Source organism: Methylobacter marinus A45 (genome assembly GCF_000383855.1).
GTDB classification, from domain to species: domain Bacteria; phylum Pseudomonadota; class Gammaproteobacteria; order Methylococcales; family Methylomonadaceae; genus Methylobacter; species Methylobacter marinus.
In genome coordinates this window covers 3,793,475-3,850,821 of sequence record NZ_KB912877.1, presented here as the reverse complement: position 1 = coordinate 3,850,821, position 57,347 = coordinate 3,793,475, and the positions used below count along the sequence as shown (strand labels likewise).

General features: G+C 57.9%; 56 protein-coding genes and 1 tRNA gene (2 of these 57 running past the window's edge). 35 read left to right on the top strand and 22 right to left on the bottom strand.

Annotated features, from left to right (window positions below; translation table 11 throughout):
• The 25 genes from METMA_RS0118125 to METMA_RS25020 all read left to right on the top strand — a co-directional run.
• Window positions 1-14, top strand: partial view of a hypothetical protein gene (locus tag METMA_RS0118125; RefSeq protein ID WP_020160530.1) — the 3' portion only. Its footprint begins 298 nt before the window's first position; only the last 14 of its 312 coding nucleotides appear in the window; the start codon falls outside the window, past its left edge; the stop codon is at window positions 12-14.
• Window positions 15-56: 42 nt separating this feature from the next.
• Window positions 57-338, top strand: coding sequence for a hypothetical protein (locus tag METMA_RS0118120; RefSeq protein WP_020160529.1), 282 nt, complete (start codon window positions 57-59; stop codon window positions 336-338).
• Window positions 339-389: 51 nt separating this feature from the next.
• The gene (locus METMA_RS0118115) at window positions 390-1,220 is read left to right on the top strand and encodes a DNA-methyltransferase (protein ID WP_156830546.1); all 831 of its coding nucleotides are present in this window, start codon (window positions 390-392) and stop codon (window positions 1,218-1,220) included.
• Window positions 1,213-2,373 (top strand): hypothetical protein, encoded by a 1,161-nt coding sequence (locus METMA_RS25910; protein WP_020160527.1) that lies wholly within the window; start codon window positions 1,213-1,215, stop codon window positions 2,371-2,373. The genes METMA_RS0118115 and METMA_RS25910 overlap by 8 nt, the downstream gene beginning before the upstream one ends.
• A 233-nt stretch (window positions 2,374-2,606) precedes the next feature.
• A complete protein-coding gene (locus METMA_RS0118105; RefSeq protein WP_020160526.1) occupies window positions 2,607-3,176 on the top strand; it encodes a phage scaffolding protein in 570 nt (189 codons plus the stop codon).
• A 2-nt stretch (window positions 3,177-3,178) separates the two neighbouring features.
• Window positions 3,179-4,105 carry a major capsid protein gene (locus METMA_RS0118100; RefSeq protein ID WP_020160525.1) on the top strand — a complete coding sequence of 309 codons (927 nt, stop codon included), beginning with the start codon at window positions 3,179-3,181 and terminating at the stop codon, window positions 4,103-4,105.
• A gap of 12 nt (window positions 4,106-4,117) precedes the next feature.
• The gene (locus tag METMA_RS0118095) at window positions 4,118-4,534 is read left to right on the top strand and encodes a hypothetical protein (protein ID WP_020160524.1); all 417 of its coding nucleotides are present in this window, start codon (window positions 4,118-4,120) and stop codon (window positions 4,532-4,534) included.
• Entirely contained in the window at window positions 4,534-4,794 is a 261-nt protein-coding gene (locus METMA_RS0118090) for a hypothetical protein (protein WP_020160523.1), read from the top strand. The genes METMA_RS0118095 and METMA_RS0118090 overlap by 1 nt, the downstream gene beginning before the upstream one ends.
• The gene (locus tag METMA_RS25035; protein ID WP_020160522.1) at window positions 4,791-5,258 is read left to right on the top strand and encodes a hypothetical protein; all 468 of its coding nucleotides are present in this window, start codon (window positions 4,791-4,793) and stop codon (window positions 5,256-5,258) included. The genes METMA_RS0118090 and METMA_RS25035 overlap by 4 nt, the downstream gene beginning before the upstream one ends.
• Window positions 5,259-5,261: 3 nt before the next feature.
• Window positions 5,262-5,609, top strand: a complete 348-nt coding sequence (locus METMA_RS0118080) for a hypothetical protein (RefSeq protein ID WP_020160521.1) — start codon at window positions 5,262-5,264, stop codon at window positions 5,607-5,609.
• Entirely contained in the window at window positions 5,609-5,773 is a 165-nt protein-coding gene (locus METMA_RS27150; protein WP_020160520.1) for a hypothetical protein, read from the top strand. Before METMA_RS0118080 ends, METMA_RS27150 begins: the two co-directional genes overlap by 1 nt.
• Window positions 5,770-6,210, top strand: coding sequence for a hypothetical protein (locus tag METMA_RS0118070; RefSeq protein WP_020160519.1), 441 nt, complete (start codon window positions 5,770-5,772; stop codon window positions 6,208-6,210). Before METMA_RS27150 ends, METMA_RS0118070 begins: the two co-directional genes overlap by 4 nt.
• A 2-nt stretch (window positions 6,211-6,212) precedes the next feature.
• A complete protein-coding gene (locus tag METMA_RS27145; RefSeq protein ID WP_020160518.1) occupies window positions 6,213-6,380 on the top strand; it encodes a DUF7210 family protein in 168 nt (55 codons plus the stop codon).
• Complete coding sequence (locus METMA_RS0118060) at window positions 6,377-7,132, top strand: phage tail tube protein (RefSeq protein ID WP_020160517.1); 756 nt, start codon at window positions 6,377-6,379, stop codon at window positions 7,130-7,132. Before METMA_RS27145 ends, METMA_RS0118060 begins: the two co-directional genes overlap by 4 nt.
• Before the next feature lie 7 nt (window positions 7,133-7,139).
• A complete protein-coding gene (locus METMA_RS0118055) occupies window positions 7,140-7,523 on the top strand; it encodes a plasmid segregation protein ParM domain-containing protein (protein WP_020160516.1) in 384 nt (127 codons plus the stop codon).
• A 17-nt stretch (window positions 7,524-7,540) separates the two neighbouring features.
• The gene (locus METMA_RS27140) at window positions 7,541-7,714 is read left to right on the top strand and encodes a hypothetical protein (RefSeq protein WP_020160515.1); all 174 of its coding nucleotides are present in this window, start codon (window positions 7,541-7,543) and stop codon (window positions 7,712-7,714) included.
• A gap of 3 nt (window positions 7,715-7,717) precedes the next feature.
• Complete coding sequence (locus METMA_RS0118045; RefSeq protein ID WP_020160514.1) at window positions 7,718-10,666, top strand: tape measure protein; 2,949 nt, start codon at window positions 7,718-7,720, stop codon at window positions 10,664-10,666.
• Window positions 10,666-11,520, top strand: coding sequence for a hypothetical protein (locus tag METMA_RS0118040; protein ID WP_020160513.1), 855 nt, complete (start codon window positions 10,666-10,668; stop codon window positions 11,518-11,520). Before METMA_RS0118045 ends, METMA_RS0118040 begins: the two co-directional genes overlap by 1 nt.
• A complete protein-coding gene (locus METMA_RS0118035) occupies window positions 11,520-12,434 on the top strand; it encodes a hypothetical protein (protein WP_020160512.1) in 915 nt (304 codons plus the stop codon). Before METMA_RS0118040 ends, METMA_RS0118035 begins: the two co-directional genes overlap by 1 nt.
• Window positions 12,435-12,456: 22 nt before the next feature.
• The gene (locus METMA_RS25905; protein WP_020160511.1) at window positions 12,457-12,933 is read left to right on the top strand and encodes a hypothetical protein; all 477 of its coding nucleotides are present in this window, start codon (window positions 12,457-12,459) and stop codon (window positions 12,931-12,933) included.
• 1,019 nt (window positions 12,934-13,952) lie between these two features.
• The gene (locus METMA_RS27870; protein ID WP_020160510.1) at window positions 13,953-15,446 is read left to right on the top strand and encodes a hypothetical protein; all 1,494 of its coding nucleotides are present in this window, start codon (window positions 13,953-13,955) and stop codon (window positions 15,444-15,446) included.
• Window positions 15,436-16,254 (top strand): phage BR0599 family protein, encoded by an 819-nt coding sequence (locus METMA_RS25900; RefSeq protein WP_020160509.1) that lies wholly within the window; start codon window positions 15,436-15,438, stop codon window positions 16,252-16,254. The genes METMA_RS27870 and METMA_RS25900 overlap by 11 nt, the downstream gene beginning before the upstream one ends.
• Before the next feature lie 12 nt (window positions 16,255-16,266).
• Window positions 16,267-16,500, top strand: a complete 234-nt coding sequence (locus METMA_RS0118015; protein ID WP_020160508.1) for a hypothetical protein — start codon at window positions 16,267-16,269, stop codon at window positions 16,498-16,500.
• Entirely contained in the window at window positions 16,500-16,712 is a 213-nt protein-coding gene (locus METMA_RS0118010; protein ID WP_020160507.1) for a hypothetical protein, read from the top strand. Before METMA_RS0118015 ends, METMA_RS0118010 begins: the two co-directional genes overlap by 1 nt.
• Complete coding sequence (locus METMA_RS25020; protein ID WP_020160506.1) at window positions 16,709-18,841, top strand: phage tail protein; 2,133 nt, start codon at window positions 16,709-16,711, stop codon at window positions 18,839-18,841. Before METMA_RS0118010 ends, METMA_RS25020 begins: the two co-directional genes overlap by 4 nt.
• Before the next feature lie 5 nt (window positions 18,842-18,846).
• Here the strand turns inward: METMA_RS25020 and METMA_RS25895 are convergent, their stop codons facing one another.
• The 10 genes from METMA_RS25895 to METMA_RS0117950 all read right to left on the bottom strand — a co-directional run bounded on the left by METMA_RS25895 (window position 18,847) and on the right by METMA_RS0117950 (window position 29,155).
• Complete coding sequence (locus tag METMA_RS25895) at window positions 18,847-19,341, bottom strand: hypothetical protein (protein WP_020160505.1); 495 nt, start codon at window positions 19,339-19,341, stop codon at window positions 18,847-18,849.
• A gap of 423 nt (window positions 19,342-19,764) precedes the next feature.
• Window positions 19,765-19,840 (bottom strand) — tRNA-Lys (locus METMA_RS0117995).
• A gap of 99 nt (window positions 19,841-19,939) precedes the next feature.
• Complete coding sequence (locus METMA_RS0117990; protein WP_020160504.1) at window positions 19,940-20,515, bottom strand: HdeD family acid-resistance protein; 576 nt, start codon at window positions 20,513-20,515, stop codon at window positions 19,940-19,942.
• Between the two features lie 69 nt (window positions 20,516-20,584).
• Window positions 20,585-21,241 (bottom strand): potassium channel family protein, encoded by a 657-nt coding sequence (locus METMA_RS0117985; RefSeq protein ID WP_020160503.1) that lies wholly within the window; start codon window positions 21,239-21,241, stop codon window positions 20,585-20,587.
• Window positions 21,238-22,704 carry a TrkH family potassium uptake protein gene (locus METMA_RS0117980; protein WP_020160502.1) on the bottom strand — a complete coding sequence of 489 codons (1,467 nt, stop codon included), beginning with the start codon at window positions 22,702-22,704 and terminating at the stop codon, window positions 21,238-21,240. The genes METMA_RS0117985 and METMA_RS0117980 overlap by 4 nt, the downstream gene beginning before the upstream one ends.
• Window positions 22,701-23,516, bottom strand: coding sequence for a M90 family metallopeptidase (locus METMA_RS25010; RefSeq protein WP_020160501.1), 816 nt, complete (start codon window positions 23,514-23,516; stop codon window positions 22,701-22,703). The genes METMA_RS0117980 and METMA_RS25010 overlap by 4 nt, the downstream gene beginning before the upstream one ends.
• 9 nt (window positions 23,517-23,525) lie before the next feature.
• Window positions 23,526-23,885 carry a hypothetical protein gene (locus METMA_RS0117970; RefSeq protein ID WP_020160500.1) on the bottom strand — a complete coding sequence of 120 codons (360 nt, stop codon included), beginning with the start codon at window positions 23,883-23,885 and terminating at the stop codon, window positions 23,526-23,528.
• 521 nt (window positions 23,886-24,406) lie between these two features.
• Window positions 24,407-26,791, bottom strand: coding sequence for a phosphoketolase family protein (locus tag METMA_RS0117960; RefSeq protein ID WP_020160498.1), 2,385 nt, complete (start codon window positions 26,789-26,791; stop codon window positions 24,407-24,409).
• Complete coding sequence (locus METMA_RS0117955) at window positions 26,784-27,953, bottom strand: acetate/propionate family kinase (protein WP_020160497.1); 1,170 nt, start codon at window positions 27,951-27,953, stop codon at window positions 26,784-26,786. The genes METMA_RS0117960 and METMA_RS0117955 overlap by 8 nt, the downstream gene beginning before the upstream one ends.
• 179 nt (window positions 27,954-28,132) lie before the next feature.
• Complete coding sequence (locus METMA_RS0117950; RefSeq protein WP_020160496.1) at window positions 28,133-29,155, bottom strand: class I fructose-bisphosphate aldolase; 1,023 nt, start codon at window positions 29,153-29,155, stop codon at window positions 28,133-28,135.
• Between the two features lie 298 nt (window positions 29,156-29,453).
• On the opposite strand from METMA_RS0117950, the gene METMA_RS0117945 reads away from it, so the two are divergent.
• Window positions 29,454-29,831: a hypothetical protein gene (locus METMA_RS0117945; protein ID WP_232216382.1), complete on the top strand. Its 378-nt coding sequence runs from the start codon at window positions 29,454-29,456 to the stop codon at window positions 29,829-29,831.
• A 348-nt stretch (window positions 29,832-30,179) separates the two neighbouring features.
• Here the strand turns inward: METMA_RS0117945 and METMA_RS25005 are convergent, their stop codons facing one another.
• From METMA_RS25005 to METMA_RS0117920, 4 genes are all read right to left on the bottom strand, one after another.
• Window positions 30,180-31,658, bottom strand: coding sequence for a hypothetical protein (locus METMA_RS25005; RefSeq protein WP_051114369.1), 1,479 nt, complete (start codon window positions 31,656-31,658; stop codon window positions 30,180-30,182).
• Window positions 31,659-31,667: 9 nt separating this feature from the next.
• Window positions 31,668-33,347: a hypothetical protein gene (locus METMA_RS0117935; RefSeq protein WP_020160493.1), complete on the bottom strand. Its 1,680-nt coding sequence runs from the start codon at window positions 33,345-33,347 to the stop codon at window positions 31,668-31,670.
• A 447-nt stretch (window positions 33,348-33,794) separates the two neighbouring features.
• Window positions 33,795-34,361, bottom strand: a complete 567-nt coding sequence (locus METMA_RS25890; RefSeq protein ID WP_198014539.1) for an ankyrin repeat domain-containing protein — start codon at window positions 34,359-34,361, stop codon at window positions 33,795-33,797.
• A 422-nt stretch (window positions 34,362-34,783) separates the two neighbouring features.
• Window positions 34,784-35,245 (bottom strand): hypothetical protein, encoded by a 462-nt coding sequence (locus METMA_RS0117920; protein WP_020160490.1) that lies wholly within the window; start codon window positions 35,243-35,245, stop codon window positions 34,784-34,786.
• Between the two features lie 565 nt (window positions 35,246-35,810).
• On the opposite strand from METMA_RS0117920, the gene METMA_RS0117910 reads away from it, so the two are divergent.
• Entirely contained in the window at window positions 35,811-36,230 is a 420-nt protein-coding gene (locus tag METMA_RS0117910; protein ID WP_020160488.1) for an archease, read from the top strand.
• Between the two features lie 312 nt (window positions 36,231-36,542).
• Here the strand turns inward: METMA_RS0117910 and METMA_RS0117905 are convergent, their stop codons facing one another.
• From METMA_RS0117905 to METMA_RS0117895, 3 genes are all read right to left on the bottom strand, one after another.
• Window positions 36,543-38,450 carry an MBL fold metallo-hydrolase gene (locus METMA_RS0117905; protein ID WP_020160487.1) on the bottom strand — a complete coding sequence of 636 codons (1,908 nt, stop codon included), beginning with the start codon at window positions 38,448-38,450 and terminating at the stop codon, window positions 36,543-36,545.
• Between the two features lie 32 nt (window positions 38,451-38,482).
• Window positions 38,483-39,238 (bottom strand): hypothetical protein, encoded by a 756-nt coding sequence (locus METMA_RS0117900; protein WP_020160486.1) that lies wholly within the window; start codon window positions 39,236-39,238, stop codon window positions 38,483-38,485.
• A gap of 123 nt (window positions 39,239-39,361) precedes the next feature.
• Window positions 39,362-40,102 carry an NAD-dependent epimerase/dehydratase family protein gene (locus tag METMA_RS0117895; protein WP_020160485.1) on the bottom strand — a complete coding sequence of 247 codons (741 nt, stop codon included), beginning with the start codon at window positions 40,100-40,102 and terminating at the stop codon, window positions 39,362-39,364.
• A 730-nt stretch (window positions 40,103-40,832) separates the two neighbouring features.
• On the opposite strand from METMA_RS0117895, the gene METMA_RS0117890 reads away from it, so the two are divergent.
• From METMA_RS0117890 to METMA_RS0117875, 4 genes are read left to right on the top strand one after another with little or no spacing between them, the layout of a single operon-like run.
• The gene (locus tag METMA_RS0117890; RefSeq protein WP_020160484.1) at window positions 40,833-42,254 is read left to right on the top strand and encodes an efflux transporter outer membrane subunit; all 1,422 of its coding nucleotides are present in this window, start codon (window positions 40,833-40,835) and stop codon (window positions 42,252-42,254) included.
• Window positions 42,251-43,321, top strand: coding sequence for an HlyD family secretion protein (locus METMA_RS0117885; RefSeq protein WP_020160483.1), 1,071 nt, complete (start codon window positions 42,251-42,253; stop codon window positions 43,319-43,321). Before METMA_RS0117890 ends, METMA_RS0117885 begins: the two co-directional genes overlap by 4 nt.
• Window positions 43,318-46,077, top strand: coding sequence for a ribosome-associated ATPase/putative transporter RbbA (gene rbbA / locus METMA_RS0117880; protein WP_020160482.1), 2,760 nt, complete (start codon window positions 43,318-43,320; stop codon window positions 46,075-46,077). The genes METMA_RS0117885 and rbbA overlap by 4 nt, the downstream gene beginning before the upstream one ends.
• Window positions 46,078-46,079: 2 nt before the next feature.
• A complete protein-coding gene (locus METMA_RS0117875; RefSeq protein ID WP_020160481.1) occupies window positions 46,080-47,204 on the top strand; it encodes an ABC transporter permease in 1,125 nt (374 codons plus the stop codon).
• Between the two features lie 460 nt (window positions 47,205-47,664).
• Here the strand turns inward: METMA_RS0117875 and METMA_RS0117870 are convergent, their stop codons facing one another.
• From METMA_RS0117870 to METMA_RS0117855, 4 genes are all read right to left on the bottom strand, one after another.
• On the bottom strand, window positions 47,665-48,342 hold the full coding sequence (locus METMA_RS0117870) for a hypothetical protein (RefSeq protein ID WP_051114368.1): 678 nt from the start codon (window positions 48,340-48,342) through the stop codon (window positions 47,665-47,667).
• 236 nt (window positions 48,343-48,578) lie between these two features.
• The gene (gene mepA / locus METMA_RS0117865; protein ID WP_408605835.1) at window positions 48,579-49,403 is read right to left on the bottom strand and encodes a penicillin-insensitive murein endopeptidase; all 825 of its coding nucleotides are present in this window, start codon (window positions 49,401-49,403) and stop codon (window positions 48,579-48,581) included.
• 224 nt (window positions 49,404-49,627) lie between these two features.
• Window positions 49,628-51,391 (bottom strand): ABC-ATPase domain-containing protein, encoded by a 1,764-nt coding sequence (locus tag METMA_RS0117860; protein ID WP_020160478.1) that lies wholly within the window; start codon window positions 51,389-51,391, stop codon window positions 49,628-49,630.
• A 354-nt stretch (window positions 51,392-51,745) separates the two neighbouring features.
• Window positions 51,746-52,141: a VOC family protein gene (locus METMA_RS0117855; protein WP_020160477.1), complete on the bottom strand. Its 396-nt coding sequence runs from the start codon at window positions 52,139-52,141 to the stop codon at window positions 51,746-51,748.
• Window positions 52,142-52,389: 248 nt separating this feature from the next.
• Between METMA_RS0117855 and METMA_RS0117850 the strand changes: the two genes are divergently transcribed.
• Together METMA_RS0117850 and METMA_RS24995 are read left to right on the top strand one after the other, a co-directional pair.
• A complete protein-coding gene (locus METMA_RS0117850) occupies window positions 52,390-52,857 on the top strand; it encodes a KGG domain-containing protein (RefSeq protein WP_020160476.1) in 468 nt (155 codons plus the stop codon).
• Window positions 52,858-53,296: 439 nt separating this feature from the next.
• Window positions 53,297-54,514, top strand: coding sequence for a L,D-transpeptidase family protein (locus METMA_RS24995; protein ID WP_020160474.1), 1,218 nt, complete (start codon window positions 53,297-53,299; stop codon window positions 54,512-54,514).
• 125 nt (window positions 54,515-54,639) lie between these two features.
• Here the strand turns inward: METMA_RS24995 and METMA_RS24990 are convergent, their stop codons facing one another.
• Window positions 54,640-54,888, bottom strand: coding sequence for a hypothetical protein (locus tag METMA_RS24990; protein ID WP_020160473.1), 249 nt, complete (start codon window positions 54,886-54,888; stop codon window positions 54,640-54,642).
• 89 nt (window positions 54,889-54,977) lie between these two features.
• On the opposite strand from METMA_RS24990, the gene METMA_RS0117830 reads away from it, so the two are divergent.
• Window positions 54,978-56,456, top strand: coding sequence for a NarK family nitrate/nitrite MFS transporter (locus tag METMA_RS0117830; protein WP_020160472.1), 1,479 nt, complete (start codon window positions 54,978-54,980; stop codon window positions 56,454-56,456).
• A 14-nt stretch (window positions 56,457-56,470) separates the two neighbouring features.
• On the top strand, window positions 56,471-57,347 hold the 5' portion of the coding sequence (locus METMA_RS0117825; RefSeq protein WP_020160471.1) for a bifunctional protein-serine/threonine kinase/phosphatase. The gene runs 857 nt beyond the window's last position; 877 of the gene's 1,734 nt are visible here — the first part of the coding sequence; it begins with the start codon at window positions 56,471-56,473; its stop codon lies beyond the right edge, outside the window.

Genomic DNA, 57,347 nt, shown 5'->3' with positions numbered 1-57,347 from the left:
TAAGTGAAGTATAACGCGGAGCTAGCCGGGCAAACGGTTGACTTACCGGAGATTGAATGACCGTCATCGACCTAACCCAGGCTCGCAAAGACCGCACCCCGCACAGCACGGGCGATGCTCGTTGCCTGCAATGCGGCCATGAATGGCTGGCGACCGCGCCGGTCGGTGAAGTCTGGCTGGAATGCCCGGCATGCAAGATTGAGCGCGGCGCGTTTATCGGGCCGTCCTATCCGAATGACGGCCAGGTCTGGCAGTGTAATTGCGGCAACCAGTTGTTTTTGCTTACGCCTGACGGGCCGCTGTGCCCGCAATGCGGCGTCTATTCAGAGCCTGATTGATGGCTGATTACCCCGATCTCTATTAAATAATTGACAAGGACACCATGAGCAATGACGATTTTGACAGACAGACAGACAGACAGACAGACAGACAACCATTGTCATGCTTGCGGCCAATACATAGCGCAAGCCGTAAATCGGCTTAATGGACCCGACGGGCGCTTTGTGCTGTATAACAACGATTTCCGCGATATCGCGGCCGATATTCAGCCTGGCGGCGTGGATGCCGTGATTGCTGATCCGCCCTACGGCTCGGGCGGCTTTACCGTGAAGGACATGCTGAAATCGTCGAAAACCAAATACGTAAGCTCTGATGCCAGTTATCAAAAAACCCTGCCGGACATCGACGGCGAATCGCTGCACCCGATGGCCTGGCGGCAGTTGATGACCGATGCGTGCAATCTGGCTAAAAAAGTATTGACCGACGGCGGCGTGCTGGTGCTGTTCATCGACTGGCGCAATATGGCGGCATTGCAAGCCGTGATGCACGAAACCGGCTTTACCGTGCGCGGCACGGCCGTCTGGGACAAAGGCCGGGCGACAAGGCCCATGAAGAACGGCTTCCGCAACCAGGCCGAGTATTTGCTGTGGGGCACCAAGGGCAAGACGGCCAGCCGGGAACAGCCGGTCTATTTGCCTGGCGTGCTGAAGCACACGACGATGACTAATAAGAAAATTCACATCACCCAAAAGCCCGACTCACTGATGGACGAGATCATCGCGATCTGCCCGGATGGCGGTACCGTGCTGGATATGTTCATGGGTTCCGGCAGTACCGGTGTCGCGGCGTTAAAGAGCGGCCGGCGCTTTATCGGCTGTGAATCGGTGCCGGCCTATTTCGACACGGCCCGCCAGCGCTGCAATAACGCTCTGAATGACTGACTACCCCGACCTCTACCGCCGCCTGGCGCGGGAAATCCTCGCCCACGAAGGCCGCATCGACGGCGACGCCCGGCAGTTTGTCGCGCGTCTGGTCGATCAACTGCGCGCCGAGGGCCGGCGGATCACGCCGGCCGTGCAGGCGGAACTGGCCGATTATTTAACGGCCATGCAAGCCGGCATTCAGACCGGCATCGTCAATGCCGTGTCGCTCGCGGCCACCGCCGGCCCGCGCAGCCTGCAATCGGCCGCCGTCGCCCGGCTTGCCGAGCAAGCGTTCAACGAGCGCTGGCCCGACGGCCTGACGCTATCGGACCGGCTCTGGCATTGGCAGGAATCGGTCCGGACCGGCCTGACTCAAATCCTGACTGACAGCATCCGGCACGGCGAAAGCGTCAATAAGATACTTTATAAGATGCAGCGGGCGATCGAGCGCGCGCCGGGCGGCCGGCCCTTTCAAATCGTCGAGACCTACGCCGACGACTGGGTGAAAGAGCTGTATGAGTCGGCGGTAGCCATGATCCACGATCCCGACGCCCGCGAGCTCTGGAAAGCCGCCATCGGCGAGGCCGAGGAACGCATCCTGTCGCTGAAGCCGACCGGCACCCGCTCGGCGGCCGAGCGCGTGCTGAGCCAGATTCAAACAGCGGTCTCGAAAGGCGCCGACGATCTGGCCGACCGGGCCGTTAAATGGTGGCTGTACGACAAGCAGCTTTATCACCTCAAACGCATCGCCCGCACGGAAATGGCGACGGCCATGCACCGGGCCGTCATCGCCGGCACCGAAAACGACGAGACCATCATCGGCTATCAATGGCGCCTGTCGGCCAGCCATCCGGCGGTCGATATCTGCGATTATTACGCCAATATCGACATGGGCCTCGGCAGGGGCGTCTGGAGCAAGGAAGCCGTACCCAAGCATAAGGCCCACCCGCATTGCATGTGCCTGTTGATCCCGCGCGTGACCCGGATCAAGCAGCCAGGATCAGAGAATTACGCGGCGTTTATCAAAAAGCTGCCGAAACATAAGCGCGACGAGCTGCTGCCGGCCTGGGCGCAAGACGCGCTGAAAAACGGCGCGGAAATCGACCAGTTGATCCGGCCGGACGGGCTGGGCTTGCGCAAACAATCCGAAATCGAAAATAATGCGATTTAAGCCATGCTCAGCCATTCGCCGCGCCCATGGTATCAAGTTGAATTTTTACCCCCGTTAAACCCGCGTTAAATTTCCTGTAATCGTCTAAAGCGCCTGCCGTTTTCGACCGCATTGACGAAAAATCCCGCCCGCCCCTCAAAAATCCCTAAATCCCATTAATTTAACCCCGGCCCCGTCGGCCCGATACTGAACGCTGAATTCGTTTTTCACCGATCACTACCAAGGACACCGACATGCCCGAACCCGCCACCGATCCAAAACAGACGACCGCCGCCGATCCCGGCGCCGGACCAACCCCGCCGCCGGCCGCTCCGGCCGTTGATGTGCAGGCGCAAATCAACCAGGCCCTGGCCACCCAACAGGCCGAGTTTCAACGGCAGTTGAAGGAAGCCACGGGGCACAGCGATTTTAAATCGCTGACAGAGGCCCAATTGCAAGCGCAAGGCAAATTGCAGGAATTGGCCGATGCCAAGGCGCAGGAAGCGACCGCCTACAAAGCCAAATTCGAACAAACACAAATCAGCAACGCCTTGCTGTCCGCCTCGACTGATGCGGTCGATCCGGGCACGGTCAGCGCCCTGCTGGCCGGCAAAGCCGCTTGCGACGACAACGGCGTTGTGACCATTGACGGCAAGCCGGTCGCCGAGGCCGTCAAGGCGTTATTGACTGAAAAGCCCTTCCTGGCCAAGCCGCAGGGCGGCACCGGTTCCGGCGCACCGCAAGCCGTGGCCGACGCGCCGAAAGCCGACAACGCCACCCTCTCTCCACAGCAACGTCTGGCGGCTGCCAGAGCAGGTAAATAATCATGGGCTTAACCCTTATCGAAGCTGCCAAGATCGAAACTGGCAACGAAATCCGCCGCGCGATCATCGAGCTGTACGCCGGATCATCCGATATTCTCATGGCGCTGCCGTTCGACGACATCACCGGCAACGCGCTCAAATACAACCGCGAGGAATCATTGCCTGGCGTCGGCTTTCGCGGCGTCAACGAGTCTTACACGCCGTCCACCGGCGTCTTGAACCCGCAAACCGAGAACTTGGTCATCGCCGGCGGCGAGTTGGACGTGGACACGTTTATCGTGCAGACCATGGGCATGGAGCAGCGCTCGGTGCAGGAAGCCATGAAAGTTCGCGCTCTGGGCCTGGCCTGGACGCGCAAATTCATCAAGGGCGATCAACTCAGCGACCCGCGCGAGTTCGACGGTCTGCAAACCCGCATCACCGGCGCTCAGAAAATCGCCGCCGGCGCCACCGCCAACGGCACGGCGCTGTCGCTGGGCAAGCTGGACGAGGCCATCGACCAGACGCTGAACCCTACGCACTTGCTGATGAGCAAGGCCATGCGCCGCCGGTTGACGCAAGCCGCGCGCAATTCCAGCGTCGGCGGTTTTATCAGCTACGACAAGGACGCCTTCGGCCGCACTGTCACCATGTACAACGATCTGCCGATTTTGATTGTCGACCAGGACAACGAGGGCAATGCGATCCTGCCGTTTACCGAAGCGGCCACCTCGGGCACCGCCACCGCCACCTCAATCTATGTGCTCAGCCTGGGTTCCGGCATGTTGTCCGGCATTCAAAACGGCGGCATCCAGGTCGACGACATGGGCAAGCTACAAGCCAGCCCTCTGTACAGGACGCGCGTGGAATGGTTCAACGGCCTGTGCATCATGAACGGTCGGGCGGCCACTCGCCTCTGGTCCATCGCCGACGCCCCTATCACCGCTTAATAAGGAGTTCCTATGGAACGTCATTCAAACTTTACTTTTGATTCCGCACTGGAAATGAAAGCCGCCGGCCTGGTGGCCGCATCGGCCGACGGCGACATTCTGGACCTGGGCGCGGGTTTCGTCGAGGGCAACCTGGTCATCGACCTGAGCGCCTGCGAAATCGCCACCGGCGACGAGATTTACACGGTTTCGCTGGAAGCCTCCAACGTCGCGGCCATGACCTCCGGCTCGGTGTGCCTGGCAAAGAAGGTCTTCGGGAACCTGGTGGTGCCGATGGATGCGGCGCTCAGCGCGGCCGGACGTTACGTGATCCCGTTCCGGAACGAGGAAAACGGCACGCTGTTCCGCTATGTGCGCCTGAGCACCTTAGTGGCGGGCACTGTCGCGACCGGCATCAACTTCTCGGCGTTTATCGCCAAGGCGGACTGATGAGAGTCTTCGATCCAGAGGGCAACGCCCACGAAAAAGACCCGGTCGACGCCAGGGAGTGCGTTCAGCATTGCGGCTATAGCTATAACCCACCTGCCCAGGACGGCGCGGAAGGCACGGACGCTAAACAAGGAGGCCCCGCTTCAGGAGCTCCTGAAGCGGCTGGGGATGGAGCGGTTTTTGAACCACTGCCGGACTTCGACGGCGAGACCGAGCGCGTATCGGAACCGGTAGCCAAGCCCGGCAAGAAAGCGAAATGATCAACATAACCCTCGATCTGGGCGAAGCCCCCTCGGTGCTGGCCGCCCTGAGCCATCCGGCGCTCGCTCAACAGCTCGTCAATGTCGCCGCCGAAAGCTATGTCGACGATATGCACGACTGGATTGACGCGGGCCGGGCATTTACGCCGCGCGAGGGCCAGTTGCAGCAGTCGATCAACTGGCATCCGCTCGGCAATGGCGCGGCAGTGATTTACGCCAATGCCGCCAATGCCGCCTATGCCGGCTTTGTCGAAGACGGTACGGCCCCGCATGTGATCGAGCCGAAACCGGGCCGCAAGGGGTTAAAAATCCCGGCAGCTGGTGGCGGTGGTTATGTGATCCGCCGACGGGTCAATCACCCCGGCAGCCGGCCGCACCCTTTCTTTTTTGCCGATCAGGCGGACCGGAGTCGGCGCATGCAGGAGCGGGCGCTGTCGGTGCTGGCGGCGCGTATCGGAGTTTAACGGATGGCCACGTATGTTAATGCCGCCGATATCGACGACCCTTCCTTTGTCATCACCGAGGAGCATTGCAAGGGGGCGGACGTGTTTGTGAATCTGTCCTTGCGCGAGCGCGGCTTTAATCCGGCCGACATCACCCTGCCCAATGCCGTGCTGACTGAAATCGCGACGTACTGGGCCAAACGCCTGGCCGCGATCGAAGGCGCGATCGGCGACGATTCACCCTTGATCGCCAAGGCGCGGGAGTTCGAGAAGGACGCCAAAACCCTGGTCGGCAAACTGACCCGCGAGGCCCTCGGCATCACAGTGCCGACCGGTACCGCCTTCGGGCAGATTACTTTGGGTAGAGGCTGATGAGCTATAAGGACACGCGCAAATACATCACCAACCCACTCAGCGGCGAACGCGTATTAGAAGAAGAGGCGCTGTTTTATGACCCTGAAACCACTAACTGTCCACTGTGGCCGTACAGCCGGCCGGATAAAAAATCCGAGCAGCCGGACGAGGAGAACGTATGAGCCTGGAACCTATCACAGCGCTACGCACGCGGCTAAGAGCAAACGCGGCACTGCAAGATTTCTGGAACACTCACTATGAAAAGGATGCCCGGCATTTTGTAGGATACAAAAGCGCACCCTCCGCAAACGACTACCCGTCGATCTGCTATGTGCCTGTCACCGATCTGTTGAGTCACAAAGGCGATGACGGTTTTTGGGTCAGTGTGGTAGTCGGCGTGCACGAGCCCGGAACAACTGATGACTGGTTCGACGGCGTCACCCGGCTATTAGAGGCGCGGGATTTAATCATGGCGGCGTTAAGTTCGCTTATTTTAGCTCCCGGTTTAACAGTGGATGGTAGCCAAAAAATTAAAATCGTATACGACTTCGGTCGCCGCCATCCTTTTTACGAGATGGAAATGCAAATACCGATTAAACAACACAACAGGATAGATTAACCATGGCAAAACAAGACGCTCAACGTAAAACCAAACAGGTCAAGCTGTTAAAACCGCATACCGATCGCGGTATCGATTACCAGGCCGGCGACACGATCGAGGTCGACGCCGCGACTGAGCAATGGCTGATCGCCCACCAAATCATTGAATCCACCGGAGCCACGCAATGAGTTTATTTTCAGGCCAAGGCAAGATTTTTATCGCCCAACGCAATACCGACGGCACGCCCAAGGCGTTCCGCTACCTCGGCAAAACCGCCAACGGCGCCAAGATCGAGCCTAAGGTCGACAAGATCAAGCGCAAGGAGTCCGAGACCGGCCAGCGCCTGACCTCGCTGAGCCTGGTGACCGGCAAGGAAGTGATGCTGAATTTCGAGATTGAGGAATTCTCGAAGGAAAACTATGCCCTGGCATTTTGGAGCGAGAGCGCCGTGATAGCAGCCGGCACCGTCACTAATGAACCGTCGCCGACCGGGTTGGTGGATGGCGATTATTTTCGCCTGGCTAAGGCCGACATTTCGTCGCTGTCGATTACCGATTCGGCGGGCGCGCCGGTCACGCTGGTCGCCGGCACGGATTATGAGATCAGCAACGCCAAGCTGGGCATGATCAAGCTCTTGAATGCCGGCACCTTTGTGCAGCCGTTCCAGTCCAGTTACAGCAATGCTCAGTCGTACAACATTCCGCTCTACAGCGATATCCCCGGCAATTATTGGCTGCGCTTCGAAGGCCTGAACATGGCCAACAGCGGCGAAGCCGTGCTGGTCGAACTGTATAACGTGCAACTTGATCCGGCGACGGGGTGGACGCTGAAGGGCGAGGATGTGGCAACGCTGCCGATGGCCGGCGAGGTCCTCTACGACGACACGAAAGAGTCCGATACCGTGCTGGGCACGTCGGGCCGCATCGTTACGTTGTCGTAGGTGCCCCATGGATGAATTGGAATTGCTGTTTTCGCAGGATCACGCGATCGACATCGGCGGCGAAACGGTCGATGTCAGCCCGGTCCGGCTCGGCGAGTTAGCCAGGCTGGCCAAGCTGTTCAAGGGCGCGGTCATTGAAGTGAAAGGCACGCCCACCGAGATCGCTACAAAGCTGCTGACATCGGGCGAGGCCGATCGCATTATCGCGGCGCTGAGCGTGGCGGCACGCCAGGACCAGGCCTTTATCGAGGCGCTGGAACTGGATGATGCCGTGCGGCTGTTGGCCGCCGTGATCGAGTCCAACGCCGACATGATTAAAAAAAAGCTCATGCCGGCGATCAGTCAAATCACGGCGGCCCTGTCGGCTGGGGCGAGTGCGTCGCCCGACTGATCGCGCACGGCCACCGGTTGGCCGACATCAAACGCTACACGCTGGCCCAGGCGACTTTGTTTTTAAAGGCGGCGGCCAGGCTTGATCAGGAAGAACAGCGCCGGCAGATGCTGGCGGCGCGCTCGGCCTGGGCGTCCGGCGATGATTTTAAGGCGCTGTGGGGCGCGATTGAACCATATAATAAGGAGTAACGCATGGCGTCGCCGATCGTTTTAGGCATTACCATTCGCGCCGACGGCAGCGCCCAGGTTCGGCGCGAGCTCGGCGGCGTGCGCGATGGCCTGGACGGCGCCGGCAATGCGGCGCGAGACGCGAACCGGCAATTTTCCGACATGGCGCGGGAAACGCTAGGGCTCGGCAGCGCCTTGAAAGGCCTGATTGCCGGGCTGTCGGTGGTGGCGCTGTATCAATACGGCAAGGAAATCGTACAAGTCGCCGACAACATGAAATTGCTGGACGGCCGGCTCAAGGTCGCGACATCCAGCCAGCAAGATTACATCGACTCATCAAAAGAGCTGGTTGATATCAGCTTGCGAACCGGCACGGAATTCGATGCCAACGCCACGTTGTTCGCGCGCATCAACAAGGCGATGGAAACCATGGGCGGCACGGCCCGCGATACTACGGCGCTGACCGAGACCATGGCGCAGGCGCTGCGTGTCTCCGGCGCCAGTGCCGGCGAGGCGTCGTCGGTCATCCGGCAGATGTCGCAGGCCCTGGCCTCCGGTCTGCTGCGCGGCGACGAATTCAATTCGATCATGGAAAACGGCTCGCGCCTGGCGTATGCCCTGGCCGCCGGACTGAACGTCGATATCGGGGCCTTGCGCGCGATGGCCGAAAACGGCGAGTTGTCGGCGGCCAAGGTCATCAATGCGATCATGAGCCAGTCGGCCGCCATCGACGCCGAATACAAGCGCATGCCGCTGACCGTCGGCGCGGCGCTGGAGAACGTCAAGACGGCCTGGGGGCAGTACATTCTGCAAGTTGACGCCGGTACCGGCGCGACGGCGTCCCTGGCCGCGCAGTTCGATGCCCTGGCCAATAATCTGGGGCCGGTTATCGATACGATTATCCAGCTCGGCACGGTGGCCGCGACGGTGTTTGCGGGGCAAATGCTGGTCAGCCTGGGGCGGTATATGTCGGCAAAAGCGGCCGCGATCGCGATGGAATTTCAGCATGCGCAGGCGATCCTGCTGGACCATCAGCGCACCATCGGACTAATTACCGCCCGTTTGGCCGCGACGCGCGCCGATATCGCCGCGACGCAAGCGCTGCTGGCCGGCAATACGGCCATGGGCGTGCGCATGGGGCTGACCAACCGGCTGAATATCCTGATTGCCGCCCAGGCCTCGCAAACAGCGGCGCTGTCTGCCGCGACCAATGCCGCGACGGCCGCGCAACGTGGATTGACGGCCGCGATGGCGATCAATCCATTTACCGGCCTGGTGGTGTCACTTAGCATCTTGGTCGGCTTGCTGATTAATGCCAAGACGCACTTGCGCGACCTGGCCAGCATGTCCGTGGACGATAAGATCGCGGCCATTCGCGAACAGATCGCGCAACAAAAATCCCGGATCGAAACGGCACAGGGGCCGATCGGCGTGCTGATCAGCGACCGGCAGCTGGCGATCGAGCAGACTAAGCTGCGGCTCATGAAGGATGAATTGGGGCGTTATTACAAAGAAAAAGACGCGCTGAAGGAACAAGAGCGCCAGCGGGACAAGTTGCTGGAAGCGCAGCAAGGCAAACTCACGGACGCCCAAAAGAAAGCCGCAAAAGCCGCCGAGACGGCGGCCAAAAAAGCCGCGACGGAAGAGCGTAACCGCCGCGATGCAGTGCTGAAAACCATCGACGCGCTGCAATTCGAATTGCAAGTCAACCGGCTCGGCGACAAGGAAAAGACGCTGCAAACCGAGTTGCGCCAGCATTTGGCCAACGCGGTCGGGGACGAGCGCGACCAGATCGAGGCGCTGGTCCGGCAGATCGACGCCGAACACCAGGCGCGCGCACGCCAGGCCGCCATGTGGCGGCAGCTGGTTGACGACGCCAATGCCCTGGTCGATTTAAAAAATGAAATCAATGATTTCGAGCTGTCGCCGGACGTGTCCACCGACGCGTTCAGCGTCATGCTGGCGCGGATTCAGGACGTGGGCCGCGAACTGGACTTGAGCGCCGAGCAGATGAAGGCGCTGTTCGATCAGTTGGGGAAGGCCTACAACGAGAACTTTATCGACCCGGCCACGGACGGCGTCGACGAGCTGTCGCAGTTCGCCAAGCGCGCGGCCGAAAACATGCAGGACGCTTTTGCCGAGTTCCTGTTCGACCCGTTCAAGGAAGGCCTGGATGGCATGGCCCTGGGTTTTTTGACCACGATGCGCCGGATAATTGCCAACAAGTTGTCTGCAGACGCGATGGAAGGCCTGTTCGGTCAGGACTTCATAACCGGCAAACAGGGCGCAGGCATCGGCGGCTTGCTCGGTTCCGGCCTGTCGCTGCTGGGCCTGGGCGGCAAGCCCGGCAATGCCGCGCAGTCGGGGCCGACGGCCGGCGAGCAGGCGATCGTCAACGCGGTCACGACCACGGGCAATGCGACCGCCTCGACGTTCGGCTCGGTTCTGGGCGGCATGGGCGAATCGCTACTGGGCGGACTGGAAAACCTGGGCGGCGGCATTGCCTCGGTATTTAACGCCGGCATCACGGCCCTGATCGCGATGTTTACTGCGACCTCGGCCGGCGACAGTATCTCCGCCATCCTGAGCGGCATCGGCTCGGTCGTGGGCGTGGCCGCGTCCGCCAATCATGGCGGCGGCCTGGTCGGCTCGTCCGGCGGCATGATTCGGGGCGGCATTAACCCGGCCGTGTTTATCGGCGCGCCGCGCTATCACAACGGCGGCCTCGCCGGCAACGAGGTGCCGTCGGTGCTGTTAAAAGGCGAGGAAGTGTTAACGGAAAACGATCCCCGGCACCGCAACAACATCGGCAAGGGCGGCGCCAATGGCCAGCCCGCGAACGTCACGTCCATCGTGGTCATGGATCCGGCGTTCGTGCCGGACGCCATGGCCGGCAACGCCGGCAGCCAGGTGGTGATTCAACATATTAAAGACAACGCGTCGAGCATTCGCCGCGTGCTGGAGATGGAATAATGGCCTATGAAATAGGGACGGCGGCAGGCCACTATGACCTGCTGACAAAATTGCGGACCTTCCTGGAAGTGACATTGCCCGTGGCAGAGCGCTGGGCGATGCAGTGGGAAGACACGGTCAGCGCCGACAAGGGCGTTATCTGGAAAGCGCCAGGTCTATCCGGCACTGAGGAAATCTATACCGGCATCAAGACCTACCAAAGCGTTTCTTCGGACTATTATAACTGGAAGATCAACGGCTTTACCGGCTATGTGCCGGGCAATTCATTCGAGACCCAGCCGGGGCGGATCGCCAACGATATCGGCGTGCCGCTGTGGAACCAGAGCATTCCGTACTGGTTCGTCGGCAACGGCCAGCGCTGCATCGTCGTCGCCAAGATTGAGAACGTCTACGAATCCTTTTATCTGGGTAAATTCTTACCGTACGCATCGCCTAGCCAGTATCCCTATCCACTGTGCGTCGGCGGCATGCTGACCAGCGCCGCCGGCATGCGCTATTCCGAGACAACGCACACGGCCTGGTTCAAGGGTGCGCGAGCGAACATGGCCATGCGCTTCGTTGACGGCAACTGGCGTACTCCTCAATTTCTGCCGTTCGCAGGCGCTAACACGCTTAGGAATACTAACTCGGATAGCAACGTGGCCGAGGGCCATTATGGTCTGCATAGTTTGGTAATGTCAGAGAATGCCACAGGCTATATCAACAACTATGGCGAGCTGGACGGTGTTTATTTTATTTCAGGTTTCAACAATGCTGTAGAGAACACGCTAATTATCGACGGGGTCACGTACGTGGTTCTGCGCGATGTCTGGCGTACCGGGTTTAAGGATTATCTGGCACTGAGGTTGCAATAATGGCGTATCAAACAGGTACAGTAGCCTCGCCTGCTGCATTGAAATCAGTCATAGAGTCGTTCTGCACCAATAATGGGTTCGGCTTAACGGCCAATTGGCTGTCGAAAGGGCAGTCTAATGTTACTTTGACAGTTGATGGAACTAAAGGATTACACATAACTGGTGCTAATAGTGCAGACGGTACAGTAGAACTTTGCCCTTTCTCTAAGCAGATTTATATAGTTGATGCGAGTTGGCCAGTTACGTATTACTTATTCTACTCAGCAAACCCAGATCAAGTTGTTTGTGTCCTGCAGTACGATACAAATAAAATCCAGACAATTATGTTTGGTGAGATAGTTAAAATACATAGCTCAGCTTTTGTGGGTGGTAATTGGTTTTTTGCTTCTAGAGGGGGTTCGAGCGCTTCCATAGGCGAACCTGTTTTTGTTTCCATAACTGATGCAGAAATACTTTCCGGCGTAACAACCCTGTATGGCAGCTTCCAGTTCAGAGGGGACATCGCTATCCCGTTTTCTACTGGCGTCGGAGGCTGGACGTATAAAACAACAGGCTTACATGCAAAGATAGATGGTAGCGTCTGGGACTCTACGGATAAGCTAAAAGTAACACCTACAGACTACACAGTTTCCTCATTATTTAGATCGCCTAACGCGTGGAATAACCAAGCGCTGCTAGTACCTATACACCTCCAATTCGCTATGGCCGATAACTTCAAGGCGTACTTAGGCTATGTTGAGCATATCAGGTACATAAGAATAGATAATTACGAGATAGGGGACATAGTGACTCTGGGAACAGACAGGTGGAAGGTTTTCCCCTGGATTGCAAAAAATGCAGCTGCTAGAAACGCTTCAGTTGCCGCAACTGATTCGGGGACTGTAGGATTTGCAGTTCGTTACGATGGCCCATAACAAACACAGATAGGATAAGGCAATGGCAATTACAGCAGCACCTTTTACATGGTATGACAAAGCACCAAAAAATCAGAGCATCCCTGACCTTCTGACTGACGATATCAAGGTAGCTCTATGCACATCCGCTTATGTGCCTGATGCTGCTCTGCATGAGTTCTTTGATGTTTCTGTAACCAATGAGCTTGCGACAGCCAACGGCTACACGGCTGGCGGAATCGCCTTAACTACTAAAACCCTGGAAGCAGGAGCTAATCCTGGCGAGTGGGAGTTTCATTCAGATAACCCAACTTGGACAGCCAGTGGAGCAGGCTTAACAGCTAGATTGTTTGTATTGTACAACAACACACCTGCAAGTAATAAACCTTTGATTGGTTACGGGTATCTTAACTATAACAGCGGAACTCCACAGGATGTAACCGTTTCGGCAGGGTACGACTTATCTATCCTGATTGGCGCTTCTGGCTGGTTTTATACTCAGAAGGTTAACGGCGTTTAATACTACTCAATAATATTGCTATGGCCGTTGTATTCGACAGTGCTAATAAGGGCGCTAATGTAGTCCTGTCAAACGGAGATTTGACAGCGACTAAAAACGCTACATCGTGGCAGTCTGTAAGATCAACTGTCGCCAAAGCAACATCGGATGCTTACTATTTTGAGATATTAGTTGAAGCGACTACAGCTAATCAGACCATTATCGGGATCGGTTCTGACAGTGCATCAGTTGCAACGTATATTGGACAGGACTCGGCCGGTTATGGGTGGCAAAATACCCCGACTAATGGCACATTACGTAACGGGGCTACAACTGCTACACCTGGAGTTACCTTCACGACAGGCGATGTTATTATGGTCGCCATCAAAAACGGCAAACTATGGTTTGGCAAAAACGGGACTTGGATACTTTCCGGCAACCCAGTTACCGAAGCAAATCCTCAGTACAGTAGCTTGCCTGCTACAGTTTATGCGTTCTGGTCTGGGTATGAAACTAATACATCCGGGACTGCCCTTTTCGCGGAAGCTGATTTTATCTATCCCCTGCCATCTGGTTTCTCTGCATGGGATTCAACTGCAAGCGGAGAAAGCAACACCAGTGAGTTAAGCGCCGGAAGTCTAGTTCTTAAAGGAGCGGTTTTACAGGTAGATTGCGAAACCGGCGAGCCTATGTATAGTGAGATATCTGCTGGCTCAGTTGTTTTTAAAGCTTCTGCGCTACAGGTATGGGAAACCACACCCGATGTAGCCGAAATTCAAGCAGGCTCTCTTGTATTCAAAGGTTCAGTTCTCCACACAACCCTACAAACTATAAAAGGCGGTATTGCCTATGATCCTGCTGCTCAAGGCACAGCTGATTGGTACTACTTAACCGATAACCTAAACACGTATTCCGGCAACGGCTGGCCTCCGGGCTGCTCAGCTGTCGGACTAGACTTAGTTGGCGCTACGTTCAGCTCCAATGTGCCGGTGGCGTCCGTGACGTTCCCGCTATTGGCGGGCCACAAGGCGCCCAGCTACATGGACGACTTCTACTTCCGCATCCACATCCTGCCCAATCCGATCGCCCTGGGCAATCTGCTGTCGGCGCAACAGCGCGACGTTGAAGTCTGGAACGCCTGGATCGACGCGGCCCGCACGCTGTCGACCATTAACGAATCGTTGACCGACGGCCTGATTCTGAACCGTCCCATTGTCGAGCCGACCGTTTTCCAGCGCAACGAGAGCCGGATCTACACGCTCAACATCGCGGTCAACGGCCCGCCCAGGATCGATGCCGCCTACAGCTTCGTATTCGATACCGGCGCCATCGATCTGCGGGTCACGGGCCAGCGCGTCGTGCCGTTCGCGATCAAGCCGGACTGGAGCCGGGCGATCAGGGATTCCTTCGAATGGCTGACCGAGATCCTGACAAGTTATGCCGGCGGCGAGCAGCGCCGGAAGCTGCGCGAATACCCGCGCCGGATCTTGCAATACCGGATCATCCTGCAGGGCGACGAGCAGCAGCGCGGCAATATCCTGCTAGCTGCCTGGCAAAGCCGCAATTTCGCGATACCGCTTTGGTTCGATGTTACCCGCCTGAGCAGCGGCGTGACATCGAACCAAAGCGCTATCGCCTGCGATACGCGCCATCGCGGCTTTTATATTGGAGGCTTGGGTATCATCAGGCAGGCGGCGTTCGTCTACGAGGCGTTCGAGATTGCGGATATGAGCGATTCATCGATTACCGTGGCATCGCCGTTGACGCAGGACTGGCCGGCCAATACGCCGGTTTATCCGCTTCGCCTGGGGATGCTGGACGCCACGCAGAAAGGCAAGCTGGAGCATGCCGGCTTATCGGTCTACGATATGCAGTTCCTGTGCGACGACACCGACAACGCCTACGAGGCCATCGATTACACGACGCTGTACCGCGGCCTGCCGGTGCTGACCACGCCTAACAACGTCGCGCGCGATGTGTCGATGGAATGGGCGCGGCAATTGGAGATCATCGACTTCAACATCAACGGCCGCTACGTCGATGATCAATCCAACCGCGCCGCCATCGCCTTCGATTATAACTTTTTGGCCGCGACGCTGGCCGAGCGCCATGCCCTGATTCAGGCGCTGTTCGCGCGCGCCGGCAAATTCAATGCCTGCTGGCTGGCCAGCGGCCAGAGCGACTTTACCGTTATGCAGGATATCGGCGCCGGCAATAATGGCATCACGGTCGCCTATACTGGCTACAGCCTGTATCTGTCCGACCTGCCCAACAACCGCCGGGATCTGGTGATCAAGACTAAGGCCGGAACCGTCTATTACCGGCGCATCATTTCGGCCACCGACAACGGCGACGGCACCGAGGCCTTGGTTCTCGACAGCGCGCTGGGCGCCGATGTTGCCGTCAGCCAGATCAAAATCCTCTCGTTTTTAACCTATATGCGCCTGGCGTCGGATACCGTCACCCTCGAACACGAGACGGCGTCTATCGCGCAATGCGCGGCAACCTTTGTGAGTGTGCTCGATGACGTTTAGTGCAATTGAAAAACTGATCAAGGGCAGCCCGGTTGAGTTCTACGAATTCAAGCGCGGCGCCCAGTCATGGCGTTATACCTCGTCGGATGTGGCGCAGAGCTATAACGGCCAGACCTTCGACGCCGGCTTGATCAAGCGTTCGAAGCTCCGCTTCGGCGGCGGCCTGAGCAGCGAGTCGGTCACGATCACGCTGCCGCGCAACAACACGCTGGCCCATACGTATATCGCCTTTCCGGCGGCCGAGAACACGTCCGTGACGATCTACGGCAAGCACCGCAGCGATACGGAAACGGTTGTGCTTTGGATCGGCCGGGTCAAGAACGCCGAATTCAAATCCGCCGCCGTCGATCTGTTGTGCGAGTCGATCATGACCGCGCAGAAGGCCCAGGGCCTGCGGCGCACATTCGGGGCGCCCTGTTCGCACGCCTTGTATGATCAGACGCCGCTGTCCTGCAATGTCGTTAAAGAGTTGTATAAGGTCGCCGGCACGGTGCAGTCGGTGTCCGGCAACAGCGTGGTGTGCCCGGCCTTTGCCGGGCAGGACGACGGCTACTGGGTCGGCGGCCTGCTGGAATTTATCACCGCTGGCGGCGTGGTCGAAAAGCGCATGATGACCGCGCATGCCGGCGATACGGTCACGCTCTTGTCGCCGATCGAGTCGCTGGCCGCTGGCGTGTCGATCTCGGTTTATCCGGGCTGCGACCATAGCCCGGCCATGTGCGACGGCCGGTTCAATAATCTGCCCAATTACGGTGGTTTCCCTTATATGCCGACCAACTCGCCGTTCGGCGGCACCATGCTGTTCTAAAGGAGCGACCATATGTGGGTTCAAGTTGTATTAATCATCATTCAATTGATTGCCATGGCGCTGTCGGTACTGCTGGCCCCGAAGCCGAAAGCGCCGGAGGCGCAGGCGCTGGAAAATGTGCCGCAAGCCGACCCAAGCCGCTTCGTGCCGGTGCTGTTCGGCAAGCGCACCTTCAAATCGGCAAATATCGTCTGGTACGGCGACCGCTCGACCCGGCCGCACAAGGTCAGTCAGGGGAAAAAATAATGCGCATTTATCTGCATCACATGCGGCAAATGCCGCTGGGCGGCCGTACGGGCTATTGTGCGCGCGGCGCGCGGTCGTTTGCCGAGCATTACGGCCTGGACTGGGATGATTTTTGCAAGCACGGCATCGAGGCCGAGGTTCTGCTGGCGACCGGCGATTACCAGGCCGAACAGGTCGTCGAATTCGCCAGACAGCAGGAGGGCGGGCAATGAGCAAGGGCTCGAGTACCATTGCGGGATATTATTACTATCTGGGCTGGCAGGCGGCGCTGTGCCACGGGCCGATCGATGCCGTGACCAGGATCGTGTTTGCGGATCGTACGGCCTGGAGCGGCGCGGCCATGGATACCGAGATCGCGATCGACCAGCCCGGCCTGTTCGGCGGCGAATCCAAGGAAGGCGGCGTGTCCGGCCAGGTCTCTATCCTGTCCGGCAAGGCCACGCAAACGCAGGACAGTTATCTGGCCGGCGTGCTGGGCGAGGCGTCTATCCCGGCGTTTCGAGGCGTCTGCACGCTGCTGTTCAAAAGCTTCTATTACGCGCTGCACAATCCCTACATGAAGGCCATGGCCATCCAGGCCCAGCGCACTAATATCGACAGCCAGGGCGCACCGATGTGGTATCTGGCCAAGGCACGGATCGGCGACGACATGAACCCGGCCCATGGCATCCGCGAGCTGTATACTGATCGCAACTGGGGTATGGGCCTGGCGGCATCATTGATCGACGAGGCGTCATTTATGGCGGCGGCCGACACCTTATATAATGAAGGCAACGGCTTTTCGTTGATCTGGGAGCAGGCGCAATCAATCGACGACCTCATCAATATGGTGCTGGTGCAGATCGACGGCGTGATCCGCACCGATATCGCCACCGGCAAGATTCAGATCAAGCTGGTCAGGGACGATTACAGCGTTAATGACCTGCTATCGATTAGCGAAAATAACGTCATCGCGTTCGAATCGTTCCAGCGCTCCGGCTGGGAGGACACCATCAATGAGGTGGCGCTGATTTATCATGACGAGGGCACCGATCAGGATAAACCCGTTATCGTTCATGATATCGGCAATCAACAAATCCAGGGCCGGCGTATCTCCAAAACATTGCAAATGCCAGGCATATCGAACGCGACGCTGGCGCAAAAGGTCGCGCAGCGCGAGTTGCGCGTGTCGTCGACGCCCTTGTCGGCGATCCGGCTCAAATGCAACCGGACGGTCTGGGGGCTCAACAAGGGCGATGTCTTCAAGTTCAGCTGGAATAAGTACGGGATAGCCGATGTCGTTTACCGGATCGGCGATATCGATTTCGGCACCATTAACGACAGCGCCATCATTATCACGGCGGTCGAGGATGTGTTCGCGTTCCCGGCCTCGGTGTATTACACACCGATCGATTCATTATGGGCCGATTCACCGAGCGCGCCTGTCGCTGCCACCTATCAGCGCGTTTACGAGGCCACCTATTGGGATTCGGTGTTCAATCTGTCGGCGGCCGACCATGCCCAGCTGGGGGCGAACTTTGCGTTCGTGGCGGCCTGCGCGGTCAAGCCTAAATCCGATTTTTTCGGCTTCGATCTGCAGACGCGGGTTGGAGCGGCGGCCTATGCCCCGGCCGGCAGCGGCCAATTCTGCCCGACCGCTACTGTGACGGCAGCGTTGGGCTTGGCCGTCAGTAATGCCGCCATCGCCATCGCCAACGGCTACAATCTTGATCAGGTGGCGGTCGGCCGCTATGCGTTGCTGGATGATGAGTTGGTGGCCGTCACCACGATTGACCTGGTTAACAGCACGGTCAGCCTCGATCGCGGCGTGTTGGATACCGTGCCGGTCGCTCATGCCGCCGGTGCCAGGCTGTACTTTATTGACGATCACCAGGCGTTTGAAACCCTGGAGCGGATCAGCGGCGAAACCGTCAATGCCAAGATATTGCCGACCGCACCCTTGGGCAAACTCGACCTGGCCGACGCCGCTGAACTAACTGTTTCGTTGACTGGGCGCGCCCAGAAACCGTATGCCCCCGGCAATGTCAAACTGAACGGGGACGCCTACCCTGCAGCAGCGTTGTCTGGAGCCATCACGGTGACCTGGTCGCATCGCGACCGGCTGCAGCAAACGGCCTCGCTGGTGCCGCAATCGGCAGGCAATATCGGCCCCGAGTCTGGCGTTAGCTATACGGTCAGCCTGTACGACGGCGCAACTCTCAAGGAGCAGGCCACCGGACTGACCGGCACTACGCACACGTTCGCGCTGTTTACATTAACCGATCCGCGCGTGGAGCTGTTCGCGGTCAGGGACGGCATCAACTCGCACCAGACGCATGTGATTGGGTTTGGTTGGGCGTGAGCCGGTTATCTGTAGAACTGTAACAGCTCATCCATAACCGGATCGATTTTGGTTTTTACGCCTTGCCACTTCATTAAAGACAAACCGCCATTGCCGACCAGGTGATAATTGGCTCTCGCAATCACGGATCGCCTGTCTGATATTTCAATGTCGGCGGTACATAGATAAGTCGTAAAATCCCAGGATTGGCGGGCCGTATAGGTTAACCGATAATCGCAGGAGTCAGGGGCGGGTGTTACCCCCATGAAGTAATGATCATAGCGCTGATCATCCCCACTTCGTATGGCGTTATCAACGGTTGACTGGATAAATGTGCTCTCTATATGATGCCGCGATAGTCCTTCGGCTATTACCGGAACCAGCTCGTCAACGATCACTTTGGGGTTTTCCGTGATGCAAATATGCTTGACGTTATAAGCCGCATCAAGCGGCTGAACCGTCACCGACGTGCACCCGACAGCCGACAACCCGGCCATCATGAAAACAGTTTTTTTAATCACGTTGCAGATCCTTTGAATGGTAGGCCGCTATTGCAACCGGGCCCATCCCATAGCAAACGCAGCCGCTCGATGGTATCAAAATGGATCAGTCTGCGTAAAGTCAGACGCTGGTGTTTAATCGGAGGTATCTATGGGGAGTGTATTGCAGAATGAGTAATTAAGTTGCGTTATTTGCAAGTAAGATTTGTGCCAAATATCGCGCAAATCTGTGCCAAATATCGCGCGCCGCTACAGCAGGAAATCACAATTCAATAAGCCGTGGATCCGAGAGATTCAATCAAGGCTGGTTTTTACCGGTCTTTTTTGTGTCTATTGAATCGGCAGTAAGTGCGGCAGATTTTGAGCTAGTGCGACATTTTTGCGACATTTTTTATTTCAGGCATAAAAAAAGGCCTAGATTTTCACCTAAACCTTTGATTTATATGGTGGGGCGTCAGGGACTCGAACCCTGGACCCATGGATTAAGAGTCCACTGCTCTACCAACTGAGCTAACACCCCATGTAGGAAACTTGGTCGGTCATTCTATAGTATTTTCCGCTAAAATCCAACATAAACTATGCACGGCAAGTGTTTTTATTTGTTAACAAAGCCGAGGCCTCAAGCGTTTCTGCCATGATGCAGGCTGAGCTTGACCAATGAGCCGCCGAGGAAGATCATGTTGATGCCCAACAGCAGGCCGAGCACCCATGCGGCCGTGCCGGGCCAGCCGGCCCAGACGACGATGGCCAGCATCAGGGCGGTAAAGCCGCTGAACAATACCCAGCCCCAATGTTCCAGCGGGCGCATCATGAAGGCCAGGGAAATCTTTGCGATGCCTTCCATGGCAAAAAACAGCGTCATCAGCATGGTCAGGGTCAGTACCCCTTTCGCCGGTTGCGCGACCAGAAAATAACCGATGATCACCTGGAGAATGCCGATAAAAATCCACAGGTTAAAGCCCGGCATCGATATGAAACGCACAGATCTGGCAATCTGAACAATGCCGCCCAGCAGCAGCAGCCAGCCGATGAATAAAGCGATCGCGATGGTAAAAATCTGCGGTACGATGATGGCCGCGATGCCGAGAATGACGAAAAATGCCCCCTCCGCCAGGAAGAATTTCCAATGCAGCCTGAGAAATTCCCGCATTCTCTGCTGCATCTCCCGTATTTCGATTTCAATTTTTTCGGTCATTGTTCATCTCCTCATGATTATTGAATTCCACAGCCCAGCCGTCGCGGCTTTTGCATGCCGGCGGATGCCCTATCCTTCCGTCTGAGCGGCGAACCGGTCGTTTAACCAGCCCAGGTTTCGGCTGTGGGTAAGCACCACGACTTCGTCGTTGGCCTTGAAATCAAAGTCCGCCTCGGGAATTTTGAATTTGCCATTCCGGTACAGGCAGATGATCCGGCACTGGTCGGGCAGTTCCAGCGAGCCGATGGCGTCCTCGATCGCCGGATGGACGATGAAAGAGAACACCCGCGCCTCATCCTTGATCATCGCGCTCAACTCCAGCAAATCCTGCCCTTCGATCATGTCGGCCAGGTAACGGCCGATGGTCTGGTCGGGAACGATGGTATCTGTCAAACCCAGTTCCACGCAAATATGCACGAATTCGGGATCTTCGATTTTGGTGATGACGCGCTTGAAGCCCAGGGAGCGTCCCACCAGGCTGGCGATGATGTTGATCTGATCGTTGCCTGTCAGGCAGAAAAGGAAATTGACGTCCCTGGGATCTGTTTCCCTTAAAATCGCGGGCTTGCTGCCGTCGCCATGAATAAAACCGCAGGCGAATTCGTCCGTCAGCGCATCGATCCGGTCTTTATCCTGCTCGATAATGATGACTTCGTGCCCTCTGTTCATTAAGATTCTGGCTGTCATGGTCGCCAGAGAACCGGCACCCAGAAATACGGCTCTCATAATTCCCTCACTCTCCTTCCGAACCAGGTTTTCGGATATAAAAACACCAGCAAGGCGACAATTTCAAGACGTCCCGCCAACATATCAAAGCACAGTATCAGTTTCAACGCCGGCTGCAGATCGGCACGCGTGATGCCGGACGACAGCCCCGTGGTGGCAAGCGCCGAGACCACTTCAAACAATGAATCCAATGGATGATACCCCATCGCCACAAAAGGCAGCCAGGAACCGACCATCAGCGCCAGCCCCCATCCCAGCAAGGTCAGCACGCCGTTTATTTCCTCCGCGGCAATGGTTTTCCCGGCCAGACGCGGCTTGAGCACGCTGTGGTCCGGCATCGCCGGCTTTTGCACCGCGTAATGCATCAGTTTCAACAGGATCAGGACGCGTAGAATTTTAAGCCCGCCCGCGGTCGAGCCCACGGCCCCGCCGGTAGCCATGGCAACGATCATCACGACTTTGGCGACGGCATCCAGCCGGGTGATGTCCAGGCTGCTAAAGCCCGTCGTCGTCTGCGCCGACATCGCAAGCATCGCCCCTTGCAAGGCGGCGATATCCCAATCCATGCCTTCCTTGATGTGCATGCTCAGCATCAGCGTCACCCCGGCAAAGAACAGGCACGCCATCAGCCCCAAGGTTTCATCGAGTTCCATTGACCGGCTCAAACCGTGCCGATAAAAACGGTAATACAAGGGTAACGATATAGCGCCTGATACAACAACCAGAGATACAACAAACCCGGCCGGCAATGAGTTCAATCCGGCCAGGCTGTCGTTAAAATTGGAGAAACCGCCGGTTGAAACGGCGCTCAGGACATGAACAACCGCTGTCAGGCCATCCACGCCCATCAAATAAAGCAGCGCCATCGGTATCAAAGTCAGAATCAGATAAACCTGCGTGACCTGCCGGGCATGGCTATGTATATCCATGATGGCGTTTTCCCGTTCAAGCTCTTGCCCGAGCAGGCGGCGATTGGCCGGCTGCACCCCCATCAGCAGAGCAATGACCAGCACGACGAAGCCCAGGCCGCCATACCATTGCATCCAGGAGCGGGCAAACAGAAAGCCTTTCGGCTTGTCTTCAACCTCGGACAAGGTGGTCAAGCCGGTCGTCGTAATGCCGGAGACCGCTTCAAACAAGGCATCCAGAAACGGCAAACCCGCGCCCATGAACGGATAAACCAGCGATACGGCGCCCACCAGAAACGCAATCACGGTCACCGTCAGGGCTTCATTGACCTGAATATGCGCCGGCGCCGGCCAACGAACGAAAGGCCGCGACAGGGCGGCCAATGCAACGGCGACCATAGCGAAACGCAATGACAGTCCGTATTCCTGATAAAGCAGCGCCACTAGGGCCGGCACCGCCACCAGACCGGCCTGCACCAGTATCAGTTGCGCCGCGTATTTGAGAATGACCGGGCCGCGGATGGCATACATCAATAACGAGGCGCGTTCATTCATCGAACCGCAGCCTCTTGCATCGGTTGCGCGGCCGTTTCATCGGCGCGCAACCGGCTCAGCGGGTCCTGCCGGTAGTAAAGCCGAAGCTGCCGGTAGACATCGGAAAAATGCGTCTGCACAATGTCGGGCGCGCAGAAGAAATATTCGCTGAACACGGCGAAAAACTCGGCGGGGCTGATCGCCGCATAAGGATCGACACAAACCGGGTGATCATGCTCAAGGCGACGATTCAACTCGTCATAGGCCCTGCTGAACGCATCGGTCCAGGGCGGCACGGGCATGGCCGCGTGCAGCGGCGGCATGCCGTTGGCGCTGCCGTCCAGCATATCCAGTTTGTGCGCGATTTCATGGATAATGACGTTGTGGCCCTGATACCCTGCCCGGTTGTCCTGCTCGATATCCTGCCAGGACAGAATCACCGGCCCGCGTTCCCATGACTCGCCGCTTAGCACCCGGTCCTGATGATGGACGATGCCCATCCCATCGATTTCATCGCGACTGACCCGGAAAGCGCCGGCATAAATCACCACCTCGCGCCATGGCGAGAACAGCCTTGTTCCCAAATACAGAACCGGCAGGCAGGCCGTTGCGGCCACCTGCACGCGCATGGTCTCGGTCACCTCGAATCCCTGGGCGCCGATGATGTTTTTTTCGTGCAGAAATAACGTGCTCAGCTCGCGCAGATGCGCTTTTTCGACGGAGCTCAGTCCCCGCAGCACAGGTAGCCTGTCGGTTGCGTTTTCCCACAGATCATGACCGATTAGATAGCGCCGCAGAACATACCGAACCCATGCGCGCCTGAAAATATTCATCGGCAGAACTCAGACCTGTTTATCACGGCCCAGGGACATGAGCACGATAACCAGGAAGATAATGACCAGTACCGGCCACAGATAAGGCGCCATGATGAAAACACCCGCCACGACAAACAGCAACATACCCAGAAACAGCATCATGCCGGTGCCCACAAGCACCAGCAGCACGAGCAGGACGGTAAAAAACAGCATGAGCAGCAGGGTCGGAATCGCGGCCAGACGGGCCAGGGGATCGGCCACCGGCTCGCCATTGATCGTCAGGCTGAACTGGCCCAGACCTGGATGCAGAATATAGCTTAAAACGGCGATCAACGCGCCGATGGCCAACAGCTTGATAATCAGATGAGTGTTTTTTTTCCGGTTCATAAGTTGGTGTTTAGTAGGTCGGGTTAGCGCAGCGTAACCCGACATTTGCAACTCCGGTGCGTCGGGTTACGCTACGCTAACCCGACCTACACATTATCGGTACCCATATTCATCCGGCCGGCCAGGCCTAATCGCGCACCTCCGGCATGTACTCGCCATGCTCGATGATGTATTCCTTATGCTCGATCAGCACGCCGATGGTCAACAGCTTGATGATCAGTAGGTCGGGTTAGCGCAGCGTAACCCGACATTTGCAACTCCGGTGCGTCGGGTTACGCTACGCTAACCCGACCTACACATTATCGGTACCCATATTCATCCGGCCGGCCAGGCCCAATCACGTATCTCCGGCATATCCTCGCCATGCTCGATGATGTATTCCTTATGTTCGATCAGCACGCCGATGGTCAACAGCTTGATGATCAGTAGGTCGGGTTAGCGCAGCGTAACCCGACATTTGCAACTCCGGTGCGTCGGGTTACGCTACGCTAACCCGACCTACACATTATCGGTACCCATATTCATCCGGCCGGCCAGGCCCAATCGCGCACCTCCGGCATGTCCTCGCCATGCTCGATGATGTATTCCTTATGTTCGATCAGCTTGTCGCGCATGATCTGCTTGACGTGAGCGCCGACATAGCGCAGTTTCGGCACCCGGTCGATGACGTCGATGACCAGATGGAAGCGGTCCAGGTCATTGAGCACGACCATATCGAACGGTGTCGTGGTCGTGCCCTCTTCCTTGTAGCCGCGCACATGCAGGTTTTCATGGTTGGTCCGGCGATACGTCAGGCGGTGGATCAGCCAGGGGTAGCCATGATAGGCGAAGATGATCGGCTTATTATCGGTAAACAACGAATCGAAATCCTTGTCCGACAGGCCGTGCGGATGCTCCGTGGTCGGCTGCAGTCGCATCAGGTTGACGACATTGACGACGCGGATTTTCAGTTCAGGAAAAAACTCACGCAACAGCGTCACCGCGGCCAGCGTTTCCAGCGTCGGGATATCGCCGGCGCAGGCCATCACGACATCGGCCTCGTCGTTGCGGTCGTTGCTGGCCCATTCCCAGATGCCGATGCCGGCCGTGCAATGCTTGATGGCCGCGCTCATATCCAGATACTGCAGTTGCGGCTGCTTGCCGGCCACGATGACGTTGACCCGGTTGCGGCTGCGCAGACAGTGATCGGTCACCCACAGCAGGGTATTGGCGTCGGGCGGCAGGTAGACGCGGATCACCTCGGCCTTCTTGTTGACCACATGGTCGATAAAGCCCGGGTCCTGATGGCTGAAGCCGTTGTGGTCCTGGCGCCAGACGTGTGAGGTCAGCAGGTAGTTCAGCGAGGCGATGGAGCGGCGCCATGGAATGTCCTTGGTGACCTTGAGCCATTTGGCGTGCTGGTTGAACATCGAATCGATGATATGGATAAACGCCTCGTAGCAGGAAAACAGACCATGACGTCCGGTCAGCAGATAGCCTTCCAGCCAGCCCTGGCACTGATGCTCGCTGAGCACTTCCATAATCCTGCCGTCCTTCGACAGATGTTCGTCAGTATCATAAATCTCGCCGGTGAACGCTTTGTCGGTCGCCTCGTACACCGCGCCGAGCCGGTTTGACGCGGTCTCATCAGGCCCCATGATCCGGAAATTGCGCTGATCCTTGTTGTCCTCCAGGATGTCCCTGAGAAACTGGCCCATCACGCGCACCGATTCGGCCGATTCGGTGCCAGGATTCTTCACCTCCACGGCATAGTCGCGAAAATCCGGCATTCTCAAATCCCGCAGCAACAGGCCGCCGTTGGCATGCGGATTGGCGCCCATGCGCCGCTCGCCTATCGGGGCCAGTTCCGCCAGTTCCTGAATCAGCGTGCCGTTTTCATCGAACAGCTCTTCCGGCTTATAGCTGAGCATCCACTGTTCCAGCATTTTCAAGTGCTCGGGGTTATCGCCGATCCTGGAAAGCGGGACCTGGTGCGAACGCCACGTATTCTCGACCGGCAAGCCGTCGACCACTTCCGGACCGGTCCAGCCTTTCGGGGTTCTCAGAATCAGCATCGGCCAGCGCGGGCGCTCGGAGTAGCCGTTGGTGCGCGCGTCTCGCTGGATGGCGGCGATTTCCTCAAGCATGACATCGAGCGTGGCCGCCATCATCTGATGCATGATTTCCGGCTCGTCGCCCTCGACGAAATGGGGCTTGTAGCCGTAGCCGGTGAACAGGGCGCATAGTTCGTCATTATCGATGCGCGCCAGAAAGCTGGGATTGGCGATCTTGTAGCCGTTCAGATGCAGAATCGGCAATACTGCACCGTCGCGCTCGGGATTCAAAAACTTGTTGGAGTGCCAACTGGTCGCCAGCGGCCCGGTTTCCGCCTCGCCGTCGCCGATCACGCAGCACACCAGCAGGTCGGGATTATCAAACGCCGCCCCGTAGGCGTGGGACAACGCATAGCCGAGTTCACCGCCCTCATGGATGGAGCCCGGCGTTTCCGGCGCGACATGGCTCGGAATGCCGCCCGGAAACGAGAACTGCTTGAACAGGTTCTGCATGCCTTCGGCGTCTTTGGAGACGTTGGGATAGAACTCGCTGTAGGTCCCTTCCAGATAGGTGTTGGCGACCAGGCCCGGACCGCCGTGGCCGGGGCCCGCGATATAAATGACGTTGAGGTCGCGCGCCTTGATCACGCGATTGAAGTGCACATAAATGAAATTCAGGCCGGGCGTGGTGCCCCAGTGCCCCAACAACCTTGGCTTCACATGTTCCAGTTGCAACGGCTCCTTGAGCAGCGGATTGTCGAGCAGGTAAATCTGTCCTACCGATAGATAGTTCGCCGCGCGCCAATAAGCATTGATGCGCTCGAGTTCTTGCTCGGAAAGAGGCAATGCCGATGGTTCCTGATGGCTAGTCATTATGATCTCCAATGGTTAATGTATAGGTGTGGTAAGCGATGATCTGTTCTTCGTTGGTTGGAATCACCCAGACCGAAACACGGCTTTTCGCGCTGCTGATTTGCGCCGCGTTGTCGCGATTGGCTTCCGGATCGATATCGATGCCGAGCCAGGCGGCGGCGCTGCAGATTTTTTCGCGGATCACGGCCGCCCGTTCGCCGATGCCGGCGGTGAAAACCAGCGTATCCAGCCCCCCCAGCGCGGCGGCCAGGGATCCCAGTTCGCGGCGGATATGGTAGACGAAGACCTCGATGGCCTTGCGGGCATCGGCCTGGTCGCTGCCGAGCAGGGTTTTCATGTCGCCGCTGATGCCGGACAGGCCGGCCAGGCCGGACTGATAATGCAGCAGGTCCGAAACGGCATCGACCGTCATGTGTTTTTCCCGCAGCAGGTACAGCACCACCGCCGGATCGATGGAGCCGCAGCGCGTGCCCATCGGCAGGCCGTCCAGCGGCGTGAAGGTCATGGTCGTGGCGATGCTTTGCCGCTGCCTGACCGCGCACAGACTGGCGCCCTGCCCCAAATGCGCGATCACCACGCGCCCGTCGGCCTCGGCATCCGAATACGCCGGCAGGGCATCGATGATGTATTCGTAGGACAAGCCATGAAAACCGTAACGGCGCACGCCTTCCCGGTACAGCGATTTCGGCAGCGCGAAGGTGTGGGCGACTTCGGGAATGGTATGGTGGAAGGCCGTGTCGAAACAGGCCACCTGCCTCATCTCGGGATACAGCCTCCGCAAGCCGCGGACGGCGCTCAGGTTATGCGGCTGATGCAGCGGCGCCAGCGGAACCAGCGCTTCGAGATCGGCCAGCACGGCCTCATCGATCAGCGCCGGGCGGATATAACCGCTGCCGCCATGCACGATGCGATGCCCGACCGCCAGCACCTGCAAATCGTTGTCATGCTCGTCCAGCCAGTCCAGCAGCACACGCAAGGCCTCCTGATGATCCTGTATCGGCAGCGCGCGGCTGGTACCCTGGACCTTGAATTGCGCCTCGCTGCCGATGCCGGCAATCTGCCCCCGATACAGCGCCTCGGGATGCCGGCTGCCGTCGGCGGCAAAAATCGCGAACTTGATGCTCGATGAGCCGGCATTGATGACGATTATCGCTTCTTGCATAGGGCGCTCTTTTATTATTTGTTTTGAGAACACTGGGCGACCAACCGGTCGCTCCTACGGGTTTGTTGTGGGGCGGCTTCGCCTAGAGCGACTACTTTTGGTAGCCGCCCAAGGCGAATACCCTAAAGGGCACAAGTACCCAGAGGGCATAAATAAATTCGCCCCTACAGTTCCAGCCGCTAATCCTTTTCCATCTCGGGCGTATAGCTGCCGGTACGAGCCGCGCCGTTCAGCTTCGCGCGCCTGTAAAGCGCCTGTTGCGCCGCCTGTATATTTTCATCCTTGCCCTGCCAGGTCTTCAATACTGGTTCCTGCAAGGCCCGTGCGTAGGAAAAGCTCAACTGCCAGGGCGCATTGCCGGCCAGCGTATTGATTGCGTTCAGATTGGCTGTCGCTTGTTCGGGCGTCTGGCCGCCGGACAGAAAATTTATTCCGGGCACGGCCGCCGGCACGGTCCGGCGCAGCTGCTTCAGCGTTTGCTCGGCGATTTCCTCGGGACCGGCCTTGTTCGGCGCGTCCTTGCCCGGCAGCACCATGCTCGGTTTCAGCACGATGTATTCCAGCGCCACGCGATGCCGGTACAGGGCGTGGAAAACCGCGTGCTGAACGGCTTCGGTGACTTCAAAGCAACGTTCGATGGTGTGGTCGCCGTCCAGCAGCACTTCCGGCTCCACGATGGGCACGATGCCCAGCGACTGGCAGATGGCCGCGTAACGGGCCAGCACCTCGGCATTGGCCTTGATGCCCAGCGCCGTCGGGTTGTGGCCGGCGACGTTGTAAACCTCGCGCCACTTGGCGAAGCGCGCGCCCTGCTCCTTGTAGCCTGTCAGCCGGTCGGCCAGGCCGTCCAGGCCTTGCGTGATCAGATCACCCGGCGCATTGGCCAACGCAATCGTGCCTTTGTCGACCTTGATGCCGGGCACGATGCCCTGCTCGGCCGCCGCCTGCGGCAGCGGCTTTCCATCGGCGGTTTTCTGGCCCAGCGTTTCTTCAAACAGGATCACGCCGCTGATGAATTCACCCAGTCCCTGCGTGGTCAGCAACAGCGCGCGGTAGGCGCGGCGGTTCTCCTCGGTCGATTCCACATTGACCGCCTTGAAGCGCTTGGCGATGGTCGGCAAGCTCTCATCGGCGGCCAGTATGCCTTTTCCTTCGGCCACCATATCGGCAATAGTGGCTTGTAATTCGCTTTGAATACTCATGTGCAATCTCCGGTAGCTTATGCGGCAGTCATAGAGTCTAACAGAATACTTTTGATATACGACCCGAGGGAGCGGGCAATTGCTCAAAAAATGTCTTACGGCATTGCCGGGCGAAAAGCCGACGTTAACCAGCCTGCGGGCGCCTAAGCGGCACGACGCGCGGGAAAGCGGTTCGGGTCGTTCACGAAGCATTCACGGATGCGCCACAGGCCGCGTCACACCTGGCTTTTCTGGCTGAATTCACGAACTAACGCCCAGACAAATGATCTTAATTATCTCCACTGTGAGGAGAGTAGAAATGAAAACACTAAAACTAAAAGCAGTACATGGGCTCTTGTTTGCGGCCGCCGGTTTCATGGCGTGCCTTATGCCGATGAAGGCCGGCGCGAATGTCGATTCCCACAGCCAAAGCGGTCCGCGGCTGATCTATCAATCCCGTTCAATCAATCACAATATCTACAGCTACCTGAGCAGGCTGGCCGGGGAACTTTCTATCAAACCGAAACTGATCTATGTCAGCCGCGCTTATGGTCCGGCCATACACAGTTACCGGCATTCGGGCACTGAACAGACGGCCGAGTGGAATGTCGAGTATGTGAACAAGGCATACAATCCGGCCATATTCAGCTACGAATCGTCGATTCATCCCGGATATGGAACGCCCGTAAAGGACTGAACTTTCCGGTAAGTAATGGGCATGGAATAAATCAGGGAATTGTAGGTGCGAATTCATTTATGCCCTATGGTACTTGTGCCCTTCAGGGTATTCGTACTGTGCGAATGAATTCGCACCTACATAGGAAACTCATCCGCGCACTTGGGGAAGTTATTTTATGCGCGTTCCTAAGCAAAACACCTTCGGCAAGACTTGCTTGAGCTTGCCGAAGGCATCACCGCGAACGGCTTAACCCAGGCGGCCTGCCCGCTATCTGAACATCCACAGAAGCGCGCAGCGTGATACGGCGTTCACGCCGGAGGCTTGACCGAAATGTCCGGAGGATACGCGCCATCCTCCGGACTGCCGTCACGGATGGCTTGCCGAACCGATTTCAAAACTGAAGTCGGCGTCCCAGGGCGGATTGGGATTTCCTGCCGTCGGCGCGATGGCGGCAAAGCGGTGGCAATCCGTGCAGGTCAGGTTCTGCGCATAGGTCTCGAGCGTCACATTGGCGACCTTCACCGTGGGCAACATGCTGGCGAGCTGATGGGGCACTTTCTCGGGTTTTGCGGGGTCCTGGATCGGCGAGGTCGACCAGATTACGTTGACCAACTGATAATTGCGCCAGACCGATTGCGGGAAGGCCCCGGCAATGGCTTTTTGAGCGATGGCATTGGCATTCCGGGCATCGCTATCGATCGGCACGACCCGCGTCACCTGGACCGGCACGGGACCGGGGCAGCCCTGGCCCAGATAATAGGGCGGCGGCTGATTGGGTTGGCAACTTACCGTTACCGGCGAGGTTTTGCCGCTGGGCAAACAGCTCGGCGACACCGACAGTTGCCGCGTCTGGCAGTTAGCGTTATAGAAATTATACGCCCCGCTCGAGTTTGAGGACCCCGGCACATTATCGACATGCTCGAAAGTGGACCAGATCCAGGTCGGCTGACTCTGTGTCTTGTGAAGGATATGAAAACCGACCAGCGCCACCGTGGTCGAGCGGCAGGTATTGCTGGCCGTATCGACGACCACGGCGGGAGTCAGCTTATAGCGTTGCCATTTGCTATTGGACGGATCAGTCACCTCCATCCAGGCCGCCTTGAGCTCGATAGCCCCGGTCGGCCCGCCCGACTGCAAGGACCCTTTCGGCAAAACAATAGGCTGTCCGTTGCCGTCATTCACCCAGGCGGCCTGCCGGTCAGCGTTATAGAACTGGTTGCTGTACACATAATTGTATTCGTCCTGATTGATGCGCACTTCGTACCAGACATTGGTGCCGTTTTGCGCGCCCAGCCAGCTGGGAGCCTGGGTCGGAAAGGCTTCGTCGATGCTGTCCGGAAAATCGAACTCGGTGGCGAACTTGCTGGTGAACTTCGACGTGGCACGGAACAGGCGCATCGAGCCGGCCTGCTCCGCCGTGATCCCCGCCTGTGTTTGGCAATCCGGGGGAATCACAGGCTGCGTGCCCCAGGCCGGGGGCTTGGCGCCGCCCGGCTGAAAGAGCAGTTCCCTGGGCATATAGGTTTCCCATTGCACCGGGTTCAGGTCGCCGGGATCGCCGAACCCGGCCCCCTGCACAGTCGGCCAGTTCAGGGTAATCAATTGCCACCAGGCGAAACAGTCGGCATCCAACTGATTGCTCAGGATCGGCGCGTCGCCCGGCACGGACGAAACAAACGGCACCTTCAGCAGGCCGCAGTTAAAAGTCGCCAGCGCCGGGGAACGGGCGCCTGGCTGCTCCGGCAAGGCAGTGGCCTCCAGGCACACCGTCAAACCGGCAATCAGACCGGCAGCAGCCGCCCTCCCCGCGTTACGGCATAACACTCTCTTTCCGCTAAACATCATAGCTTGCCCTCATTGTGTCTGAATCGCGCCGGCCGCCACGACATTGATAAGCGCCGGCATGGCCGCGCCCTGGGGCTGGCCGTAATTGGTGAGATGCAGACCGCGCAGTCCGGGCGTGGCATTGCTTGCCACACTGACCTCGAGCAGCATGGCAGTTGCCTCTGACGGATAGGAGTTGCCCGGCACCGCGTAGTTGATCGAGGAAGTACTGCCGATGGCCATCGCTGTCACGCCGTCGCCCGTAATACTGACGGCCGGCAGTCGGTTACCTGGCTGTACCGTGGCGCCGGTCAACACCATCGGTACTTTTAAGGCGCCTTGCCTGACAAACGGCGCAATCAGGGTGCTGTTGCTGATGAGCGTCATGGCCTGGTTAACGGGATTGGCGACCGGGCGGTACGCCATGGCCCTGAAGATCTCGGCATGGAACAGCTGCAGCGGTTGCGCCAGGGTATCGCTGCCGGAAGTCGGGCCCACGCAGTCCAGCGCCGGCGGCGAGGCTTTATCGATGGCGGTCGCCACTATCTGCATCAGAAACGTGCGGGCGATCTGGCCGCCCCACTGGATTGGCTGATTGTTGATCGTGATGTCCGACACAGTGTAGCCTTTGTCCGGCGGCACCGCATAGGTCGCGTGCAGGATGAAATTGCCGGGCAACTGGCCGTTCTCCCCATTCAGGGTTTTCGTCCCGCGCATAATGGTCCAGAAAGCGGCCGGGTCGGTACCGTCCGGCGTTCGATAACTGCTGAAGTCCGGCATCTGAATATAAAGCCCCGGCGGATTGGTCAGCGTCACGGCGTTACCGAACGACACCAACTTGTTCGTCGTCTGCCCGATGTGGGGATCGCTGTTTCTGTGGGGCTGGCCGTACTGGGCGCAGCAAATCAGAGCGTTAGGGTCATTGTTGCCGATTTTGCGCTGGAGCGTCGCGGCGGAGGCCAGGCCGATCTCCGTTTGCAAAGTGTTGGGGGTGCTGGTCAGGTGCATCGCGCCGCCGGCCGAATCGCTCGAATCGGTGCCCGAATTCCATTTGTTGAGCGGATTGTAGCCCGGCCGGCCGGTCGAGGGATCGATGACCACTTTGTTGTCCTTGTCATAGAGATAAAGGTCCTCAATCCGGATTTGCGGCTTACCGAGAGTGCTTTGATACAGCTCTAGCACTCTGTTCGGATCGATCATCCATAAGGAATTCCAGTATTCCGGATTCTCGCAGACGAAATCGACGCGAATGATCTTGCCCTGGGCGTTGCGGGTAACGCTCCACTCGCAGTATTCATCCTGCCAGCCGCGCGGTCCGTAAGGCCCATAGGGCAAATTTTCGCTCTGCCCGGTGCACGGGTCTTTGGTAATCGGCGGAAAGCTCTGTTTATTGGTCTGGTAGCCGGTATCGGCGAGGGCCAGCTGCTCCTGATCCGAAAGTTGCGGGAAATAGAAACCGATGCGGCCGGGAAAGGCGCTCCAGGTGATATTCGCCACCGTTGCGCCCTGCGGGATGGCCGTATCCAGCGGGTTGAAGTAATTGCTGATGCCCGTTGCATTGGTCGAGTTCCACGGGTTGCCGGTGATGCCCTGTTGCGTGAATCCGTTCAGGTTGATATTCCACTGCGCTTCGAGGGCCGCCTGCATGCCCGAGTGATTGGGAAAATCTATTTGTTTTGCCGGCGTCCAGAACTGAAAGGGTGTGTTCATGGTGATCTCTCTATTAGTGAAGCTTGGCCTTTGCAGGCCCCGCTTGTTATCGACGATATGTCCTTTCCCTGGTTTGCAAAGTGTCCAGGTTCTGAGCGTAAGTCATTTGCCTGATTACACTGGATGTGTCGGCGAACGATGCGCCTCGTTTGCGTTTGATGCGCTGGCTGCGTCGCCGATAGCGCCTGCGTTTGGGCGGCACATCCCATGCAAGATTTCAATTCCGGGACGCAAATTAGCCCAACCCTTAATTGAAACTTAAATTCATCTTTCACAACCAGCTTAAGTATCTATCACAGCCAACTCTTTAATATCAATAGAACGATACTCAAAAACGATATGCCAGCGGCGGACAAGCAGGCCGTGAGCTTGACGCCCGCATTGGTTCAGGCGCATCGGCTATTTTGATTTTGCCCGAACCGGCACGATTACTTGCAGGTCCCGGAATCAGTTTTCGCGCATCAGGGCGATCAGTGCAGTTTCAACCACCTGGTTTTTATGGGTCCTTGCCAGGTCCAAGGCGGTTTTGCCCTGGGCGTTTTTGCTATTGATATCGGCGCCCAACGATACTAATTCCTCGGCGATGCCCGGATTGGTATTGTATTGCGCCGTGACCATCAGGGCGGTTTCTTTATTGTTCACTCTTTTGTTGATGTCGGCGCCTAACGCGACCAGTTCTTTAATTATTTCCGGGTATTTGCTGTAACCGGCCGCCCCGGTAAGAGGCGTGCCTGAAAACAGCGGATCGGCCTCGTTCACATCCGCGCCACGCTCGACTAACGCCCTGATAACGGCTGTATCCGGGTTGCTCATTGCCGCCCACATCAATACGCTGCCATTTTTATTGCCTTCTTTCAAAGCCTCTGCAGGTATTTCGTTCACGGATGCCAGCGTCGCGGTCTCCCAATACTGGCGCGTGCTGTATTCCCTATAAGGGTTAAGCAGTTTTAAGGCGGCAAGCAATGCGACCGCGACGACCAGGGCAACGATATATTTTGGACTGACTGACTGCATGTTTTTTTCTTTTCCTTTTTTAACAAAATAAATATATGCGAGCATGGGCTTTTGGTTTCGGAACGGCTCGTTGCCGGCATTCGCAGAGACGGTAACGCCTCCGCTCAGGCGCCGATACTGGAAGCTCCGCGGACGCGATATCGGTGTTCGGGAGCGGAACCGGAATAACATCCTTCGATGACGCCAAAGCAGGATGCCGCTGGGTGCCTGACGAATGATTTAAAGTTCCGGAGATTAAGTATAGTCAGCCCTGGGAAATTGTGGTCCGGGGTTAAAGGCGGCTGACGCTGGGGCCGGACAACACCGGTTTGATTGCCGTTGAAGGCTTTGTCGGGCACGGCCAGGGAAGCCGATGGCAGTCTGAATTTGTCCTTGATCTTGCCCTCGGCCAGCAACCGCGCTTTAAACCCCGGCTGCCGTCGCTAGAAATCGATAACGCCGGTGGCGGTCAACTCAAACGGCCCGGACGGGTCCTGAATCACGACGAAATCGGCGCTGCCGCTAGCTGTCTTGAACCGGCCCGTCCCGCCGACAAAAAAGAAGACGCCGGTGGCGATACCCGTGCTGGTATCCAGTTCCGCGTCTTCAAATTCGACATAGAGTTCATCACCGTTGGCGGCCATGAAAGTCTGTTGCGAACTGGCCAGTATGAGATGAGGTTCCGGACCCGGGCTGAACATCATCGTCCCGGCGCCGGCCCAGTTGCCAAGATGGGTTCCCGTACCCGTGACGGTAATGTCGCCGCCCGTCGGAGGATTCCCCCCCGTAAAGGTCACGTTGCCCTCCCCGTGCAAACTGAAAGGGCGTTCGGCAGCCGCTGCCGGGAAGGAACCCAGCAGGAAGAGGGTCAGCGTCAAGACGTACATATTGCGAGAATGTTTCATCGGTAATCTCCTGTAATTTCCATGAATCAAAACGACAGTCAGAACCCGGGCTATTCAGTCCGGCCGCAACGTTTACTTAAGGAACATGCGGATTCAACGTTCCAAGGGCAAGAATGATTGTTATGTAGGCGCGAATTCATGCGCACGCACAACTTCATGCAAGTCACTGACAACAAATAAGACTTAAGCGCTGCATTTCAGAAACCGGCTGATTGTCGACGCCGTGCCTACCGGTTTTCACAACGCCGGTTCCGACCTACGCAATCACAAGCCGCCTGCCGGTCTGCCGCGCCAGCGGCGATTCGAACAGTACCATGGCTTCAAAGTCATGGTCATTGACCGGCACGGGTTCAGTGGCATAAAGCTTTACGGGAAATAAAAAGGTTGCAGGGTTTAAAGCATCCGCATGCTCTAATGCACCGAACTGTAGTGCTTGTTATGTATATACGATTAAATAACCGTCAGGGTAATCAGCATCACTACTTAGGTAAGCTCCTGTATATACTGATGTTTATTTTCATCGTAATATTTGCGATTATCCCGGAAAACTGAAGAAAGCGAAGCCATGGCGCCTCATTGGGAACATTTTGCACACGAAGCCGATATGGGCATACGCGGAATCGCGCCGACGCTCGAACAGGCATTTGAACAGGCCGCCCTGGCCATGACGGCCGTGATCACTGACCCCGTCGGGGTAATGCCTTCCGAATCGGTCCCCATACACTGCACAGGGACAGACAACGACTTCCTGTTTATGGATTGGATCAATGAACTGATCTACGCCATGGCTGTTCGCGGCCTGTTGTTCAACCGGTTTCAGGTATCCATCAATGACGGGGAATTGACGGCCACGGCCTTCGGCGAAGCCGTGGACCGGCAAAGACACCAGCCCGCCGTGGAAATCAAGGGCGCCACGCTGACCGAGCTGCATGTTTATCAACAACCGGACGGCCAATGGGTTGCCCAATGCGTCGTCGACGTATAGTGACTCATGGATGCTTCTCAACCGATACAACGCGATGAAACCTCCTCGGAAATTCCGGCTAAGGATTGGGTCGTCAATAATGTCCCTGTTTAAACATAGGATGTGCCGACGCCAGGAGGCGCATCGTTCGCGAGCGATGCGCTTCACCGCAGCGCCTGGAGCGTCTGCTTCTGGTCGGCACATCCCATGCAGGCACATATCTGTTTCGACACTACCGCCCAAGGCGCCGCGATCCGCAATGCGCTTGAATTGCGGAAATTGCTTCAGGACAGAATGCCTGGCGCATGAAAAAACGCGTCGCCGAAAGCGTTCTTACCGGCCTTCGTCAGGCTGAAACCGTTGCAACTGCGACGTTTCACGGCGAATGGATTCGGAATAGATAATGAATTTGAAGGGATTGAACTCCTGGTATTTTTCCATCAGTTTCAGGAAGGCGTTTTCCTCAAGCGCCTGCAATTTCCTGTCGGACGGATACCGGGCCAGCGCCCATGCCGTGGTGCGCGCCGCGAGTTCGTGGTCGCCGCTCTCCAGCATCTTTTCGATGGTGTCAGCCAGATCCTGTTCCGACAGATCCAGATAATCCGTCAATAACGATCCGAATTCCTTCTGGCTCAGCGCATCCATGCCTTGCTGATCAGGCTGCCAGTAACCGATATTCTGATCGTAGAGTCGGTTGATCACGTTTTCGCGCATGATCAGAAAAGGCAGTTGCACCTCGGGATTCTGATAGACGGAGGGCGGCACCAGGTTCCGGTGATGAATCGCCGCGCGGTCCGACCATTTCCAGATATCCCGCATGGTTTCCCGGTGCAGCCATTGCAGGCTGGTTTTGAGCCTGGCGAGCAAGGTTGGGGAATTAAAAATGCGGGTCAACGGTTCATGTCCGTGCAGCAAATGCCTGGGATTGAGAGATACTACGGTATCGACCGCCTCGAAAAGCCCGGGCAGGTTGCCTTCCTCAAAAAACGGCGCGCCGATGTACGGCATGATGAAATCGCCCACGAAAAGCACGTCATGCTCGGGCACGTGAATAAACATACCGTCGACCGTCTCTCCGCCCGGAACGGGAATGAGTTCAAAACGCGTCCCGCCCACGATCGCTTCGGTGCGCCGGTCCACCACGACATCGGGCCGGAAATCGGTGATGAATTCCGCCTTGAAGTCAGTGCCGAAAAAGTAAAAATACGGAAATGCCTGGCTGCCTTTGCTGATAACGTCCAGTTCCTTGCGGAAATTGTCTCGGGCGTAGAACCTGACCGGCGCCCCCAGCTGCCGGAAATAGCGGTGTCCGCCGATATGATCCCAGTGGGCGTGGGTCACAAAGACCGTCGTCAGTGGCGGAAGATCAGGAACGCGGCTGCGCAGGAATTCATAGGCCGCCTGCGCCGAATCGGGCCGGGTTCCGGCATCGATGGCGATCAGCTCCCTGCCGTCCCTTGAAACGATGAAGTAATACTCGGTGAATTCGAAACCCGAGAGGTTATAGACCTTTCCCGGCACAACCTCCCTCAATCGCCTGGGATAGAAAGTATGGCCTTTTTCGGCATTGACCGCATAGGGCGTGGTCAGCGTGATGGGTTTATCGAAGCCGTCATAACCGCTGGCCTGCAGATGCTCCCGGGCCCGTCCGTGATCATCGTTTTTTTTGTACAGAACGGCCAGCTGGTAGAAAATCTCCCGCTGCCAGCCGGAATGGGGCGCTTTGTCGATGTTGTCCGCGCACCATTGCAGATCGGCAAAAGCCGCGCCGGTCTTGTCGAACCGGTCCGGGAGCTGGGCATAGACGACGCCCGTCATCCAGCGCACCAGGAAGTTGTCGTTATGGATCAGCGTGCGCGCGGTTTCCAGCTTGCCGATGGTATCGTTCACCCAGGCCACCCGGCTCAACAGCGGCTCCCGATCGGCGCGGGAGGCGCGCAGAACGCCCAGGGCGCTCAGGTACAAAGCCTTTTTCTCAGGGGTTAGCCGCGCGCTTTGCTGTTGCAGCAGGTCTTCAAAAAATCCGATGCCGGCCTGAAACTGATTGGCATTCATGAATTGCTGCATCAGGAATGCGGTGAGCTGAGGCTCCGTGACAGTCCCGGACTGGTGCAGCGCTTTCAGATATTCCAGTTCGGGATGATAGGTTTGAGACGGCGCGGTGGCGGTAGTCGCACATCCGCTTGCAAGCAGGCTGACCAGTATAAGAAAAAAACCTCTCCAATTCGTTCTTTCCCGCATTTTTCCTCCAATATTGTCAGGGTGGCTGACTGTCAGGGCTTGCCTGACTTGCACAGCCACGGACTGCCTCTGATCTGCGCCAGCATGTCTTCCAGTCGTTTGCCGGAAACGGGTTTCTTCGGCACGCCCCGCACCGTGTAGTGAATGCGCCCTTCTTCGATTCCCTGGAAATCCAGCCCCATGTCCTGCAAAAACTCGAGGATTCGCATCACTTCCGGGTCGCCCGCAATTGCCTCGGGGTGCGCCTGAATCGCGACCAGATATTCGACCGCCACGACCATCGCCTGGAGGTCACAGCGGCCCGTCTGCCTTGCAAGCAACGACAAGATTTTGAAGAAAGCGTCATGGTGTTCGTGCTTGTGCCGGCTTTCGCGTTCAGGCCGGGCTCCGCGCAACCGGGACCGTACGGATTCGACATGGATCTCCCTCGCCTGCGGCGACTCGAACAGCATCATGGCTTCATGAGCCAGACGGGCGCCTTCGGCGTCGCCGCGCTCGATCTCGGCGAGCACCAGGGCGGCCAATACCTTGGTCGGCTGAAGGTGGCCGACCGTATCGGAAAATCCTGGATCAAAATCCCCGTACAGGTCCACAATCAGATCGGCACAGTGCGGATTGACCGCCCACAGGGCGCGGGCCAGGCCGGAGGCCGGTTCGGGACCGCGGATAGCCGACCAATGCTTCTCGCACAACGCGATCAGGTTCCGTTGCAGAGCCTCAAGCTTCTGCGCCGGCATTCGCCCCAGATTTCTTCGTGCTTCACTTTCGATGAAGGAGAGTTTCGTCATAAAGCCTGCCTTATTACGATAGCGCGTATCCGCGTCATGGCCGGATCATGCAAAATCATGGACTGTCTCTCGTTTGCAACAGTTCCGGCCCGCCCTATCTGGACCGAAATTTTTTTCCGTTTATCAATGGGTTGAAGCGTCATCTTCAGGCTGATAGCCGATCTTCGCCATGGCATCGGCAATATCCAGGAAGCGGTTTCTGTTGTTCGAAACCCCGTAATAAATCGCAAACCGGACTTCAGTTAAAAGACTCTTCCTCACCAGTTGCAAAAGATCCCTATGGCTGAGCCACAGGCTCTGGGTGCGGGCGTCCCCGGCCGGATCATCATCCCTCAGCACCGAACCAATGCGCAGGCACACTGACTCAAGGCCGTGCAAGTCGTAATACAGCCTGGCGATCGCTTCCCCGGCGGCCTTGCCGATCCCATAGTAGCCATCCGGACGAATGGGATGCCGCGTCGTGATCAAGACCGGGCTCTGCCGGGTATGCAAGCTCGGAGGGAAACCTTCGTAAGCGCCGGTGACGTGATTTGAACTGGCGAATACGACCCGCTTGACCCCATGGGCCCTTGCCGCCTCATAGACATTCTTTGTCCCGGCAATATTGTTCATCAAGACTGACTGCCAGTCGGCATCAGCACGCGGATCGCCTGCCAGATGAACCACGTAAGCAAGATCGGGGATTTTTTTGAATACGGCAGTGACCTGTTCGGCGTTTGAGATATCAGCCCGGAATGCGTTCCCGTTTTTTTCCTTCAGACAGATATCGACGCCGTAAAGCTCGAATAAGTCCGCCAGGCCGCGCCACAGGATCTGGCCGATCAGGCCGCCGTGGCCCGTGATTAATAATTTGGGGTCTGCCATTTAATGTTATCTCCTGATGAGGTCCCGGCTCATTGCATCTGACCGATGACTTTTTTAAATAGCTAAAGGCACGGCTGTTATATGCGCTGTAGGTGCGAATTCACTAGTGCCCTATGGGTATTCGCACTGCCTGTATAGCGAGGATGTCCCGGGTCGAATGAATTCGACCCTACAGATAACATCAGCCCCTCGGGTCGAATACCCTAAAAGGCCACCCACCAGTGAATTTGCCTCCTACACCTGCGTAACATCAGTTACTTAGGATTCGGTAACCAATAACTGTCTTATTTTAAACGGAGTCTGTGGGAGCGATGCCCTCATCGCGACTTGCGGTATCTTTAGTCGCGATGAGGGCATCGCTCCCACGGGGGTCATAAAAACGACATCGGGATGTTATTTTTAGCCGAATCCTTAACACTTGAAACCGATATCATAACGGCAAGCAAGAAAGAACGGTTAACCGCTGCATATTGTTCATGTTTTGCATTGAATTGCTATTCGTGCCATTACTATCTAACTTATCAGGTAAGTCGCCCATGTACGCTTTCAGACGTATTTGGCTCCCGGAAAGCCGATAGCCTTATAATTTTCTTAACCCATTGCCGGGGTTTAGTCTAAACTTTGACGCCACATTCAACATGAAGGAAGTTGTTTTGAACGATGCCTGACGCAGTCCCCCACAAAAAACAACAGACCATTCCTGTTCCCTTGCTCATCAAGGCTCACAGCCATGATGCCTAGGTTCGGCTGGTTATGCTTGCTGGCTGGCCTGTGCGGCTGCACTGTAGGCCCCGATTACCGCGAGGCTGTGCCCGCCGCGCCTAACGACTGGCTGGCAGACAAGGCGCAAGGTTTAAAACCCATCGATCCGGAAACGCTGAAAAACTGGTGGAAAAGCTTCGGCGATGCCCGGCTCGACCGCCTCATGGAGCGGGCTTTGTCGGACAATCTGGATCTCAAGATAGCCATGACCCGCATCGAGCAGGCCCGGGCTCAGCGCCGCGCCGCGCGCGCGGAACTGTTTCCCAGAGTGGATGCGAAAGTAGGTGGCCAGCGCAATGACAATCCGTTGCCCGGACTGGCGCCCGGCATCCGCTACAACCTGTTTGAACTGGGGTTCGACGCCCTGTGGGAAGCCGACCTGTTCGGCCGCCTGCAACGCCGGCTGGAAGCGTCTTCCGCCGATCTGGACGCCGCCAGGGCGGATTATGGCCAGGCGCTGGTGATACTGACGTCCGAACTGGCGCGCAGCTATGTCGAATACCGCAGTCTGCAAAACCAATTGCGCATCACCCGCGCCAACCTGGACGCGCAGCAAAACACCCAGCGCCTGACCGAAATGCAATACCGGGAGGGCGCCGGCACGCGGCATGACTCAGTGCGGGCGCGCGCCCAGACCGAGAACACGAGAGCCCAGATTCCGGCCCTGAAATCAGGCATCATTGCCGAGCTCAGGCAGCTGGAAGTGCTGATAGGCCGGCAGCCCGGCACGCTGGCGGCCGACCTGGGCGAACCGGACGGGGTTCCGATAGCGCCCGGCCAGGAACTCCTGGCATCGCCGGCGGAGACGATCCGCCACCGCCCCGACCTTCGCATCGCCGAACGCCAGCTCGCCGCCGCGACCGCCCTGCAGGGCGCCGCGATCGCGGAACTATTTCCGAAAATCTCGCTGTCGGCGTTTCTGGGCCTGCGCAATACCGACATCGAAGGCTTGTTCAAATCGGCGGCCTTTTCCTACAGCACCGCTGCCAACCTGTTGCAGCCACTGCTCAATTTCGGCCGCATCCAGGCCGGCATCGATCTGGCCAAGGCGCAGCAGCGGGAAGCCTACCTGGCCTATGAAAAGGCGGTGCTCGAAGCCCTTCGCGAAACGGAAACCGCCCTGACCCGCTACCTCAATGAAGAAATCCGCCGGCAGACGCTGACCCGTTCCGTGGCGGACCAGCGCGAATCCGTCAGATTGTCCCAACTCCGCTATCACGAAGGCGTCATATCGTTTCTGGACGTACTCGATTCCCAGCGCGCCCTGTTTGTCGCCGAAATCGAACTGGCCCGCTCCGAAGCGCAGGCGTCCACCAATTTGATTGCCGTATATAAGGCATTGGGCGGCGGCGCGGATGCCGCAGCGCCAGTATCCCTGAGGAACCCATGAACAAACCGAAAAAATCAACGCTCACTTTCATCCTGGTCGGCATCGCCGTCGCCGCCGCGGTCCTGGCGTGGTGGCTCCTGCGGCCGCCCAGCCTGCCCAAGGGCATCGTCGCCAGCAATGGCCGCATCGAAGCCACCGAGATCGACATCGCCACCAAAACGCCGGGGCGCATCGTCGACATCATGGCGCGCGAAGGCGATTTCGTGCAGGCAGGCCAAGTGCTAGCGCGCATGGACACGCAAGTGCTGCTCGCCCAGAAGGCCGAAGCGCAGGCCCAGGTTCGCCAGGCCGAGAACGCCTATCTGGCGGCGCAATCCGTGGTCGCCCAGCGTGAAAGCGAACACCATGCCGCTCAGGCGGTCGTCGCCCAGCGCCGCGCCGAACTCGATGCCGCGCGCAAGCGCCTGAGACGCTCGGAGAATCTCGCCATCGAGGGTGCCGCGCCGATGCAGCAACTCGATGACGACCGCGCCCAGGTACTGGGTGTGCAGGCCGCCATCAGCGCCGCGCAGGCCCAGGTCGCGGCAGCGAAAGCGGGCATCGAGGCAGCGAAATCGAAGGTGGTGGAATCGCATTCGCTGATCGAGGCGGCCAAGGCGACGGTCGCGCGCCTGCAGGCCGATATCGACGACAGCGAACTGAAGTCGCCGCGCGACGGCCGCGTACAGTACCGCGTCGCCGAACCGGGCGAAGTGCTGAGCGCCGGCGGCCGCGTGCTGAACATGGTGGATCTGTCCGACGTCTACATGACCTTCTTCCTGCCCACCGAAGCCGCCGGCCGAGTCGCGCTGGGCAGCGAGATCCGCCTCGTGCTCGACGCCGCGCCCAATTTTGTGATCCCGGCCCGGGCCAGCTTCGTCTCCAGCGTCGCCCAGTTCACGCCGAAGACGGTGGAAACCGAGGTCGAGCGCCTGAAGCTGATGTTCCGCGTGCGCGCGGCGATCGCTCCCGAACTGCTGAAAAGACGCCTCGAGCAGGTCAAGACCGGCCTGCCCGGCATGGCCTATGTCAAGATCGATCCGGACGCCGAATGGCCTCCCGAACTGGCGATCAGCCTGCCGCAATGAATACCGACGCCCTTGCCTCGCCCGTCGTCCGCGTGCAGGGTGTCAGTCTGCGCTACGGCGACAACCTCGCACTCGACGACCTCAGCCTGGACATTCCCGCCAATTGCATGGTCGGCCTGATCGGTCCCGACGGCGTCGGCAAGTCCAGCCTGATGTCGCTGCTGACCGGCGCCCGGGCCATGCAGGAAGGCCGCATCGACGTGCTGGGCGGCGACATCGCCGACGCTGCGCACCGCCGCGCCGTCTGCCCGCGCATCGCCTATATGCCGCAGGGGCTGGGCAAGAACCTCTACTCTACGCTGTCGGTATTCGAGAACGTCGATTTTTTCGGCCGCCTGTTCGGGCATGAACAGGCCGAGCGCCATGCGCGCATCGATGAACTGCTGGCAAGCACGGGCCTGTCGCCGTTCCGCGACCGCCCCGTCGGCAAGCTCTCGGGCGGCATGAAGCAAAAGCTGGGACTTTGCTGCGCCCTGATCCACGACCCCGACCTGCTGGTGCTGGATGAGCCGACCACGGGCGTCGATCCGCTGTCGCGCGCCCAGTTCTGGGAACTGATCGAGCGCCTGCGCGCACGCCGCGCCGGCATGAGCGTGCTGGTTTCGACCGCCTACATGGACGAGGCGGAACGCTTCGACTGGCTGGTGGCGATGGATGCGGGCAAGGTCCTCGCCACCGGCACGGCGCCCGACCTGCGCGCGCGCACCGGCTCCGGCACGCTGGAGGCGGCCTTCATCCGGCTGCTGCCGGAAGCTAAGCGCCGCAGCCACAAGGACATCGTCATTCCGCCGCGCGCGACCGGCGGCGCGCAGGAAATCGCCATCGAGGCGCATGACCTGACCATGCGCTTCGGCGATTTCGTCGCCGTCGACCATGTCAGCCTGCACATCGAGCGCGGCGAGATCTTCGGTTTTCTGGGCTCCAACGGCTGCGGCAAGACCACCACGATGAAAATGCTCACCGGCCTGCTGCAGCCGAGCGAGGGCGAGGCGCGGTTGTTCGGCCGCGTCGTCGATGCGCGCAATCTGGACACGCGCAAGCGTGTCGGCTACATGTCGCAGGCGTTCTCGCTGTATTCCGAACTGACCGTGCGGCAAAACCTGGAGCTGCACGCGCGGCTGTTCCACCTGCCGGAAGCGGAAATTCCCGGCCGCGTCGCCGAGATGGCCGAGCGTTTTCTGCTCGGCCAGGTCATGGATGCCTTGCCCGATGATCTTCCTTTAGGGCTGCGCCAGCGCCTGTCGCTGGCCGTGGCCGTGATTCATCGGCCGGACCTGCTGATTCTCGACGAACCGACCTCCGGCGTCGACCCGGTGGCGCGCGACGGCTTCTGGGAGCTGATGATCGATCTCGCGCGCCGCGACCGGGTCACGATCTTCATTTCCACGCACTTCATGAACGAGGCCGAACGCTGCGACCGCATATCGCTGATGCACGCGGGCAAGGTACTCGCCAGCGACATCCCCGCCGCGCTGGCCGAACGTAGCGGCCATGACACGCTGGAAGCGGCCTTCATCGACTACCTGAAAGCAGCGAGCGGTCTCGATGACGAACCCGCGGCAGACCATCCGCCCCGGGCGGCCGGTACGCTTGCCCGAACCGCCGCGCCGGCGCCGGGCCCTATCGCCCGCTTCAGCCTCTTGCGCCTGTTCAGCTACACCTTTCGCGAAGCGCTGGAACTGCGCCGCGATCCCCTGCGCGGTTTGACCGCGCTGTTCGGCACGTTGCTGCTGATGTTCATCATGGGCTACGGCATCAGCATGGATGTCGAGGATCTGCATTTTGCTGTTCTCGACCGCGACCGGACTCTGCTCAGCCAGAATTACGCACTCGACCTCAGCGGTTCGCGCTACTTTATCGAACAGCCGCCGATCGCCGATTACGACGATCTCGACCGCCGTATGCGCAGCGGCGAGCTGAGCCTGGCGCTGGAGATTCCACCCAACTTCGCCCGCGACCTGCAGCGCGGCAATAATGTAAAAATAGGCGCCTGGATCGACGGCGCGATGCCCAGCCGCGCGGAGAACGTGCTCGGCTACGTGCAGGCCATGCATCAGGGCTGGCTGATGGAGCAGGCGCGCCGCCGTTATACGGGGCGTCTGCCGCCCGGATTGATGACCATCGAGACGCGCTTTCGCTACAATCCCGACGTTAAAAGTCTGCCGGCCATCATACCCGCCGTGATTCCGATGCTGCTGATGCTGATTCCGGCCATGCTCAGCGCCCTCAGCGTGGTACGTGAAAAAGAGCTCGGCTCCATCCTCAATCTGTACGTCACGCCGGTCACCAAGCTGGAATTCCTGCTCGGCAAACAACTGCCTTACATCGCCATGGGAATGGTCAACTTCTTTTTGCTGTGCGCGCTGGCCGTGACCGTTTTCGACGTACCGCACAAAGGTGACTTTCTGCTGCTGACCATTGCCGCGCTGCTCTACGTAACCGCCGCCACCGGCCTCGGCTTGTTGATTTCGGCCTTTACCCGCAGCCAGATCGCCGCGATTTTCGCTACCTCGATCGCCACGCTTATTCCATCCACGCAGTTATCCGGCATGCTCGATCCCGTCTCGTCCCTGGAAGGCGGCGCGCGCCTGGTCGGCGAGATTTTCCCGACCACGCATTTTCTGACCATCAGTCGGGGCACCTTTTCGAAGGCGCTGGGCTTTGCCGATCTCGCGCCGTCGCTGCTGCCGCTGGCCATCGCCACTCCGGTGATTCTGGCCGCAAGCGTCGCGCTGCTCAAGAAACAGGAACGCTAGCGATGCGCGCCCTGCTCAACATCTTTCATCTCGGCGTCAAGGAACTGCGCAGTCTCGGGCGCGACACCCTGATGCTGGCGCTGATCCTGTTCGCCTTCACCGGCCAGGTTTACCTGAGCGCCAAGCGCATGCCCGAATCGCTGCACAAGGCCCCCATCGCGGTCGTCGATGAAGACCACTCGCCGCTATCGTCGCGCATCATCAACGCCTTTTATCCGCCTTATTTTTTACCGCCGGATCTCATCGAGCCGACTATGACCGATCCGGTCATGGACCTGGGCCTTTATACTTTCGTGCTCAATATTCCGCCCGATTTCCAGCGCGACGTGCTGGCCGGACGCCAGCCGGCACTGCAGCTCAATGTCGACGCCACGCGCATGTCGCAGGCTTTCATCGGCAACAGCTACATCCATAACATCGTCAACGGCGAAGTGACGGCTTTCATGCAGGGCCACCGCACCGTTACCACCCTGCCCGCCGAACTCGAAGTGCGGGCGCGCTTCAATCCCAATCTAGACCCGATGTGGTTCGGCGCGATCATGGAGGTCATCAACAGCATCACCATGCTGTCCATCATACTGACCGGCGCGGCGCTGATCCGCGAGCGCGAGCACGGCACCATCGAGCATCTGCTGGTGATGCCGCTGACACCGTTCGAGATCATGATGGCCAAAGTATGGGCCATGGGACTGGTCGTGGTGGTCGTGGCGACGGGATCGATCATTTTCGTCGTGCAGGGCCTGCTTGAAGTGCCGATCGAAGGTTCGATCGGGCTGTTTGTCGCCGGCATGTCGCTGCACCTGTTCGCCACCACATCGATGGGCATTTTTATGGGCACGGTGGCGCGCTCGATGCCGCAGATGGGGCTGTTGATGATCATTGTGCTGCTACCGCTGCAGATGCTGTCCGGCAGCACGACCCCGCGCGAGAGCATGCCCGAACTGGTGCAGAATCTCATGCTGGCCGCGCCGACCACGCATTTCGTCTCGCTCGCCCAGGCCATTCTCTACCGCGGTGCCGGCTTCGGCATCGTCTGGCCGCAGTTTCTGGCCCTGTTCGCGATCGGCGGCGTCTTCTTCGTGCTGGCGCTGGGGCGCTTCCGCAGGACCATCGGTTCGATGACCTGAGTTCAGCGGTCAGTCAATTTAATTATGACGGTTAAACTGTAGGTGCGAATTCATTCGCACTAATGAATACTCTGCAAATTTTCCTCGTTCCCACGCTCTCGCGCACCCTGAAGGACATAAATGGAAACGCATGCCGAGCCATAGATCGTGCCGCTCCCAAAACCCGGTATGGGTTCCCACGGAGGACCGTGGGAACCAGGGAAAATTGTAGGTGCGAATTCATTCGCACTAAATGAATACTCTGCAAATTTTACTCGTCAGAACAAGGCCGACTAAGTGCTAGCACGGAAATTTCTTAAAACCGCAGAGATCACCAATACCCATAGCACTCCGGTTGCAAAAAGTGGGCATGGATTGAGATTGCGGAACAAGCTGTCAAAAGCCGCATGGAAACGATGCGGCTTTTGACAGCCCGGGTTCAAGCGACGAGAGTCACTGACGAGGATACAAGCATTGTGAATTAACCGAAGCTCCATTGATCGTCATCCAGATCAACGATTTTCGTCCTGTTTTTTTTCAGCTTCGCGTCCCAATCGATCCTGGCCAGCAGGTATGCAAAACAGGTGCCCTTGGAAATACGCACTGACGTTGTACCGGAAGTCGAGCTACCGCCGCCTACCGTCGCCTCGAGTCCTTTGGCGCCGACCGAAAGATCCGCATGAATGTTATTGTCGAACTGATTTGCCAGCGACGCTTCCATCACGACAAACACCTGATGGGCAATTCGCGCATCATTGCCCCATTCGATCAGGCTTTGAAGCTTCTGCGGTGAATTGTTCGCCGCTTTTTTCATATCGTTATTCAAAACGCTGAACTTCACGAGCTTGAGAGAGCCCGACCTCAGTTTGTCGAACGTTGCATCGCCGGATAATTTTACCGGAACGCCCTTGATAATGGCGGAAACCACGGTATTGAAGGCGCTCTTTGAGGTTTTGCTGAAATCGATGTCAACCGCCGTGGCTTTGGCGACATCAATCTTGGGAGCGGGAATCCGGTCCTTGACTTCCAGGTAATTCTGCTTGGTGAGAGGCGTCCGCTTCTCGCCAATGCTGCCTAGTTCCACTTCCTCGGCGTGTCCTCTGAAATAACCCACGCCTCCGAATGTAAGATGATTCTCTGCTACTACTACATTTGCCATATTATTCTTCTTTTAAAAATGATCCGCCGCTCAGTTCGACTGACCTATAGTTGGCGGCCTGACTATAGGCCAAAGGTAAAATAATACGGCTTTAATTATAGACAACCAGAGGCTGAGCGCCAGGCGAGTGCCAAAAAATCAGCCCCCGTTTCTGCCTGCCGCCACCCTAAAAACGCTTGTTCGATCGAACCGTGGTCCATAGCCCTGGCCGCGATCGGCGGCGTCTTCCCGCCGCTTTATTCTTTTAACACCGCCTGACACTGTTCGGGAAGCGCGGGCGCCTTAGCCGGCTTGCGGGCCTTGCCCGAGCGAAGCTGTTCGCGGGCTTCGGCCGAGAACCACCAGTCCAGCGAGGCATCGCAGCCGTCGCCTGCGGGAACCGGTTCCTGACTTTGGCATTGGCTGTCGCCGACCGGGCATTTCAGGCGTACATGGAAGTGATCGTCATGGCCCCACCACGGCCGGATTTTCCTGAGCCAGTCGCGCGTTGCGCTGCTGGCGCACAGCTGGCGCTTGACGCCGGCATTGACGAAAATGCGCTCGACCTCCGGCATGCGCGCGGCGGCTTCGAGAACTTTTTCATTGGCCGGCGACCAGTGGCTGGCGTCCACGGCATCCGATTTGACGGCCAGCACGGAAGGCGCGCCCCAGGTTTCGCGCTCATCGAAAGTCAGACTTCTTGCCGCCGCTTCCTGGGACAGCAAGTACCAGATATCCACGTCGAGCCCGGTCTGATGGCTACGATGTCCGGACAGCGTGGGCCCTCCGCGCGGCTGCCCGAGATCGCCGACCAGTAGAACGCCCCACCCCTCGGCGACGGATGTCCGCCCGAGTTTTTCGAGGAAATGAATCAGGTCGGGATGACCGTAGACACGTTTGCGCGACAGACGCATGGTCTGGTAGCCGGTACCGTCCTGAGGCAGCGCCACGCCTCCCCTCAGGCACCCGGCGGTATAAGTGCCGATGCTCTGCGCCGTGCCGTCCGTGACTGCGGGCGTGGAGATCCGGGACCAGGCCTTGGCGGCCGATTGCGAGAAGGCGCTACCGGAAAAAATACTCAACGCCAAGAAAAAAAAACCATATTGCTTCAGTGAAAACCGACTCCTGAACACGCCCTTACCCCTTATCAGATCAAATTGAAAATTATAACCCGATGCAACACATAGTCAGCCTTTTATCCCGTTTTCCCCATCGTAGGGTAAGCTCCTTTTTGCCGGGTTTCCGCAAAGCGCCAACCCAGCCTGCCCGCTTCGTGGTGAAATATTCAGGTTAAAGCAAACCGTGTTCAGATCATGCCATCGCAGGGCTCGACAATCCGCAACGACCTGATTCGGTTGATGGCGGCGGCCAGTTCGTGTTTGCGCGGCATGGACAGGGTTCCGGGATAATCGGGCGCCAGCACCGACAGGCCGTACTCGGCGATGTCATCGTAAAGCCGGTCTATCCAGAAGCGGATGGTTTCGGGCCGGTCGGCGGACTGCGCGATTTTATGGCGCAGCGCCAGCAGGCAATAGCCCAGGGCCAATACCTGCGGCGCTTCCGCGATCTGCGCGACGGCCTCCAGATTAACCAGGTCCATGCCGTATTCCAGTTGTCTCGGGGCATGGCGCAACGGCTTGATGCGTTTGGCCAGGGTCTTTTTCAGGCGCTTGTTTTCATACGCCGGATCAAAATTGCCGGCGGCCAGCCGGCGCGCTGGCGGCCCACCTTCAACCGGCGCATCGTCATCGACGATCGCGCCGAGCCTGGCGCGGACATTGGCGGTGATGTCATGGCAACGGTAATGCGCCATCAGCAGGCAGGTGTCGGCTTTCAGCAGAAAATGCCCCAGGCCGCCGATCACGAAAATCATCGATACCCGCTGTTTTTTCCACAGCGTCCGCACCGTGGCATAAAGCGGACGGATCGGCTCCAGCGAAGGATCAAGCACCTGCTCGATCAGCGCATCGCGCACCAGAAAATTAGTCGCACAGGTATCCTCATCGAACAGCAGCAGTCTCGACCCGCTTTCGACGGCCTCGACGATGGCGGCCGCCTGCGACGTGCTGCCGCTGGCATTGTCCGAGGAAAAATGATCGGTCTTCAGACCGTTCGGCAAGTCGCCGATAAACGGGCTGATGTCCACGTCCTTGATGCTGCGCCCATCCTCGGCCCGGATGAAGAAGGCATCCTCGCGCGTCACGACCCATTCGCGGCCGTCGTCCGGCACATGCGCGTAGACGCCGGCCAAAAGCGCCTGCATCAGGGTCGATTTGCCGTGATAGCCGCCGCCGGTAATGCAGGTGACGCCTTCCCGGATGCCCATGCCGCTCAGCTGGCGGCCGTCCGGCAGCGGGATTTCAACCCGCAGGGCATCAGGTGCCTGAAAGGCGATGACGGTCTCGTCCGCGGCCGGCCTGTCGTCGATGCCGCTGCGGCGCGGCAGCCGGGCGCCGTCGGCGATAAAAGCGACCAGCCGATGCTTGCGCATAAACCGGCTGATCACGGTGCGCATTGTCGCCACATCGACAAACCGGTCTAGCAGGATTCTGGCGGGCTGGTCGTACCTGGCGTAAAAAAACGTGGCATCGACGATGGCCGGCAATTCCCGATCAAACATGATCCGCGCCTGTTCGGCGTCGAAAACGCCGCCGCCCGGCCCCTTGGCGGGCAAACTGATCATGAAGCGCAATTCGATGGCGGCCTGATCGATCAACACGCTGTCCCTTGCCAGCATTTTCTGGCTTAACTCAATGGTAGCGAACGAACCGCTGCCCTCCTTGCCGCGATTTTGCAGCGCAAACCGGTCGATGTGTTGGCGAAAGCGGCGGATCAGAAAATCGGCGACCGCCAGCTTGCCGTCCCCGGCCTGAAGGTAATTTGCGGGGATGGCGCTGTCACGCCGGCGAACGGTAACCGAAGCGATCGAGGCGGGATGAGCGCCGGGACTGCGCTGCATCCTGATCAGTCCGAGCTTGAAGCCGGGACAGTCATAAGCGCCTTGCAATGCCTGTACCTGATGATAAGGCCGATCGGCAAGCGCTGAAATTAACTGATTTAACCGGTTCATAAGCCCGCCCTTGCGCCATTAAGGAACGCGGATGAAATTCCGGTGTAGGTGCGAATTCATTTATGCCCTATGGGAACTTGTGCCCTTTGGGTATTCGCACTGTGCGGATAAATCCGCACCTACAATTCCCTGATTTATTCTATGCCCGTTACTATAAGGATGGGCAATTAATTACTTCTCTGAATTTTGATGAATAAATACCTTTTGTGGGGGCGACTTTAGTCGCCCTGGGCGAATAAATTCGCCCCTACATCCACTCGCGCCCAAACCGGGAAATTATTTACGGCCAAATCCTAAGTAGTATTACGCTGCTTCGCTTGGTGAGCTGGAGAAGCAATTTTCCCCGGCCTTGCGTTAATTGATAACGCTCAGGTCCTGAATCAACTCCACGGCATTACCGTCAGGATCACGGCAGAATAAAGCCCTGCGCCCCGATTTGCTTAGCGTATAGGTAATGTCCCGCGCTTCCAGCAGCTGCTGGACGGCATCCAGATCATTGACCAGAAAAGCCGTATGTCGATCCCGTCCGCCGTGTTCGGGGCGGTTTTCATGACTGTCGGGATTAGGCAATTCGAGCAGATGGACCTGTTGCTCGCCGAGTTGCAGCCAGGCGCCCGGAAACGGCAAGTTGGGACGGTCACAGGTTTTCAGTCCCAACAGGCCGCTATAAAACCCCAGCGCTCTTGTTGTATCGGCCACGATAATACTGACGTGGTGAATTTTCAATTGAATGCGATCAGACAATGTCATCCCCTCCTCTGCACATTAGTTTTTTTTATGGCGGCGATATGGGCCAAAACGCTTATCCGGAAGTATCCGCCTGCCATTTTCTATTCTGCCTTTCGGTGCACGTAGCTGATGTACGCTAGCGTACAGAACTTTTAACGACGGCTGGTATATTTTAACCACTCTTTTTTTATAGAAAAAGAAGGGCATCTGGTTAGTTCCCAAGAGGACGTAACCAATAATCAAAATCTTATGTTTGAGGAGACACAATCATGACTCAGCAAAGAGGTACCAGTTCGGGGCAAGGCTCCAAGTCGGGCCGTGGCTTCGCCTCCATGGATGCGGAGAAGCAACGCGAGATTGCCAGCAAGGGCGGCCATGCCGCTCATCAGAAAGGCACGGCCCATGAATTCACTCCGGAAGAAGCTCGGGAAGCCGGCCGCAAGGGCGGCCAGGTCGCACACGAGAGAGGTACTGCTCACGAATTTACTTCGGAAGAAGCCAGGGAAGCCGGCCGTAAGGGCGGCAAAGCCGCGCATCAGAAAGGCACGGCTCACGAGTTTACTTCGGAAGAAGCCAGGGAAGCCGGCCGCAAGGGCGGTAAAAGCAGCCGCGCCAGCAGCAGCGAGGAAGAAGGCGGTAAGGGTAAAAGTGCTTCCAGCCAAAGCAGTGAGCATATGGCCGAGACAGGCCGTAAAGGCGGTCAACAAAGCCACGGCGGCGGTAAACAGAAGCACTAAATAACATAAGAACAATGGCCCTTTGCCGGCAAACATCCGACAGAGGGCCGATATGACTTTCCGGCGGCGTCCGATCCGGCACTCGTTTTGCCGCCCGGCATTTTCGGGCCGACTTGTTTGCTGGCCATCCGAACCATCAGACAGTCTCCCATTCCGGCTTTTCTAAACCGCGGGTTATCGATTAAGCAAAACTTAATCTTTTCTTAATTTAGAGCGGTTAGGCTAACGTTTCACTTGCCTACGCGCGATATTTTCGGCCGCCTCGGGTATCTACAACTATAATCAATAATTTTTACCATAGATGTTGACCTTAGAAGAAAAAAACCAAATCCGCCCGCCTGCTTCAGGAAAAACCGCCATACGTCCTTTGTCCTTGTCCGTCTGTGTACTGCTCAGCAGTGTTCTGGCCGGTTGTCAGAACATGCCGTTCACAGGGACCATGGAAGCGCTTTCCCTGTCATCGCCCAAACAGCGGCACATTGCTTCCCACGATTTTCAGCTGACCGATGGCCAGAACATCGTCGGCACGCTGGCGACCATCGATACCCGCGAGAATGACACCCTGCCCGATATCGCCCGGCACTATGGCCTGGGCTACAACGATATCACGATAGCCAATGCCCAAATCGATCCCTGGACGCCCCGGACGGACAGCCGGGTCCTGTTGCCTTTACGCTTTATTCTCCCGGAGGCGCCCCGCAAGGGCATCGTGCTGAATCTGGCCAATATGCGGTTGTTTTATTATCCGCCCGACCAACCGGACACCTTGTTCACTTATCCGGTCGGCATCGGCCGCCAGGGCTGGAGCACGCCGATGGGATCGACCCGCGTCGTCGCCAAGCGCGCCAATCCGACCTGGACCGTACCGGCATCGATACTGCGCGAACATGCGCAAAAAGGCGATCCGCTGCCGAAAGTCGTGCGCTCGGGGCCCGATAATCCGCTCGGCAGCTACGCCATGCCGCTGGGCTTTCCCGGCTATCTGATTCACGGCACCAACAAGCCTTACGGGATCGGCATGCAGATCAGCCACGGCTGCGTGCAGCTTTATCCCGAGGATATCGAGGTGCTGTTCAATAAAAGCAAGGTCGGAATGCCCGTGCGCATTGTTCATCAGCCTTATCTGACGGCCTGGGACCAGGATATGCTTTATCTTGAAGTGCATGAACCGCTGAAAAAATGGGCCAGGCAAAAAACAAAGCTAAAAAAGAAACTGCTCAAGGATTTGAAGAAAATCAGCAAGGCGCAAAACGTGACCATCGACTGGGAGAAAGTCGACCGCATTGTTGAACGCGCGGATGGCGTTCCCACGCCGATACTGGCGGGCAGCCCCGGTATAACGGAGCTGTCGACGGCGGCCGTGCAACTGGAGCACCCCGATCAGCTCTATGGCCAGCCCGTGGTCGCTGATTTGAAAGAAAGCGACTGGGCTGTGTTGGCGGGCACGTTCGATAATGAAAATGATGCCCAGCAGCTGGCCGTGATGCTGTCGCACCAGGGACCTCCGATACCGGCGCGTAAGATCGAGAAAGACGGGGCTTATCAGGTTATCGCCGGCCCTTTCAAGAATAAGAAGGAAGTCAAAACGGTAGCCCAGCGCATCCATATGGATTTCGAGCTGGATGCCAAGCCTTTGAAACCGGGCGCACTAAACTGACCGGTATCTGAAGGCCATGTCCTTCGCACTGCGCGGATAATACGGCTCTTCATGCTCAGACGGGACGGGATTTACAATCCCGTCCCCAACAATTCCGCAATGACCGCCGGGGCAGGCGAATTTATTCAATCGATACCAAGCGTCCAGAACGCGGCAGCATGCCCCGCCCGGCTGTCAGCCGGCATCGCATATCTTGCAAAATCCGCCGATTCATCACAGATTTGAAAAGGCACACGCTGCGCACCTTGTGTTATTACGGCGTTTGCCGGTGAAAAAACCGGCTTGGCATTCACCGCCTGGTACGCACCAAAAACAGGCGGCACGCCTGTTTTTGGTGCCTGCCCGCCACTTTTCCGCCATTCGTTTTTCCCCAAAAAATACCTGAGCCCAGAGCGGGCGCCGTTCCGCGCGCTTGGCACGCAACGTGCTCTTTCGTGAAGAAATTCTTAACGGAAGACCCATTATGACTTCACAAAATCTGAATCTATTTTCTTTCTCGGGCAAGATCAAAATCCTTCATCTGTCATGGCTGGCCTTTTTTATCAGCTTCGTGGTCTGGTTTAATCACGCGCCGTTAATGCTGGCTGTCGCCGAATCGCTGGACATGAGCCAGACGGATATTAAAACCATCCTGATTTTGAATGTGGCGTTGACGATTCCGGCGCGCATCGTCATCGGCATTCTGGTCGACAAGTTCGGTCCCCGGCGGACTTATTCGGCGCTGCTGGCGATCGGCAGCGCACCCTGCTTTCTGTTCGCCTTTGCCACCAGCTTTGAACAATTGGCGCTGGCGCGCTTTCTGCTGGGCTTTATCGGCGCCGGCTTCGTCATCGGCATCCGCATGGTCGGCGAGTGGTTTCCGGCCCGGCAGGTGGGCATTGCCGAAGGCATATACGGCGGCTGGGGCAATTTCGGCTCCGCCGCTGCCGCCATGGCGCTGCCGACGCTCGCCTTGCTTTACGGCGGCGCCGAGGGCTGGCGCTACGCGATCGCCAGTACCGGCGTGCTCTCGCTGCTTTATGCCGGCATCTACTTTTTCTCGGCCTCGGACACGCCCAAGGGCTCCACTTATTTCAAGCCTAAAAAGGCCGGTGCCATGGAAGTCACCTGTATTTGGGATTTGTTCTTCTATATCGTCATGAACATCCCCCTGTATGCCACCCTGACGCTGCTGACCTGGAAACTGTCGCCAGCCGGCGTGGGCCTGTTGTCGCAGTCCGCGACGCTGGGCATTTATGCCGGCATCTGGCTGCTGTTTATCTACAATGTCTATCAAATCGTCCATGTCAATGAAGGGCACCTGCAGCAGCCGATCGAAGAGATTCATAAATACAAATTCAAACAGGTCGCCATTCTTGACCTGGCCTATCTGATTACCTTCGGTTCCGAACTGGCCGTCGTATCGATGCTGCCGATGTTTTTCTTCAACACCTTCCACGAATCGCAAGGCGTAACGACAGTGCAAGCCGGCCTGCTGGCATCGGGCTTTGCCTTTATGAACCTGGTAGCCCGCCCCGGCGGCGGCTGGATCAGCGACAAGTTTGGCCGCAAACTGTCTTTAACACTGTTTATTTCCGGCCTGTCGGTGGGTTATCTTTTGATGTCGCAAATCACCTCGGAATGGTCCATCACCGCAGCCGTCATGCTGACCATGGCCTGTTCCTTCTTCGTGCAGGCCGGCGAAGGCGCGGTATTCGGCATGGTGCCGCTGATCAAGCGGCGCTTGACCGGGCAAATTGCCGGCATGGTCGGCGCCTATGGCAATGTCGGGGCTGTCTTGTTCCTGACCATTCTGTCTTTTGTCTCGCCCGCCGTGTTTTTCATGGTGATCGCCGGCGGCGCGCTGCTGATCCTGGTCGCCGTGCAGTTCATAGATGAACCGCAAGGCCATATGGTCGAGATTGAGGAAGACGGCACCGTCGCTATTATCGAAGTCAGTTAAGCAGGATGTCGGTTATGTTAGCAGCAACGAAGCTCAGGATCAGTCTGGGTCATGCCAGCGACAAAGGCATCAAAGCCGATAATGAAGACTTCTACGGCGCCCTGGTGCCGGAAGAGCCCCAATTGACCTATAAAGGCATCGCCGTAGCCATCGCCGACGGCATGAGCAGCAGCGATGCCGGCAAGCAGGCCAGCCATTGCTGCGTCGTCAGTTTTCTGGAGGATTATTACAGCACGCCCGATTCCTGGTCCGTCATCCACGCCGGCAAAAAAATCCTCTCCGCCACCAATTCCTGGCTGTACAGCCAGGGGCAGGCCCGCTACGACTCCGTCAAGGGACTGGTCAGCACGCTCAGCATCTGCATCTTCAAATCGACGACCGCGCATATCTTTCATATCGGCGATTCCAGAATCTATCGCCTGCGCAATGGCAATCTTGAACAGCTCACCCGCGACCACCGCGTCTGGGTCGGCAAGGAAAAAAACTACCTGAACCGGGCGATGGGCATAGAGCCCCGGCTGGAGGTCGATTATCAGGCGCTGCCGCTGGAAAAAGACGACCTGTTCCTGATGACCACGGACGGCGTGCATGACTTCATCAACGAAAAAGCGCTGAAAAAACTGTTGCTGGAAAATAGCGATTTAACCTTGGCGGCGGAAAAAATCATCCAGCTGAGCGCCGACAATAAAAGCACCGACAACCTGACCTGCCAACTGGTCAGGATCGAGGACCTGCCGCCGGCGCGGGAGGATGAAATCCTGCGCCGCCATACCAACCTGCCCTTCCCGCCGCCGCTACGGCCCGGCATGGTACTGGACGGCTACCGGATTGAAGAGGAGTTGCATGCCAGCAAGCGCACGCAGGTTTATCGGGCTCTGGATATGAAAACCG

Coding starts and splice junctions, on each gene's coding strand:
- METMA_RS0118070 (WP_020160519.1), top strand. CDS start 5,770: ATGAGCCTGGAACCTATCACAGCGCTACGCACGCGGCTAAGAGCAAAC.
- METMA_RS0117905 (WP_020160487.1), bottom strand. CDS start 38,450: ATGCGGGAAAGAACGAATTGGAGAGGTTTTTTTCTTATACTGGTCAGC.
- METMA_RS0118010 (WP_020160507.1), top strand. CDS start 16,500: ATGCGCATTTATCTGCATCACATGCGGCAAATGCCGCTGGGCGGCCGT.
- METMA_RS0118090 (WP_020160523.1), top strand. CDS start 4,534: ATGAGAGTCTTCGATCCAGAGGGCAACGCCCACGAAAAAGACCCGGTC.
- METMA_RS0118115 (WP_156830546.1), top strand. CDS start 390: ATGACGATTTTGACAGACAGACAGACAGACAGACAGACAGACAACCAT.
- METMA_RS27870 (WP_020160510.1), top strand. CDS start 13,953: ATGGACGACTTCTACTTCCGCATCCACATCCTGCCCAATCCGATCGCC.
- METMA_RS25910 (WP_020160527.1), top strand. CDS start 1,213: ATGACTGACTACCCCGACCTCTACCGCCGCCTGGCGCGGGAAATCCTC.
- METMA_RS0118100 (WP_020160525.1), top strand. CDS start 3,179: ATGGGCTTAACCCTTATCGAAGCTGCCAAGATCGAAACTGGCAACGAA.
- METMA_RS25900 (WP_020160509.1), top strand. CDS start 15,436: ATGACGTTTAGTGCAATTGAAAAACTGATCAAGGGCAGCCCGGTTGAG.
- METMA_RS0118035 (WP_020160512.1), top strand. CDS start 11,520: ATGGCGTATCAAACAGGTACAGTAGCCTCGCCTGCTGCATTGAAATCA.
- METMA_RS0118045 (WP_020160514.1), top strand. CDS start 7,718: ATGGCGTCGCCGATCGTTTTAGGCATTACCATTCGCGCCGACGGCAGC.
- METMA_RS0118060 (WP_020160517.1), top strand. CDS start 6,377: ATGAGTTTATTTTCAGGCCAAGGCAAGATTTTTATCGCCCAACGCAAT.
- rbbA (WP_020160482.1), top strand. CDS start 43,318: ATGAATACCGACGCCCTTGCCTCGCCCGTCGTCCGCGTGCAGGGTGTC.
- METMA_RS0118095 (WP_020160524.1), top strand. CDS start 4,118: ATGGAACGTCATTCAAACTTTACTTTTGATTCCGCACTGGAAATGAAA.
- METMA_RS0117885 (WP_020160483.1), top strand. CDS start 42,251: ATGAACAAACCGAAAAAATCAACGCTCACTTTCATCCTGGTCGGCATC.
- METMA_RS0118055 (WP_020160516.1), top strand. CDS start 7,140: ATGGATGAATTGGAATTGCTGTTTTCGCAGGATCACGCGATCGACATC.
- METMA_RS0117985 (WP_020160503.1), bottom strand. CDS start 21,241: ATGAGAGCCGTATTTCTGGGTGCCGGTTCTCTGGCGACCATGACAGCC.
- METMA_RS25020 (WP_020160506.1), top strand. CDS start 16,709: ATGAGCAAGGGCTCGAGTACCATTGCGGGATATTATTACTATCTGGGC.
- METMA_RS0118120 (WP_020160529.1), top strand. CDS start 57: ATGACCGTCATCGACCTAACCCAGGCTCGCAAAGACCGCACCCCGCAC.
- METMA_RS25905 (WP_020160511.1), top strand. CDS start 12,457: ATGGCAATTACAGCAGCACCTTTTACATGGTATGACAAAGCACCAAAA.
- METMA_RS0117920 (WP_020160490.1), bottom strand. CDS start 35,245: ATGAAACATTCTCGCAATATGTACGTCTTGACGCTGACCCTCTTCCTG.
- METMA_RS0117950 (WP_020160496.1), bottom strand. CDS start 29,155: ATGAGTATTCAAAGCGAATTACAAGCCACTATTGCCGATATGGTGGCC.
- METMA_RS25010 (WP_020160501.1), bottom strand. CDS start 23,516: ATGAATATTTTCAGGCGCGCATGGGTTCGGTATGTTCTGCGGCGCTAT.
- METMA_RS0118080 (WP_020160521.1), top strand. CDS start 5,262: ATGGCCACGTATGTTAATGCCGCCGATATCGACGACCCTTCCTTTGTC.
- METMA_RS0117960 (WP_020160498.1), bottom strand. CDS start 26,791: ATGACTAGCCATCAGGAACCATCGGCATTGCCTCTTTCCGAGCAAGAA.
- METMA_RS0117855 (WP_020160477.1), bottom strand. CDS start 52,141: ATGACATTGTCTGATCGCATTCAATTGAAAATTCACCACGTCAGTATT.
- METMA_RS0117980 (WP_020160502.1), bottom strand. CDS start 22,704: ATGAATGAACGCGCCTCGTTATTGATGTATGCCATCCGCGGCCCGGTC.
- METMA_RS25035 (WP_020160522.1), top strand. CDS start 4,791: ATGATCAACATAACCCTCGATCTGGGCGAAGCCCCCTCGGTGCTGGCC.
- METMA_RS0117875 (WP_020160481.1), top strand. CDS start 46,080: ATGCGCGCCCTGCTCAACATCTTTCATCTCGGCGTCAAGGAACTGCGC.
- METMA_RS0118040 (WP_020160513.1), top strand. CDS start 10,666: ATGGCCTATGAAATAGGGACGGCGGCAGGCCACTATGACCTGCTGACA.
- METMA_RS0117870 (WP_051114368.1), bottom strand. CDS start 48,342: ATGGCAAATGTAGTAGTAGCAGAGAATCATCTTACATTCGGAGGCGTG.
- METMA_RS27145 (WP_020160518.1), top strand. CDS start 6,213: ATGGCAAAACAAGACGCTCAACGTAAAACCAAACAGGTCAAGCTGTTA.
- METMA_RS0117935 (WP_020160493.1), bottom strand. CDS start 33,347: ATGAACACACCCTTTCAGTTCTGGACGCCGGCAAAACAAATAGATTTT.
- METMA_RS0117955 (WP_020160497.1), bottom strand. CDS start 27,953: ATGCAAGAAGCGATAATCGTCATCAATGCCGGCTCATCGAGCATCAAG.
- METMA_RS24995 (WP_020160474.1), top strand. CDS start 53,297: ATGGAAGCGCTTTCCCTGTCATCGCCCAAACAGCGGCACATTGCTTCC.
- METMA_RS25890 (WP_198014539.1), bottom strand. CDS start 34,361: ATGCAGTCAGTCAGTCCAAAATATATCGTTGCCCTGGTCGTCGCGGTC.
- METMA_RS0117900 (WP_020160486.1), bottom strand. CDS start 39,238: ATGACGAAACTCTCCTTCATCGAAAGTGAAGCACGAAGAAATCTGGGG.
- METMA_RS0117970 (WP_020160500.1), bottom strand. CDS start 23,885: ATGAACCGGAAAAAAAACACTCATCTGATTATCAAGCTGTTGGCCATC.
- METMA_RS0117830 (WP_020160472.1), top strand. CDS start 54,978: ATGACTTCACAAAATCTGAATCTATTTTCTTTCTCGGGCAAGATCAAA.
- METMA_RS27150 (WP_020160520.1), top strand. CDS start 5,609: ATGAGCTATAAGGACACGCGCAAATACATCACCAACCCACTCAGCGGC.
- METMA_RS0117990 (WP_020160504.1), bottom strand. CDS start 20,515: ATGACCGAAAAAATTGAAATCGAAATACGGGAGATGCAGCAGAGAATG.
- METMA_RS0117910 (WP_020160488.1), top strand. CDS start 35,811: ATGGCGCCTCATTGGGAACATTTTGCACACGAAGCCGATATGGGCATA.
- METMA_RS0118015 (WP_020160508.1), top strand. CDS start 16,267: ATGTGGGTTCAAGTTGTATTAATCATCATTCAATTGATTGCCATGGCG.
- METMA_RS25005 (WP_051114369.1), bottom strand. CDS start 31,658: ATGATGTTTAGCGGAAAGAGAGTGTTATGCCGTAACGCGGGGAGGGCG.
- METMA_RS0117890 (WP_020160484.1), top strand. CDS start 40,833: ATGATGCCTAGGTTCGGCTGGTTATGCTTGCTGGCTGGCCTGTGCGGC.
- METMA_RS0117945 (WP_232216382.1), top strand. CDS start 29,454: ATGAAAACACTAAAACTAAAAGCAGTACATGGGCTCTTGTTTGCGGCC.
- METMA_RS0118105 (WP_020160526.1), top strand. CDS start 2,607: ATGCCCGAACCCGCCACCGATCCAAAACAGACGACCGCCGCCGATCCC.
- METMA_RS0117860 (WP_020160478.1), bottom strand. CDS start 51,391: ATGAACCGGTTAAATCAGTTAATTTCAGCGCTTGCCGATCGGCCTTAT.
- METMA_RS0117895 (WP_020160485.1), bottom strand. CDS start 40,102: ATGGCAGACCCCAAATTATTAATCACGGGCCACGGCGGCCTGATCGGC.
- METMA_RS0117850 (WP_020160476.1), top strand. CDS start 52,390: ATGACTCAGCAAAGAGGTACCAGTTCGGGGCAAGGCTCCAAGTCGGGC.